54 protein-coding genes and 1 pseudogene (2 of these 55 cut by a window edge) are annotated in these 57,671 nt (G+C 47.5%); 31 read left to right on the forward strand and 24 right to left on the reverse strand.

Annotated features, from left to right (window positions below; genetic code table 11):
* From BM082_RS00915 to BM082_RS00945, 8 genes and pseudogenes are all read left to right on the forward strand, one after another.
* Positions 1-1,070 carry the 3' portion of a solute carrier family 23 protein gene (locus tag BM082_RS00915; RefSeq protein ID WP_074924903.1) on the forward strand. It extends 259 nt beyond the left edge of the window, so the window shows 1,070 of its 1,329 coding nt (coding positions 260-1,329); its start codon lies off the left edge, out of view; it ends in the stop codon at positions 1,068-1,070.
* A 211-nt stretch (positions 1,071-1,281) separates the two neighbouring features.
* Positions 1,282-2,649 carry a guanine deaminase gene (guaD, locus tag BM082_RS00920; protein ID WP_074924905.1) on the forward strand — a complete coding sequence of 456 codons (1,368 nt, stop codon included), beginning with the start codon at positions 1,282-1,284 and terminating at the stop codon, positions 2,647-2,649.
* A gap of 220 nt (positions 2,650-2,869) precedes the next feature.
* The gene (locus BM082_RS00925) at positions 2,870-3,100 is read left to right on the forward strand and encodes a helix-turn-helix domain-containing protein (RefSeq protein WP_244275872.1); all 231 of its coding nucleotides are present in this window, start codon (positions 2,870-2,872) and stop codon (positions 3,098-3,100) included.
* A 149-nt stretch (positions 3,101-3,249) separates the two neighbouring features.
* Positions 3,250-3,414, forward strand: a pseudogene (locus tag BM082_RS25245) (alpha-amylase family glycosyl hydrolase); the annotation flags it as partial.
* Between the two features lie 158 nt (positions 3,415-3,572).
* Positions 3,573-4,535, forward strand: coding sequence for a transposase (locus BM082_RS00935; protein ID WP_074924907.1), 963 nt, complete (start codon positions 3,573-3,575; stop codon positions 4,533-4,535).
* 471 nt (positions 4,536-5,006) lie between these two features.
* Positions 5,007-5,177, forward strand: a complete 171-nt coding sequence (locus BM082_RS24935) for a hypothetical protein (protein ID WP_159435491.1) — start codon at positions 5,007-5,009, stop codon at positions 5,175-5,177.
* A 44-nt stretch (positions 5,178-5,221) separates the two neighbouring features.
* On the forward strand, positions 5,222-5,701 hold the full coding sequence (locus BM082_RS00940; RefSeq protein ID WP_074924909.1) for an imm11 family protein: 480 nt from the start codon (positions 5,222-5,224) through the stop codon (positions 5,699-5,701).
* Between the two features lie 512 nt (positions 5,702-6,213).
* On the forward strand, positions 6,214-7,176 hold the full coding sequence (locus BM082_RS00945; protein ID WP_074924911.1) for a transposase: 963 nt from the start codon (positions 6,214-6,216) through the stop codon (positions 7,174-7,176).
* Positions 7,177-7,390: 214 nt separating this feature from the next.
* Here BM082_RS00945 and BM082_RS00950 read toward each other — a convergent pair whose 3' ends face one another.
* A complete protein-coding gene (locus BM082_RS00950; RefSeq protein ID WP_074924913.1) occupies positions 7,391-8,278 on the reverse strand; it encodes an urea carboxylase-associated family protein in 888 nt (295 codons plus the stop codon).
* A gap of 263 nt (positions 8,279-8,541) precedes the next feature.
* Positions 8,542-10,113, reverse strand: coding sequence for an OpgC domain-containing protein (opgC, locus tag BM082_RS00955; protein ID WP_074924915.1), 1,572 nt, complete (start codon positions 10,111-10,113; stop codon positions 8,542-8,544).
* Positions 10,114-10,379: 266 nt separating this feature from the next.
* On the opposite strand from opgC, the gene BM082_RS00960 reads away from it, so the two are divergent.
* The 3 genes from BM082_RS00960 to BM082_RS00970 all read left to right on the forward strand — a co-directional run bounded on the left by BM082_RS00960 (position 10,380) and on the right by BM082_RS00970 (position 12,173).
* Positions 10,380-10,805, forward strand: coding sequence for a DUF4156 domain-containing protein (locus tag BM082_RS00960; protein ID WP_017015891.1), 426 nt, complete (start codon positions 10,380-10,382; stop codon positions 10,803-10,805).
* A gap of 212 nt (positions 10,806-11,017) precedes the next feature.
* Entirely contained in the window at positions 11,018-11,563 is a 546-nt protein-coding gene (locus BM082_RS00965) for an outer membrane protein (protein ID WP_017015892.1), read from the forward strand.
* Between the two features lie 196 nt (positions 11,564-11,759).
* Entirely contained in the window at positions 11,760-12,173 is a 414-nt protein-coding gene (locus tag BM082_RS00970) for a GFA family protein (protein WP_074924917.1), read from the forward strand.
* Between the two features lie 102 nt (positions 12,174-12,275).
* Here BM082_RS00970 and BM082_RS00975 read toward each other — a convergent pair whose 3' ends face one another.
* On the reverse strand, positions 12,276-13,430 hold the full coding sequence (locus BM082_RS00975) for an aminotransferase-like domain-containing protein (RefSeq protein WP_074924919.1): 1,155 nt from the start codon (positions 13,428-13,430) through the stop codon (positions 12,276-12,278).
* A gap of 109 nt (positions 13,431-13,539) precedes the next feature.
* Between BM082_RS00975 and BM082_RS00980 the strand changes: the two genes are divergently transcribed.
* The gene (locus BM082_RS00980) at positions 13,540-14,409 is read left to right on the forward strand and encodes an AraC family transcriptional regulator (protein WP_074924921.1); all 870 of its coding nucleotides are present in this window, start codon (positions 13,540-13,542) and stop codon (positions 14,407-14,409) included.
* Between the two features lie 86 nt (positions 14,410-14,495).
* Here BM082_RS00980 and BM082_RS00985 read toward each other — a convergent pair whose 3' ends face one another.
* A complete protein-coding gene (locus tag BM082_RS00985) occupies positions 14,496-15,104 on the reverse strand; it encodes a YitT family protein (protein WP_074924923.1) in 609 nt (202 codons plus the stop codon).
* Between the two features lie 208 nt (positions 15,105-15,312).
* On the opposite strand from BM082_RS00985, the gene BM082_RS00990 reads away from it, so the two are divergent.
* Positions 15,313-15,699, forward strand: a complete 387-nt coding sequence (locus BM082_RS00990; protein WP_244275874.1) for a TraR/DksA family transcriptional regulator — start codon at positions 15,313-15,315, stop codon at positions 15,697-15,699.
* 339 nt (positions 15,700-16,038) lie between these two features.
* On the opposite strand, the gene BM082_RS01000 is transcribed toward BM082_RS00990, so the two are convergent.
* From BM082_RS01000 to BM082_RS25255, 3 genes are all read right to left on the reverse strand, one after another.
* Positions 16,039-16,329, reverse strand: coding sequence for a putative quinol monooxygenase (locus BM082_RS01000; protein ID WP_017009768.1), 291 nt, complete (start codon positions 16,327-16,329; stop codon positions 16,039-16,041).
* 140 nt (positions 16,330-16,469) lie between these two features.
* Positions 16,470-16,676, reverse strand: a complete 207-nt coding sequence (locus tag BM082_RS25250) for a zinc-binding dehydrogenase (protein ID WP_244275876.1) — start codon at positions 16,674-16,676, stop codon at positions 16,470-16,472.
* A gap of 68 nt (positions 16,677-16,744) precedes the next feature.
* The gene (locus BM082_RS25255) at positions 16,745-17,254 is read right to left on the reverse strand and encodes a zinc-binding dehydrogenase (protein WP_342028233.1); all 510 of its coding nucleotides are present in this window, start codon (positions 17,252-17,254) and stop codon (positions 16,745-16,747) included.
* On the opposite strand from BM082_RS25255, the gene BM082_RS01010 reads away from it, so the two are divergent.
* A complete protein-coding gene (locus BM082_RS01010) occupies positions 17,253-17,798 on the forward strand; it encodes a LysR substrate-binding domain-containing protein (protein WP_425285234.1) in 546 nt (181 codons plus the stop codon). The two genes, BM082_RS25255 and BM082_RS01010, sit on opposite strands and share 2 nt — an antisense overlap.
* Positions 17,799-17,993: 195 nt before the next feature.
* Positions 17,994-19,823 (forward strand): hypothetical protein, encoded by a 1,830-nt coding sequence (locus BM082_RS01015; RefSeq protein ID WP_074924927.1) that lies wholly within the window; start codon positions 17,994-17,996, stop codon positions 19,821-19,823.
* Between the two features lie 70 nt (positions 19,824-19,893).
* On the opposite strand, the gene BM082_RS01020 is transcribed toward BM082_RS01015, so the two are convergent.
* From BM082_RS01020 to purU, 9 genes are all read right to left on the reverse strand, one after another.
* Positions 19,894-21,303, reverse strand: a complete 1,410-nt coding sequence (locus tag BM082_RS01020; protein WP_074924929.1) for an aspartate aminotransferase family protein — start codon at positions 21,301-21,303, stop codon at positions 19,894-19,896.
* Positions 21,304-21,370: 67 nt separating this feature from the next.
* Complete coding sequence (locus BM082_RS01025) at positions 21,371-22,888, reverse strand: NAD-dependent succinate-semialdehyde dehydrogenase (RefSeq protein ID WP_074924931.1); 1,518 nt, start codon at positions 22,886-22,888, stop codon at positions 21,371-21,373.
* A 219-nt stretch (positions 22,889-23,107) separates the two neighbouring features.
* A complete protein-coding gene (locus BM082_RS01030; protein WP_074924932.1) occupies positions 23,108-24,094 on the reverse strand; it encodes an Ldh family oxidoreductase in 987 nt (328 codons plus the stop codon).
* A gap of 190 nt (positions 24,095-24,284) precedes the next feature.
* Entirely contained in the window at positions 24,285-24,872 is a 588-nt protein-coding gene (locus tag BM082_RS01035; protein ID WP_017009772.1) for an aminomethyltransferase family protein, read from the reverse strand.
* Between the two features lies 1 nt (position 24,873).
* Positions 24,874-27,783: an FAD-dependent oxidoreductase gene (locus tag BM082_RS01040; RefSeq protein ID WP_074924933.1), complete on the reverse strand. Its 2,910-nt coding sequence runs from the start codon at positions 27,781-27,783 to the stop codon at positions 24,874-24,876.
* Positions 27,780-28,139, reverse strand: a complete 360-nt coding sequence (locus BM082_RS01045; protein ID WP_017009774.1) for a sarcosine oxidase subunit delta — start codon at positions 28,137-28,139, stop codon at positions 27,780-27,782. The genes BM082_RS01040 and BM082_RS01045 overlap by 4 nt, the downstream gene beginning before the upstream one ends.
* 10 nt (positions 28,140-28,149) lie before the next feature.
* Entirely contained in the window at positions 28,150-29,397 is a 1,248-nt protein-coding gene (locus BM082_RS01050) for an FAD-dependent oxidoreductase (RefSeq protein WP_017015901.1), read from the reverse strand.
* Between the two features lie 149 nt (positions 29,398-29,546).
* Positions 29,547-30,422, reverse strand: coding sequence for a bifunctional 5,10-methylenetetrahydrofolate dehydrogenase/5,10-methenyltetrahydrofolate cyclohydrolase (locus BM082_RS01055; protein ID WP_074924934.1), 876 nt, complete (start codon positions 30,420-30,422; stop codon positions 29,547-29,549).
* Positions 30,423-30,437: 15 nt separating this feature from the next.
* Entirely contained in the window at positions 30,438-31,298 is an 861-nt protein-coding gene (gene purU, locus BM082_RS01060; protein WP_017009777.1) for a formyltetrahydrofolate deformylase, read from the reverse strand.
* 141 nt (positions 31,299-31,439) lie between these two features.
* On the opposite strand from purU, the gene BM082_RS01065 reads away from it, so the two are divergent.
* Positions 31,440-32,195 (forward strand): IclR family transcriptional regulator, encoded by a 756-nt coding sequence (locus tag BM082_RS01065; protein ID WP_017015902.1) that lies wholly within the window; start codon positions 31,440-31,442, stop codon positions 32,193-32,195.
* Between the two features lie 86 nt (positions 32,196-32,281).
* Here the strand turns inward: BM082_RS01065 and BM082_RS01070 are convergent, their stop codons facing one another.
* The 4 genes from BM082_RS01070 to BM082_RS01085 all read right to left on the reverse strand — a co-directional run bounded on the left by BM082_RS01070 (position 32,282) and on the right by BM082_RS01085 (position 35,979).
* The gene (locus BM082_RS01070; RefSeq protein ID WP_074924935.1) at positions 32,282-32,716 is read right to left on the reverse strand and encodes a T6SS immunity protein Tdi1 domain-containing protein; all 435 of its coding nucleotides are present in this window, start codon (positions 32,714-32,716) and stop codon (positions 32,282-32,284) included.
* Positions 32,717-32,773: 57 nt separating this feature from the next.
* The gene (locus tag BM082_RS01075; RefSeq protein WP_074924936.1) at positions 32,774-33,364 is read right to left on the reverse strand and encodes a TrmH family RNA methyltransferase; all 591 of its coding nucleotides are present in this window, start codon (positions 33,362-33,364) and stop codon (positions 32,774-32,776) included.
* Positions 33,365-33,614: 250 nt separating this feature from the next.
* On the reverse strand, positions 33,615-34,622 hold the full coding sequence (gene doeB, locus BM082_RS01080) for a N(2)-acetyl-L-2,4-diaminobutanoate deacetylase DoeB (RefSeq protein WP_074924937.1): 1,008 nt from the start codon (positions 34,620-34,622) through the stop codon (positions 33,615-33,617).
* A gap of 169 nt (positions 34,623-34,791) precedes the next feature.
* On the reverse strand, positions 34,792-35,979 hold the full coding sequence (locus tag BM082_RS01085) for a M24 family metallopeptidase (RefSeq protein ID WP_017009780.1): 1,188 nt from the start codon (positions 35,977-35,979) through the stop codon (positions 34,792-34,794).
* Between the two features lie 1,030 nt (positions 35,980-37,009).
* Here BM082_RS01085 and BM082_RS01090 point away from each other — a divergent pair.
* Positions 37,010-37,936: a mechanosensitive ion channel family protein gene (locus tag BM082_RS01090; RefSeq protein WP_074924938.1), complete on the forward strand. Its 927-nt coding sequence runs from the start codon at positions 37,010-37,012 to the stop codon at positions 37,934-37,936.
* 115 nt (positions 37,937-38,051) lie between these two features.
* Here BM082_RS01090 and BM082_RS01095 read toward each other — a convergent pair whose 3' ends face one another.
* Positions 38,052-38,648: a dimethylsulfonioproprionate lyase family protein gene (locus BM082_RS01095; RefSeq protein WP_074924939.1), complete on the reverse strand. Its 597-nt coding sequence runs from the start codon at positions 38,646-38,648 to the stop codon at positions 38,052-38,054.
* A 203-nt stretch (positions 38,649-38,851) separates the two neighbouring features.
* On the opposite strand from BM082_RS01095, the gene BM082_RS01100 reads away from it, so the two are divergent.
* The 3 genes from BM082_RS01100 to BM082_RS01110 all read left to right on the forward strand — a co-directional run bounded on the left by BM082_RS01100 (position 38,852) and on the right by BM082_RS01110 (position 41,897).
* Positions 38,852-39,181, forward strand: coding sequence for a TraR/DksA family transcriptional regulator (locus tag BM082_RS01100; RefSeq protein ID WP_017015904.1), 330 nt, complete (start codon positions 38,852-38,854; stop codon positions 39,179-39,181).
* Between the two features lie 39 nt (positions 39,182-39,220).
* Positions 39,221-39,703, forward strand: a complete 483-nt coding sequence (locus BM082_RS01105) for a GNAT family N-acetyltransferase (protein ID WP_017015905.1) — start codon at positions 39,221-39,223, stop codon at positions 39,701-39,703.
* Positions 39,704-39,857: 154 nt separating this feature from the next.
* Positions 39,858-41,897, forward strand: a complete 2,040-nt coding sequence (locus tag BM082_RS01110; protein ID WP_074924940.1) for an EAL domain-containing protein — start codon at positions 39,858-39,860, stop codon at positions 41,895-41,897.
* Positions 41,898-41,999: 102 nt separating this feature from the next.
* On the opposite strand, the gene bamJ is transcribed toward BM082_RS01110, so the two are convergent.
* Positions 42,000-42,470 carry a BamJ family beta-barrel-assembly machinery protein gene (gene bamJ / locus BM082_RS01115; RefSeq protein WP_017015491.1) on the reverse strand — a complete coding sequence of 157 codons (471 nt, stop codon included), beginning with the start codon at positions 42,468-42,470 and terminating at the stop codon, positions 42,000-42,002.
* Positions 42,471-43,313: 843 nt separating this feature from the next.
* Between bamJ and BM082_RS01120 the strand changes: the two genes are divergently transcribed.
* Together BM082_RS01120 and katG are read left to right on the forward strand one after the other, a co-directional pair.
* Positions 43,314-45,656 (forward strand): glycosyl hydrolase family 18 protein, encoded by a 2,343-nt coding sequence (locus tag BM082_RS01120; protein WP_074924941.1) that lies wholly within the window; start codon positions 43,314-43,316, stop codon positions 45,654-45,656.
* A gap of 338 nt (positions 45,657-45,994) precedes the next feature.
* Positions 45,995-48,166, forward strand: a complete 2,172-nt coding sequence (gene katG / locus BM082_RS01125; protein WP_017015494.1) for a catalase/peroxidase HPI — start codon at positions 45,995-45,997, stop codon at positions 48,164-48,166.
* Between the two features lie 113 nt (positions 48,167-48,279).
* On the opposite strand, the gene BM082_RS01130 is transcribed toward katG, so the two are convergent.
* Together BM082_RS01130 and BM082_RS01135 are read right to left on the reverse strand one after the other, a co-directional pair.
* Positions 48,280-48,822: a DinB family protein gene (locus tag BM082_RS01130; protein WP_074924943.1), complete on the reverse strand. Its 543-nt coding sequence runs from the start codon at positions 48,820-48,822 to the stop codon at positions 48,280-48,282.
* 115 nt (positions 48,823-48,937) lie between these two features.
* Positions 48,938-49,387 carry a DUF4174 domain-containing protein gene (locus BM082_RS01135; protein ID WP_074924945.1) on the reverse strand — a complete coding sequence of 150 codons (450 nt, stop codon included), beginning with the start codon at positions 49,385-49,387 and terminating at the stop codon, positions 48,938-48,940.
* Positions 49,388-49,704: 317 nt separating this feature from the next.
* Between BM082_RS01135 and urtA the strand changes: the two genes are divergently transcribed.
* The 9 genes from urtA to ureC all read left to right on the forward strand — a co-directional run.
* Positions 49,705-50,994 carry an urea ABC transporter substrate-binding protein gene (gene urtA, locus BM082_RS01140; protein WP_017015497.1) on the forward strand — a complete coding sequence of 430 codons (1,290 nt, stop codon included), beginning with the start codon at positions 49,705-49,707 and terminating at the stop codon, positions 50,992-50,994.
* A 142-nt stretch (positions 50,995-51,136) separates the two neighbouring features.
* Positions 51,137-52,807: an urea ABC transporter permease subunit UrtB gene (gene urtB / locus BM082_RS01145; RefSeq protein ID WP_017015498.1), complete on the forward strand. Its 1,671-nt coding sequence runs from the start codon at positions 51,137-51,139 to the stop codon at positions 52,805-52,807.
* A gap of 2 nt (positions 52,808-52,809) precedes the next feature.
* Positions 52,810-53,889: an urea ABC transporter permease subunit UrtC gene (urtC, locus tag BM082_RS01150; RefSeq protein ID WP_074924947.1), complete on the forward strand. Its 1,080-nt coding sequence runs from the start codon at positions 52,810-52,812 to the stop codon at positions 53,887-53,889.
* Entirely contained in the window at positions 53,886-54,782 is an 897-nt protein-coding gene (gene urtD, locus BM082_RS01155) for an urea ABC transporter ATP-binding protein UrtD (protein ID WP_074924948.1), read from the forward strand. Before urtC ends, urtD begins: the two co-directional genes overlap by 4 nt.
* Positions 54,783-54,816: 34 nt before the next feature.
* On the forward strand, positions 54,817-55,512 hold the full coding sequence (urtE, locus tag BM082_RS01160; RefSeq protein WP_074924950.1) for an urea ABC transporter ATP-binding subunit UrtE: 696 nt from the start codon (positions 54,817-54,819) through the stop codon (positions 55,510-55,512).
* 41 nt (positions 55,513-55,553) lie between these two features.
* On the forward strand, positions 55,554-56,498 hold the full coding sequence (locus BM082_RS01165; protein ID WP_074924952.1) for an urease accessory protein UreD: 945 nt from the start codon (positions 55,554-55,556) through the stop codon (positions 56,496-56,498).
* Between the two features lie 63 nt (positions 56,499-56,561).
* Complete coding sequence (ureA, locus tag BM082_RS01170; protein WP_017011572.1) at positions 56,562-56,864, forward strand: urease subunit gamma; 303 nt, start codon at positions 56,562-56,564, stop codon at positions 56,862-56,864.
* Between the two features lie 9 nt (positions 56,865-56,873).
* Positions 56,874-57,254: an urease subunit beta gene (locus BM082_RS01175; protein WP_017011571.1), complete on the forward strand. Its 381-nt coding sequence runs from the start codon at positions 56,874-56,876 to the stop codon at positions 57,252-57,254.
* A 1-nt stretch (position 57,255) separates the two neighbouring features.
* A protein-coding gene (gene ureC / locus BM082_RS01180; protein ID WP_074924954.1) for an urease subunit alpha crosses the window boundary here: on the forward strand, positions 57,256-57,671 show its 5' portion. 1,288 nt of this gene lie beyond the right edge of the window; the window shows 416 of its 1,704 coding nt (coding positions 1-416); it begins with the start codon at positions 57,256-57,258; its stop codon lies beyond the right edge, outside the window.

Genomic DNA, 57,671 nt, shown 5'->3' on the forward strand with positions numbered 1-57,671 from the left:
CCATTGCCGCGATTGGTAAAACCATGGGCATGGGCGCGGTGTATGGCGCGATGATCCCGGTGGCAATATTCGTTGCGCTGCTGGGCAAGCCTGCCAACCTGTTCAGTAAATTGGTGAAACGTTTTGTCCCACCGATTGTGGGCGGAACGGTCATCATCGTGGTCGGTATTTCTCTGTTGCCTGTGGCATTCAATGGGATCTATTCAGGCGAGCGCCCAACTGAAAATATCGTGATAGCGCTGACCAGCATGGTGTCACTGTCATCATTCATCCTGATAGGGTGCTTCTTCAAATCACTTCACTGGCTGCGCTTAGCGTCGGTGATTGGCGCGATTGTGATCGGCACCTTGGTTGCTGCGTTTTATGGCATGGCAGATTTCTCTGCCGTGGGCGAATCTTCATGGCTACAACTGCCGTCGTTGCTGCCGTTTGGTGAATTGAAGTTCGAGCCAATGGCTATCATGACCATGCTATTCATCGCCATGATTGTGCTGGTGGAAACCACAGGCACATGGTGCGCAGTCAGTGCGGTGACAGGCGTTGAACTTAACGACGAACGCTTAAACCGTGGGGCAACGGGCGAAGCTGCAGGTAATTTTATGTGTTCATTGCTTGGCGGCAGCCCAGTCACTGGCTATTCAACTAACGCAGGCATTATTGCTGTCACTGGGGTGTCGTCCCGTCGCGCCATTATTGCCGGTGGCGTGATCCTGCTTATCCTCGGTTTGGTGCCGAAACTGACCAGCTTGATTGCGTCTGTCCCTCATGCCGTGATTTCTGGCATTTTCTCTGTCATTTGCGTGGTGATTGCGATGAACGGTTTCCGCGTTATCCAACACATTCAATTGAACGAGCGCAACATGCTGGTCGTAGGGTTGCCGATCATGTTGTCATTGGGCGCAGTATTGATGCCTCGTGAGTTGGTGTATGCATTGCCAGAAATGGCGGGCTACTTGGTGAACTCAGGCATTGCAATCGGTGCGCTCGCTGCGGTGATCTTGAACTTTGTTTTACCTAATACCCAAACCGAATTGGAAAACGCGCAACAAGTAGAAAGTAACGCACTATAACTAATTGGTTAGGGCGTGCTTGTAACGTGGAATGATTTTAAAAGGGCTTGCTTCGGCGGGCCCTAGGCTGTTCATGTCATGGATGTTTCAAGGCGTGACAGACACGAGTTTTATGCTCAAAAAAATGCGTTCGCGAAAGCCGACACTCTCGAAATTTTGGTTTTCGTTAACGATGCAATCAAACAATTAAGCATTAGAAATAAGTAAAATTATGATTGATTTCAACGCTCTTCGTTTTGCCTTGCTGGCTGATACTTTCCATTGCCTTGTTAAAGGCGAATTTGAATTCAACGTCGATTTTCTGATCTTGGTGAATAATCAAGGTGATATCGCTGGCACAGTAAAAACGGATGATGTTCGCCATGCCGAGATGGTGACTGCACTGCGTGATGCGGGCAAATTAGAGGTGCTACCAAAAGGGCAGTATTTGATGCCAGGTTTGGTGGATTTGCATTGCCACGCACCACAATGGCCGCAAGCAGGAAAGGGGCTAGATCTGCCCCTGTTTGATTGGCTTCAGAACTACACCTTCCCCCTTGAAAATCGTTACGCCGACAACGCATTCGCCGCAAACATTTACCAAGACGTAAGCCGCACTTTGTTAGCAAATGGCACAACCAGTGCAGTTTACTTCGCCTCGATTCACCGTGAATCAACGGAAGTGCTCGCACAATCGTGTTTGGAACTGGGTCAACGCGCGTTCGTCGGCAAGGTCAATATGGACAACCAAGAACAGTGTCCTGATTTCTACCGCGAAAACAGTGTTGAACAAGCGCTTTACGAGACAGAACTGTTCGTGAATAACGTGCGCGGCTTGGCGGGCAATGAAGGCGGGTTGGTGAAGCCAGTGATTACGCCACGTTTTGTACCGAGTTGTACCGATCCAATGCTGAAAGGCTTGGGCGAATTGGTTCAGAAATATGACCTGCACATGCAAACTCATTGCTCTGAGAGTGACTGGGCGCGTGATTACAGCATTGAACGTTATGGCATGAGCGACATTGCGATTTATGCAGAAGCAGGGCTGTTGAACAACAAATCGGTGTTAGCACATTCGATCTTTATCGACGAAAAAGACATCGCGATGTTGAACCAGTTCGGCGCAGGTATCGGTCACTGCCCGTTGTCGAACATGTATTTTGCCAATGCCGCCATGCAAACACGTGAGCTATTAGATGCGAATGTGCGTGTGGGTTTAGGCAGCGACATTGCAGGTGCGCCGTCTCCATCAATCTTCCGCGCGTGTTTTGATGCGGTGACGCATTCTCGTGTGCGTGAAGACGGTGTGGATTGCCATTTGCCTGCCGACCAGCGCGGCGTATCAGGTTCGCGCATTAGCTACTTGGAATCATTCTGGATGGCGACCAACGGTGGTGGTCAGGTGCTGAATGAGAAGATAGGTGTGTTTGCGCCTGACTATCACTTTGATGCCATTGTGGTTTCGCCAGACAGTGAACGCGGTAACCTGCGCGTATGGCCTGACATGGATTCGCCGCGCGATATCCTTGAGAAGATCATTTCACTCTCTCAAACAGACAACATCAGCAAAGTTTGGGTGCAAGGCAAACAAGTGCGTTAAGGCTTTTGTCATCGCATTGATATGGAAAGACAGCCCGCTTATTCAGCGGGCTTTTTTATGAGCAGAGTTTTGCGCAGTAAGCTCTACGTTCACAAGAGCAATTCACAAAAGCCATTCACGAGAACCTTTTCGCAGAAAACGTATGTCGAACGCGGATAACCGCATTAAATATAATGACTTGGGGTAGATTTGCTGCATCGCAATGGATGATGGACGCAACATGAACACGATTTTATCGGTGATCGCTCTGATTGAGGATTCGCTGCCAGAGACTTTGCGTGTCGAGCAGATTGCAGCGCGCAGCGGCTATTCACGCTGGCACTTACAACGTCAATTCAAGCGCTCAACCGGGATGAGCATTAGTCAATATCAACGCCACCGTTTGCTCAGTCTCGCCGCCGAAAAAATCGCGACCACAGAACATCGTATTCTCGACATCGCCATTGGATAAAGCGGGGACAGGCACTTTAAGAAAACCATAATCTTATCAGTTTCATGCGTTAGTGCTTTTGGACTCAAAGGTGTGAGACAAAGATGAATGGATGGTTTCATAACGATATGCTTTTCATATTATTCAGTTGCCATCCATTTTGAATTTCAATGACAAAAGCCCGCTCATCACTTATCAGCATTGAAGCCACACCTTATTACCACTGCGTTTCTCGCTGTGTTCGTCGGTCGTTTCTTTGTGGCTATGACGAACAAGCGCAACAAAGTTACGAACATCGTCGATCTTGGATTGAAAAGCGTCTGCTTGCGTTAGCAGGCGTAAAAAGCGAGGACAGGCACTTTAAGAAAACCATAATCTTATCAGTTTCATGCGTTAGTGCTTTTGGACTCAAAGGTGTGAGACAAAGATGAATGGATGGTTTCATAACGATATGCTTTTCATATTGTTCAGTTGCCATCCATTGTAAATCCCAATGACAAAAGCCCGCTCATCACTTATCAGCATTGAAGCCACACCTTATTACCACTGCGTTTCTCGCTGTGTTCGTCGGTCATTTCTCTGTGGCTACGATGAGCAAGCGCAACAAAGTTACGAACATCGTCGATCTTGGATTGAAAAGCGCCTGCTTGCGTTAGCAGGCGCGTTTTGTATCGATGTATGTGCATACGCCATTATGAGTAATCATTATCATGTGGTTTTGCATATCAATGATGAAAAGGCAAAAACGCTGTCAGATGTTGAAGTCGTTGAGCGTTGGCTCGCTTTTCATCATGGACCAGCGCTAGTTCAGCGATTTATGCATGGAGACGAACTGTCAGAGGCTGAAACTGAACGGTGCAATGAGATAATTGAAGAGTGGCGAGAGCGTCTTGTATCAATCAGTTGGTTTATGCGTCTGATCAATCAACACATTGCCTCAGAAGCCAATCGAGAGGACAACTGTACTGGACATTTCTGGGAAGGGCGCTTTAAAAACCAAGCATTACTGGATGAGAAAGCCGTCGCTGCCGCTATGGCGTATGTGGATTTGAACCCTGTACGTGCAGCCATTGCCGAAGCGCCAGAAACGTCGGATTATACGAGCGTGAAAGCGCGCATTGATGCGATAGAAAGTAATCAAGCATCTCCAACAGGTTTGTTTCCTTTTGCTGGAAACCCGCGAGAGAGCATGCCAGATGGCATTCCTTTTCGATTGATGGATTATCTTGCATTGGTTGATTGGACAGGAAGGCAAGTGCGGGATGATAAACATGGTCATATCGATAATGCTTCACCACCATTGCTAGAAAGACTTGGATTTGACGCTAAAAGTTGGCTGGAAACATGCACACGGATTGAACAAGGCGGCATTGTCGGCACTGACACCGCAATAAAAGCGGCACTACCTCACTTGCATCGGAAACGACTCTCCGGCTTCCGGATACCAAACCACTAAAAAAATATCTCACTTATCGCAAACGATGACTCAGGCGCTAGCTTGAGATTTTTGCTGCCTTTCATTCACTCAAATTCCGTCATTTTCCATTCCGACACAGAAATGCGATGGCTTCACACTGATTAAAGACGTGTTTGGCCGTGTGAATGCTTTCTTATTGTTGTTCACTTGGGATGTATTCTATAAATGCCTGTCCTTATAGAGGGACTAAATGGATGGTCAGCATCGCTGCTTTGTTGTGGGAGTTCTATATATGCCTGTCCCAAGATAGTTCCATACTGTGATTTTTTACCGTGGGATTGGCTCAAAAGCATTTAGACGTATTTCTATAACCATCTGCCACCAAGCACTTTTTTGTCTTTTGACTCGTTTTTAGGTCAGTCTTTCTGATGATGTTAATGGCAAAATTACTAAAGCCATATGCGCATGAAACGAAAGGTCAACAAACATAAAAGATAAGGAATTACACTAATGGCTGTCACCCTTCATAAATCTAAGCGTTGGCTTGACGAAACAACCCCTTCATTTTTAATCAAAATTTTTGAAGAGGACGAGCAAAGATTGAATAAATTTAATGATGAAATATCATCCAAAGCTCGTGCTATATACAGGGCTGCACATCGATCTGGGGGGAAAGCGTAAATTCCAATATCACACGTATTGATGCACATATCTCCGCCTATGCAATGAAAATCCCTGAGAATGATTTGCCACAAAAGATCATATCTAGAGAAGGTGCCCCTCCTTATGACTTTACCCCAGTACATTTCTCCAACTTCCCTTCGGCTATTATCAGTGAGCGGTTTGCGTCGTGTTTGATGGAGCTAGAGCCGGAAAAACACCAATTTTCGCCCATAGTTGTGGAAGACTTTGAGAAAAAAGTGGTGGCCCATGCTTACTTTTGGCGACCCATGGTCATATTGGATGCGATTGACTTAAATTCGACGCGGATTGTTTTCACGAAAAAAGACGATATCGCGAATTCTACCTGTCAGTTGAGACATGGTGATGGGAATTTCGTGAATAAAAATGTGATTGATGGCCATCTGGCATGGGCAGATGCAAGGTGCCAATCAAAATTATTTATATCGGATGCGTTTCTGGAAATACTTTCAAGCCGACAGATTGATGACTTTTCTTGGACTCATAAACTAAAAGAAATTTAGCGGTGCTACATAAATGTGGGGTTGAGGGTTGAAAAGCGGGAATCGAAAAGCGGGCAAAAGCGGGGACAGGCATTTTTAGAAAACCAATATATTACCGGTATAACGCGTCAGTCTTTTGGGGGCGAGCGCTGGTTCTGAGCCGATTCCATTCAATATCGAGCTACGCCGTGTTTTGTGCTTTAACACGCATTCGTAGCTCGATGCCTTTCTCACATTAATACCAATTGTTGAAATGGATGGTCAGCATCGCTGCTTTGTTGTGGGTGAAAGTCACTTGCTCTTTGGATGGGGGTCCTTGTAGTGATGGGTTATTGGAATAGCCAAATCCTTCAATCGGAATTTGATTGTCTGCCAAGGTGGTAAAGCGGGGACAGGCACTTTAAGAAAACCATAACCTTATCAGTTTCATGCGTTAGTGCTTTTGGACTCAAAGGTGAATGACAAAGATGAATAGATGAATTCATAACGATATGCTTTTCATATTTTTCAGTTGTTATCCATTTTAAATTTCAATGACAAAAGCCCGTTCATCACTTATCAGTATTGAAGCCACACCTTATTATCACTGCGTTTCTCGCTGTGTTCGTCGATCGTTTCTTTGTGGCTATGACGAACAAGCGCAACAAAGTTACGAACATCGTCGATCTTGGATTGAAAAGCGCCTGCTTGCGTTAGCAGGCGCGTTTTGTATCGATGTTTGTGCGTACGCAATTATGAGTAATCATTATCACGTGGTTTTGCATATCAATGTAGAAAAGGCAAAGACGCTATCAAATGTTGAGGTGGTTGAGCGCTGGCTCGCTTTTCATCATGGACCAGCGCTAGTTCAGCGATTTATGCAGGGTGATGAACTGTCAGAGGCTGAAACTGAACGGTGCAATGAGATGATTGAAGAGTGGCGAAAACGTCTTGTCTCAATCAGTTGGTTTATGCGCTTGATCAATCAGCACATTGCCTCAGAAGCTAATCGAGAGGACAACTGTACTGGACATTTCTGGGAAGGGCGCTTTAAAAGCCAAGCATTACTGGATGAGAAAGCCGTCGCTGCAGCAATGGCGTATGTTGACTTGAACCCTGTACGTGCAGCCATTGCCGAAGCGCCAGAAACGTCGGATTATACGAGCGTGAAAGCGCGCATTGATACGATAGAAAGTAATCAAACATCTCCAGCAGGGCTGTTTCCTTTTGCTGGAAACCCGCGAGAGAGCATGCCAGATGGCATTCCTTTTCGATTAATGGATTATCTAGCATTGGTTGATTGGACAGGAAGACAAGTGCGAGATGATAAGCATGGTCATATTGATAATGCCTTACCATCACTGCTAGAAAGACTTGGATTTGACGCTAAAAGTTGGCTGGAAACATGCACACGGATTGAACAAGGCGGCATTGTCGGCACTGACACCGCAATAAAAGCGGCACTACCTCACTTGCATCGGAAACGACTCTCTGGCTTTCGGATACCGAGCCAATAAAACAAGCCCCACTTATAAAAAATGATGACACAGGCGCGAGCTTGAGATTTTTGCTGCCTTTCATTCACTCAAATTCCGTCATTTTCCATTCCGACACAGAAATGCGATGGCTTCACACTGACTAAAGACGTGTTTGGCCGTGTGAATGCTTTCTAGTTGTTGTTCGCGTGGGATGTATTCTATAAATGCCTGTCCTTATAGAGGGACACTCTTACTACCCCGGAACATATCCGCTGGGTTTAAACGGAATCCAATCGTTTAATGCTTTTGCAGGTGGGGTGAACACTTCGACCGTTAGCGGGAAGCACTGCGCCTCATCACTGGAGTGGGTTGAGCTGCAGTCCCCGCCGGGGCATGCTGATAAAGCGCCCAGCAAATCGGTTTCAGCGAAGAACTCTATATAATCTCCCTGTCTGACAGGGCTTGCCTTCATAAAGTACTGATGGGTATTACGTGTAAATCCCGTACACATGAACACATTCATCACATCATGAACATGAGGCTCTGCGTCTTTCCGGCTAACGCCGAGCTTCTCAGCAAGCGCTTTGGTGAGGTTGGAATGACAACAGTGATGGTAGTTTTCACCATGAAGGCGATGGTGGGTGTAGGGATCGCACCGGGTACCAATTACATCGTGTACGCTTGCACCGTCATCGTCCCACCCATACCACGCTAATGAATTATCTGTGATGGTGGCGATAGGGCGAAGATAAGGCATGTTGCTCCAAAGTCTGTCGCCGAGAGAGACATGGGTGGCATGGAGTTGACGGGTTTTGCCGCTAAAAAAGCGCTCACTCAAGTTATCCCGCTGCCAGAGGTTTAAATCTCCAACCTGTGAACCGTGTAAACAAGAAATACGGAAGAAGCTGCCAGCAGGAACAGTGAAACAACGCGCCTCCCTAGGTGGCACCTCCAGCTTCACAGCTCTGACTGCCTCACTCCTTACAGTCTGGTAAAACGACGCATTGAATGGCGGAAGGCTTTCAACGCCGTAACACACAACGGGCTTGGCCGCACGGCGCGCTTCAGCATCAGAAGGCTCTGGATGTGTGGTTTTCCAATCAGCTTCGCCATCACGCACCTGCTTTGCACTGTTGCTCATACCATCACCTCCATGTAATCGTTATCACTGGAGTATAGGCATACTTGGCTAACGGGCCATTCGCACTCTTTAGAATATGACAGCGTTGAGTGGGAGCAGGAATACGGGACAGGCACTTCTAGAAAGCACTTCTAGAAAACCATCAGTTTCATATATCAGTGCTTTTGGGTTCAGCGCGCAGTATCTGCGCCATTTCTATCCGAAATCGAGCTACGTCGAGTATGAGATTCAATACTCATTCGTAGCTCGATTCCTCTCTCACATTAATACCAATTGTTGAAATGGATGGTCAGCATCGCTGCTTTGTTGTGGGTGAAAGTCACTTGCTCTTTGGATGGGGGCCCTTGTAGTGATGGGTTATTGGAATAACCAAACCCTTCAATCGGAATTTGGTTGTCTGCCAAGGTGATCAGTCCATCTTTATTCCTGTCTTGGAAGGCAAACACCACATACTTGCCCGCTGCTAACTCATCGAGCGTGATTCCTTCCTTCGCTTCTTCTGGGGTGTACTTCTGCCAATGAACAGACGGTACAGCGGTAATGTCATCGAATTCGCTGTACACCATCAAAACCACCGGATCTTGAGGTTCACGAACGTCTTTCAATTTGATGGTGAGCGGAAATTTTTCGTTCCCGACCATCAACGTATCATTATCCGCGGTGTTAGCCATAGAGACATTCAGCGCGAGAAGCCCGCCAATACCGGTTGTGATGGCTGCTCCCCAATATTGGGTAGAAGAGCGGCCTTTGGTGAATTCACGGATCCAAGCAGGCACCCAAAGGCTGGCCACAAAGCCGAACATTACCGCCAGATAGAAAGGCTCGAAACGGATCTCTGCGAGCAGTGGTGCGGCAAAGTAAATCATCGCAGTTTGCCAAGCAAAAACATGCAAAGAATGGCGGCCGATGTAGCTCAGAGGACGGAACGTGAGCGCATTAGGGAATTTACTGATTACCAGTGCAATCAGATAAACCCACATGGACAGCGTCAGTAAACGCAGCCAGCCTAATTCAGATTTATCAGCAAGGCCGTAGATAATGCCGCGGTGGATGCCCATGCTTAAAAACGCACCATGGTGAGCGGCAAACAGGATGCCGATACCCGCAATGCATAAAAAGGTAAGCATAGGATGATGCCAACGAATCAGGTTGCCGCGCTGAAGCTGGAATCCGATGGCGGAGCCAACAACAAACAACAGTTGCCACGCGAACGGGTCAAAATACCCTGCGTGCAAGGTGAAGGCGTCGAATACGCCGCTACCCATAACAGCGTTAAGCTGGCGTTCAGAGATCTCGCCACTCGTAGACCAAAGCAGCAGACTGACACCGAGTACGAGCCAGAATAAACCTTTTCGATACATGGCAATGAGCAGCGGCAGTAACAGCATGAAAATGATATAGAGCGGCAATATGTCAAAGTAGCTGGGTTTGTTGATTAAGACTGCACTGAACAGCAGCGTTTCGAGCGGCGCAGTGAGCAAATTCGGGAAGTTTTGTGCCAAAAGATTTTGGTGATCAGGGAAGGCGTATTTGCTGGCGAGAAACCAGATAAACACAGCAACTAAGCACACAATATGATAGCGATAGAGCGTGAACGCGCGATGGAATGCTTTAGCGCGCACGTCTGCATTCGACAAGGCATCTCGACTATAAATCGCGCCTGCTAATAGGGCGGAAATAAACACAAACCCTTCCGCTGGACCAAAAGGCCCGAGTGGCTCTGATGTGAAGTATTGAACGGGCGAACGACCGCCACTGATCCAAAACAAATGGTTGATTGTCATCAACAAGAGCAATAGCCCTCGTATGCTGTCTAACGCGGGTATCCGTTTCATCACTTTCTCCCTTAAAAGTCTTTGAATCATTGTGCGAGATGTTCACAACGCAGATCTGACTGTTTGTGCTTTTTTAGACGCAGTGCATTGAATATTCGTGATTTACCTAAAGGAAAAATGACGTCTGATGCATCGCGTGAATAAGACAAAAAATGAAAGGCGTATCAATGGTAAATAAATAGGCAGGGAAGTGCGTAAAAAGTGTTTGTCTTTGCATCGAGTGAGGATAAACTTCGCGGCCTTATTTACTTCGAGAATCATCATTGATGAAAGCGTTAATGATTGGTGTAGCGGTCTCTATCGCAACACTACTAACAGGCTGTGTGACGTTCCCAACGACCGAGTCTGAGCAAGTTAAAGTGATTTGGGATGACGTGGATGCGCTGAAAGGCTGTGAGCACAAAGGCACGGTGATCGGCTCTGAAGGCCACTTCTATGATTACTGGCTACACGCAGATAAAGACATGGTATGGGGCACACTCAACCAAATGCGAAAAAAAGCAGCAGCACTGGGCGGCGATACCTTGTATTTGTACCAACCTTTTGATTTCAGCTCGTCAGTGACCATGTTTGCAAACGCCTACGCGTGCCAGCCCGCTCAACCTGACGTTGACGTGGTGGAAGAAACCGTAGACGTGTCGATGGAAGCGGCTGTTGTGTCTGAAGAGAAAGCAGAAGCAACCGCACAATAAATCGTCATGTTTAAATGAAAAAGCACAATCTCAGCACTGTTTGAGGTTGTGCTTTTTTGTACCTAAACGCCTGTCTTCAATGTATTTGTTGCCTAAATAAAACAATGTTTTATTGTTTTGTTACATTTGAATCGTTTCATCTTACTTCCTACGTGCTTAGCATTCTCTCGCCCGAAAGTGGTACTACATTCTTAAATTAGAGTAATCGCACTATGTATAAGTACGTTCTAGCAACAGCCTTGGTTGTTTTACCTCTTGCCGCGAATGCGCAACACTATGCAGCGGCGGGATTCACACAAGTCGCACATGATGCGGGGTTTGGTGACCTTCACCATCATTACGACGGGGGAAAGATCATTTATGGCCATGAGACCGACATTGAGTGGTTGGCGATTGAAGGAGAGGTGTCTCATGTGTCTGGCCGTTACCCAATGGGGGGTAGGTTAGTAAGTTCAAATTCAACGTACGTTCATCTTACGCCAACGGCATACCGCAATTTTGACCACAACTTCCGTTTATTTGCGCGGTCAGGCTTGGGGAAAAAGTGGGAAACAGATCGTTATACCTACGCGGGTGAGCAAATGCGAGGCACGGGTAGCAGCTTTTCTTACACTTATGGTGCGGGTGTTCAGCATTTTTATAACCTTGAGTCGGGTGAAAAGTTGGTAAGCCGATTGGGTATCAACCGCATTGGTAATGTTCAACGTGATAGAAACGAATCTGCCTCGATCGACTTGATGTTCGGCGCAAGGTTTTAAGTCGTCTCATGCGTCATTGTCGTTTTCGTATTGTTGCCTTTTTGCACGACACCCTTTTAGAAAACGCGCATATTCGCTGATGAATTTTTTCCCTCATTGCTGTGATTAAATGGCATGACATCGTGAAGTTACGGTATCAAGGTGCATAGAATTATGTTGATATGGTCGAAATGTAATCAAAATGTTATGGGGGAATATGGAATTTCCGATTGAAGGCGCATGCCAATGCGGTCAGGTAACATACAAGCTTCATGCAGCACCGAACATGGTGATTGCTTGTCATTGCACTGAATGCCAAAAGCTTTCTACGGCGCCATATAGCGTGACGGCGATGGTAGATGCGGACGCAATTGCGTTTAGCGGTGAGATGAAAGAGTGGAGCCGTCCTGCTGACAGTGGGAATCGCAGTGCCGCGAAATTTTGCACAGGCTGCGGTAATCGTATTTACCACTTTAACCCAGAAGACTTGTCCGTTGTGAAATTGAAGCTCAAGCCCGTGAATGTGGAAGATGAAACCATTCTGACCCCAACGGCGCATATTTGGGTATCACAGAAGCAGAAATGGTTTGTCGTTCCCGATGACGTAAAGGTGTTTGATAAACAGCCTTAATGTGACAAGCCTAATATCAATAACCCACGCATAAAAAATGCCGCTTTGCTCATTAGAGCCAGCGGCATTTTCTTTGTCTGTTTGGTGACAAGTAGGCGGGAGTTAACCGACCTGTTCTTGAAGTACCTTGGCGAGACGTTTAACGGCTTCTTCAAGCTCGTCTGGCGTGGCGTTGGTGAAGTTAAGTCTCAACGCGGCTTTCGCTTTGTCATGCGCAGGGTAGAACACAGGGCTTGGTACCACTGCTACACCGTTAGCAAGCAAGGTTTTCGCCAGCGCAAAGGTGTCGCACTCTGGCAAAGACAACCAAACAAACATGCCACCATCAACCGCTTTCAATTCACAGGTCTCTGGCAATTGGCGTTGTAACTCGGCAAACAGCTTTTGGTAACGCGTTTTATACAGGGCGCGAATTTTATCGATGTGCAGTTCAAAGTTATCGTGTTGCAACAAACCCAACAGCAGAGCTTGCATAGGCACACTGGAATGCAAATCTGCGCCTTGCTTCACTTTGATCAATGGCTCTAGGTAAGCACGTTTCCCTGTGACTGCTCCCATGCGAAGGCCTGGCGAGGCAATTTTCGAGAATGAACGCAGTACAATGGAATGATCTGGGCAGAAATCCGACGTAAGAGGAATGGCATAGCCTGAGAAGCGAAGTTCGCGGTAAGGTGCGTCCTCAATCAATGCCACGTTGTATTTGATACACAGTTCTGCCACGCGTTGACGTGTTTCCAGTGACCAACATACACCTGTCGGGTTGTGAAAATCGGGCACGGCATAAAACATCTTTGGAGACTGTTCGAAGAAGACAACTTCAAGGGCGTCGAGATCTGGGCCACATTCTGTTTGAGGCACGGTCACAATGTTTGCTTGAACTAAGCCAAACACTTGCATTGCGCCTAAGTAACTTGGCGCCTCCATGACCACGGTATCGTTCGGGTCTATGTAGGCGCGCGCAATCAGGTCGAGACCTTGCTGCGAGCCGGTACAAATCATCGCGATATGGCTTTCTGGCAGTTGGTAATAATCACCGAGGAATTCGAGCAATGGGCCGTAACCTGCCGTCGCGCCGTATTGAAACACTTCTGTCATGTCAGACAAGCTTTCAAGCATGGGTTTCATCAGGTCGATCGGGAAGGTTTTTTCGTCTGGAAGCCCGCCAGCCAATGAAATGACATTTTTGTCTGAAGCCGCCGCGAGGATTTCACGGATGTATGATGATGGGATCTGTTGAAGCGACTTTGCGATTTCCATGGGACTACCTAAACAACCGAAAAATATCTAACAAAAATAATACATGGGATTGCTGAATTTGGAATGTCCATTTATGCTGTTGAATATGTCCATTTATGCTTTTTAAACGATGAGCCAACAACACATTTCCCGTATCAATGATGTTTTGTTTTACATTCACAAAGACATCAGTAAAGAGTTGTCTGCCAAGGAGTTAGCCAAGGTTGCGGCTTACTCAGAGCAGCATTTTCACCGCATTTTTAAGAGTGTGGTTGGTGAGTCTATTCATCAATATATCCGACGGACAAGAATGGAATATGCGGCCAATCAACTGATGTTTGATACGCGTGCCTCGGTAATGGACATCGCAAACTCCTGTGGATTCAACTCTGTGTCGTCTTTTAGTCGTGCGTTTAAAGCGACGTTTCACAGCAGTCCTGGGGAATGGCGTAAGCATGATTTGCTGGTAGCGGAAAAGCCGTATCTTAAAGATCCTGAAGTGGCTGAAGGCTACAGGCGCGTTGCTTCTCGCGGCATTCCAGCCCCCAAAGTGGTTGAAGTGCCAGAAAGGTTAGCGGCCTATGTACGCCACGTAGGCTATAGCCGTTCTATCTCAAATGCATGGCTGATTTTAAAAGCATGGGCGAACGCTGAAGGGCGTCCGTTTGAAACACAATTCGGATTGCATCACTCGAACCCGGCCTGGGTGGAATTGGACAAATGCCGGTACGTTGCCTGCATTGGTATCGACAAACCCATTAAACTCCGTGGGGTGGTGAATCAATTGGTCATTCCCGGCGGCTTGCATGCCGTATTCCGACTCACGGGCATTTATGGGGAGTTACTTCCTCAAATCAGCATGGTGTTAGAGAAATGGTTGCCAGCGTCAGGGTTCAAGCTACGCTCAACGCCTGCCTATGTGCATTATCATGAGAACCATTTTTTAAAAGCCGATGAGCGGTTTGAACTGGATTTCTATCTTCCGATCAGTTTCTTCTAAACGTAATGCCATAAGACCAAAACGAAGCATGCGGCGCTCCTTGGGGGCGCCGCATTCTTTGAGGTAATTGGAGATATTTCGCCAACTTATGTCGCAGGGACATTTGGCTGATAACGACCGGGTTTGTGGTTCAACGCCAGAATCAAATTCACCGTGATAGCGCCGAGGATAGACAAACCGAGGATCTTCAAATCCACGACAAAAAGCGACATTAATACGATGCAGCAATCTAAGCCCATTTGCACATAGCCCGCGCGTAAACCTAAACGCTCTTGAAGGAACAGTGCGAGGATATTGAACCCGCCTAGGCTCATTTTATGACGGAAGATAACCAGCATGCCTGTGCCAATCAAACCACCGCCGAACAAGGCCGCATAGACAGGATCAATCCGCGCGATTTCCAACACATGATGAAGGTGGTCAACCGCGAGAGATACAATGGTCACGGCGATAAAGGTGTTGATGGTAAAACGCCATCCCATGCGCATGACGGATAACACATAGAAAGGGAGGTTGAGGATGAAGAATACTTGGCCGAAACTAAAATCGCTTATCTTAGTCAGGAAGATTGCTAATCCAGCTGTTCCACCCGCCAACAATCCAACGCTATTGAAAAAAATAACCCCTAGAGAAACGAGCGCACTGCCCAAGATGAGTGCGAGTAGGTTTTCTTTCACGTTGTGGTTCTGATCCATTTGAATACTCCCTTTTCAGTGCATGTGTCTCTATTGCATGGTCCATGTACGTGGTGCCGTATGCGGAAATTACGATGTAACGATGCGGATATTACATGCCAATGTCGAGGGTTGGCGGGGTATTCATTGACAAGGTGGTGTTTAACAAAATTTACACATACGATGGCTTCAATGGAGCGAAACCTAATTCGTTAATAGGATGAACGAAATGACGCAAAGCAATGCTACGATATCAACCTTGTTGGCCCACCCTGATGCAACGCTTTCACAGAAAGATCTCGTGGATCTACACCAACGACTTCTTGATAAGCGGGAGGAGTTGGTGGCGCAAGCAGATCTTCTGGAAAAAGAAATCACTCGGAAGGAAGATTGTTCATTGGCCGACGAGGTAGAAGCGTCGTTTTATCGCGCTGAGGCCAATAGAGCTGAGGTTCAGCTTACCCAGAATCATGGGTTAATGAATGAGATTTCACGCGCTTTCTTGCGGCTTGAAAGTGGGCAGTATGGTGTGAGTGTTGAAACGGGCGATCCCATTCCCTTGGCACGTTTACGCTTATTGCCTTGGACGGAATATTGCACCGAAGATTTGGAATAACATATTGCCAAGCAAAGGTCTAATTCAGAACGCATTAATGTTCTTGAGTGGCAATTTTTATTGCCGCGCCAGTGAGAAAAACACCTGCCACCGCTTCTAGCTGATCAACAAACCCTTTTCGCCAAGGTGTTCACTCATCGTGAAGCTGTTTCCATCTGGGTCTTTCAATGTAAATTCGGGCGCTTTCTAGCCAAAATCACAAATAGGGGTATCAAGTCACATGCTTGGTTCCTTTATGGCCTAACTGGTACGAAATGAAAGGGTGAAAAGAGAGGATCTTCGTTCGATCCTCGCTTTCTTGTTTCTTTCTCTCTATGTTAGGCAACAACGACAATGCGTTTAACCAATCACAGACATTTCACTGACAACGAAACTGGCTACTTTGCCGTCTGTCGCTTCCAAATAATCAGCGAGGTGCTGTCCGCCCATGTGGTCTTGCCAAAGTTCGCGACTCACCCAGTTTTCGAAAAACAAGAAGTGTGCTGGGTTATCGTTGTCTTGATGCAAATCGTACTGCAAACAACCTTCTTCACCACGGGTGATTTCAATCAGTTTCAACAATTCTTCTTTCACAAATTCAACGCTGTCTTCGTTGGCGACAATGTCAGCAACAATGGTGAGTTTAGTCATGGTTCATTCCTTTTAGGTTTAATGCGCTCTACTCGCACGCTATGCAAAACAAAGAAACACAAGCAGAGAAGCGAAACATTTATATTGAATCAGAAATCGCGAATTCGCTTATTTCTTCAACACGTTATTGTTATTTGGGTTCAAAACCCTTCGAGGACGATTTTGCCGATCGACTTGCCAGATTCGAGTTCGGCATGCGCTTCGCGCAAATTTGCCGCATTAATGGTGCCCAAGTTTTTCCCTGCCGTGGTTTGAATGAAACCGCGGTCGACTAAATCAGAAACGCGTGTCAGCAATTTACCATGCTCGTTCATGTCTACGGCGTTGAACATTGAGCGTGCAAACATAAATTCCCAATGAAGCGATAGGCTTTTGAGTTTGATTTTAGAAGCGTCGATGTTTTTCGGATCATCAATCAACCAATTTTGCCGAACGGAGCCAAAATCTGCGTATATGTTTCAAAATACGCTTCTGTGCTGTTCAAACTAGCAACATGCGTGACTTGGCCTATGCCGAGCGCTTCAATCTGTGGCGCAAGATCTTTGGTATGGTCAACAACATGGTCGGCACCTAGCTTGTTCACCCAAGCTTGTGAGCTTTCGCGTGAAGCGGCAGCAATGATGGTTGCGCCGGTGAGCGTTTTAGCAAGCTGAACCAAAATCGAACCCGCACCGCCTGCTGCATCCACAACCAACAATATTTCATTCGACTTGTCGTTAGATTCTGGCGCTTGTTGCTGCAAACCAAGGTGCTCAAACAGAAGCTCCCACGCGGCGATAGCGGTAAGTGGCAGCGCCGCCGCTTCCGCATCAGATAAGCTTTTTGGCTTACGTCCAACAATGCGTTCATCAACCAATTGGAATTCAGCATTGCTGCCTTGGCGCGTCAAATCACCCGCATAGAAAAACATCAGTGATACCAACATCGACTTTTACCGTGATTCCGTTGATATGGCGCTGCGTTATGGTTCATCAACCGATGCCAATATCTACGGCCTCAAGATCTGCAATGTCCCGCGTTTCGTCTGTGCAACGCAGGAATACATCGACAAGCACGGTGAGCCGTTACACCCTCACGATTTACCGTGTCACAATGGTTTGGTCTATCAGCTCTCCGACATTATTCATGACGTGTGGGAGTTTTCGAAAGACGGCATGGATTTCAAGATCAAAGTCAGCGAAAACCGTGCGTCTAACGACGGTGACTTGGTAAGACGTTGGTGCGTCGCGGGGCAGGGTATTGCGTCAAAATCCGGCTTAGACATGCCTAACGAACTGCTGAATGACCGTGTGGTTCGTCTTCTCCCTGATTTCGAACTCAAACCCACAGAGTTATGGTTCATCTTCCCAAGCCGTCAATCCATCACCCCCGTAGCCCAATTACTGCGCGATATGCTGAGAAAGAAAACCGCTGAGGTATTGCATAGCCTGATCGAGAAAGGTCTCGTGGATAAAAGTGTGTTGTTATGATTAATACGTACAGATTGAAATAATAGGATAAGTCACATTTTCCTACCTATTTGGGCAGGTTTACAGTCATTCACAGTTTCGAGACAGCTATTTATTTGTGCATCTAGTAGCATTTTAATCCAACAAAGGGAATCTATTCAGAGTTCACAAACACGAACTCATATATATCAATAAAAATCATGGATGTTGGCTGTCATGAAAAATATATTAATTGGATTGCTATGTGCAGTATTTTTATCTAGTTGTGGCGGAGGAGGTGGTGGTTCTGACTCTGACTCAGGCGGTGGGGCTTCAAGTGGTATAACGGCTAAACAGTCTGTGTTTAGTGTTGATGTTAATAGGGAGTCGCGCTCTGAATATTTTTCTGTTCCTGTAGATGTATCAATTCCAAGTAGTACTAATTCAGTTTACTTCTACTTATTAAGTGATAAGGGAAAAGATTCAGGTGTTACAGGAGTTTCACTCGATATTTATTTAGATGCTGACTCTTCGGTTGCTGTTTATTACTCCCTTCCAGATTATCTATCTAGTGATGGGTACGATGAAAGTTTAACTTTATATTTTTGCTATGACGAAAATTGCAATGATATAATCCCAGGGTCACCTTTTAACATTCAGTTGGAGGTGGATTATGTAATACCGAAATTTTCTAAGACTCTGGATGATACATATGAAATAGAAAGGAGGGCGGATGGGCCATTAGAAAGTATTAAAATAGATGTTCCCGTTGAAAACGTATTAACTGAAGATTTGTCTTTTGTTCATTTTGAAAGTAACTCAGGATATAGCCTTGAATGTTCTTATGGTGATGATGTTAATTTAGCTGAGTGCTTAATTCCTATTAGTGAATTTTCTTCTTTGTCAGAACAGGAAGTTGAAAATGGTAGAAACATAAAAATTTCAATATGTGAGAGAAGAGGATGCGATCTAGGTGTAACGTTTGATAGTAAAAGTATTAACATTAAATACAGGTTGATTGAGATACCAACCCTTGATGTTGAAGAAATAATGTATTGGAATAACACGAGTGAGGCAAAAACAACATCAGTGTACAGTGCATTCTATGATGCGTTATTGAGTTATTATTATAGTAACGAAACTAATACAACCACATTAGTTATCACACCAATGGATGGTGAGCCTCGAATTTTTATCGATCTAAAAAGAAATATAACGACTGGGTTTAACAAACTACACGTCAACGAATTGAATGGAAAGATCTATACACACTTCAGAACGTTAAATAGCACCCATATCTTGTCTATTACGCCTGACTTGGTTGACCCCCAAGCCTCTAGAGTTGCTGCAAGATCACTTTCTTTAACGAATCCAGATTATACAGCAATTACATCAGATTCTTTTTTCGCAACGGAATATCAATCAGACAGTGATGCTGTATATGGTTCTAGAATTGATCTAGATAGTGAAGTGGAAATTGATACTTATGGTCCAATAGCTGCTGCTGAGTTAAGTATTATTTCAAAAAACAATCAACTTTTTGGTAGTCTAAAGAAAAACTCATCTAGTAGTGATTTAACTATTCACAAGTTTTTTGATAATAACATTCTAGAAATAGATAGTGATAATTTTAAAATCACCCCAATTAGTGAAAAATGCAATGATTTACTAGAGGCGGGTAAATATATATTCAATAATTGTGGTGATCGATTAAAGTTGTCTTTAAATGAAAGCGATGAGCCTGATGTTGTTGACAGTATACCTAAGCCCCCATGGTACGTTAAAGGTGATTCGGGTTATTTAAATCGTGAATTATTGGATGTATTTTTTCTATCTAATGAAAGTGGCTTTTTTTATTTTGAATCAGGTCGGAGTACCTTTTCGTCAAGACTGAAATATTATATAACTAGGGTAGATGGAAGTAATGTGATTACTAATGAGTATTTCACTCCGAAGGCACTTTTGGAAGTATATGGGATGTTCCAAGCAAAAGACGGTAGTATTTGGCTTTATGGGATTGATAAATATCGAACTGGCAAGCTGGCCAAGTTAAAAATCGACATTTAAATTTTTGTCTTAGCCTCAAAGAAAAGAGCACCGCACCGACGCTGCTCTTTATTAACTCGAATTAGCGATACTACGCCGCCTTCCAATTCCCGTTGTGCACCAATTTGTTGGTGACTTTGTCCACGGCACGTTTGGCGCGATCGACGATGTCATCAACGTCTGCGGTTGATACCACGAGCGGTGGGGCGAAGCCGAGGATATCGCCGTGTGGCATGGCGCGGGCGATGAGGCCTTCTTCTAAACAGGCTGCGGCAATTTGAGGCCCAATTTTCAAGTTCGGGTCAAAGTGCGTGCGGCGTTGTTTGTCTGGTGAGAACTCCAAGGCGTGCAACAAGCCAATGCCTCGGCTGTCACCAACCAACGGATGATTGGCGAACGCGGTTTGCATTTGTTGTTGGAAATATGCGCCTGTGTCTCTGGCGTTTGCGGTGAGGTTTTCTCGCTCGATAATATCAAGATTACACAACGCAGCTGCTGCGCCTAGAGGGTGGCCGGAATAGGTATAACCGTGACCAATCGCTCCCCACTGATCGGTGCCGTCTTCCAACACTTTCCATACACGTTCGCTGACAATCACACCGGATAGAGGTTGGTAAGCCGAAGTGAGGCCTTTTGCGACCGTCATCAAATCCGGTTTCATGTCGTACATGATGGAGCCAAAGTCAGAACCTAAACGCCCGAATCCACACACCACTTCATCGGCAATCAATAGGATATCGTACTTGTCGAGCACCTTACGGATTTCCTGCCAGTAGCCTTCTGGTGGCGGCACGATGCCTCCTGTACCTAAGACTGGCTCGCCAATCATGGCGGCCACCGTATCTGGCCCTTCAGCGAGGATCATTTTCTCCAGCTCATTCGCGCAGTGCACTGAGAACTCGCGTTCTGTCATGCCGTCGTCTTCACGGCGATAGTAGTAGGGTGCCATGGTGTGTTTGATGCGCTCTAACGGGAGATCGAAATGCGCATGGAACAGCGGCAAACCCGTCATTGAACCTGATGCAATGCTTGAACCGTGATAACCACGATCACGAGAGATGATTTTCTTCTTCTGAGGCAAGCCACGTGCATTGTTGTAATACCAGACAAGCTTGAGCTGTGTTTCATTGGCATCGCTGCCTGACATACCGTAATACACTTTGCTCATGCCTTGCGGTGCCATTTTTATGATGCGCTCAGACAGGGTGATCAGTGCTTCATTGGTGTGCCCGACATAGGTGTGGTAGTAGGCGAGTTGCTTCGCTTGTTCGTAGATCGCCTCTGCCATTTCTTGACGGCCATAGCCGATATTGACGCAATACAATCCCGCAAATGCATCAACCAATTCGATACCTTCAGAATCTTTGATTCGAATACCACTGGCGCTGGTGATGATGCGCCCGGGTAGATCGCCATTCGCGTATTGCTTCAAATGCGTTGAGGCGTGAAACACGTTTTGGCGGTCGATCTCGAGCAGTACTTTGGTGTCGATATTCTTCATGGTTCGCTCCTTGAATGGCCCTTAACTGGCCTTCAACGTTTAATCGTTAAATAGGTTCAGATTGGATTTAGCAGCCACTGGCGGTGTCGAGTCCGCCGAGGCAGTAGTATTTGATTTCGCTGTACTCGTCGAAGCCGTGTCGACTGCCTTCTCGGCCAAGGCCGGATTGCTTCATGCCGCCGAAAGGGATGGGGTGACCGGTCATTTTCACGCTGTTGACACTGACCATGCCAAACTCTAAACCGCGCATCAGTTTCCAAATGTCACGAATGTCATGGCCATAGACATAGGCGGCGAGGCCGTACTCTGTGTCGTTGGCCGCGATGAGTAGATCGTCTAGGTTGTCGTAAGGCAACACGCCCGCAACGGGGCAAAAATTCTCTTCGCGATACACCGCCATGTCTGGCGTGACATTGGTGAGCATGACGGGGTGAAAGAAGTTCTTCCCTGCGGTTTTTTTCTGGTTACCGGCAATCATGGTTGCGCCTTTTTCGAGCGCATCATCGACGAGCATTTGTGCCTTTTCGACGGCTTTTCGATTGATTAATGGGCCAATGTCAGTCGTGGCATTCATGCCATTTCCCACGGTGAGAGATTGCATCTCATTGGCGAAGGCATCGGTAAATTCGGCGTATTTGTCACGGGGGATAAAGATACGGTTTGCGGCCAAACAGTCTTGTCCTGACGTTTGAAACTTGGCATCTACGGCGGCTTTGGCGGCTTCTTTGATGTCCATGTCTGGAAGCACGATAAAGGGTGCATTTCCGCCAAGCTCCATCGAGCATTTTTTTACTGTGCTGGCACATTGTTCGAGTAGGATTTTTCCAACGCGCGTAGAACCCGTAAAAGACAGCGCTTTTACTGCGTCGGCGTTACACAAAACCGCCGATATCATTTCAGGATCACCGGTAACCATGTTAAACACGCCCGCAGGAATGCCAGCGCGTTCAGCGAGTTCTGCCAGCGCGAGCGCTGAAAAAGGCGTTTCGTTGGCGGGTTTCACTATTACGGTGCAGCCAATGGCTAATGCCGCAGCCGCTTTACGCGTGATCATGGCATTGGGGAAATTCCATGGCGTAATCAGTGCGGCGACACCAATCGGTTCTCGAAGTGTGGCGAGTTGCGCGTTAGGAATATGGCTTGGCATGGTTTCGCCATATGCACGACGAGCCTCTTCTGCAAACCAGCGAATGAAAGATGCGCCGTAGTCGATTTCTCCGCGCGCTTCGTTGAGCGTTTTTCCTTGTTCAAGCACCATCAGTTTTGATAGGTCTTCTTTGTTTTCAAGGATCAGGTCGTTCCATGCCATTAAACGCTCAGCGCGCTGTTCTGCAGACAATGCTCGCCACGCAGGAAAGGCGCGATTCGCTGCGTTAACGGCGTTATCGATCTGCGACTTTTTCAGGTCAGTCACATAGCCGAGCACTTTGTCATCGGCAGGGTTAACCACGGCGGTGTCTTTGTTCCCCGCGACCCACTTGCCATTGATGTATGCGAGCTGTCGAAACAGACGCGTGTCATCCAATACCGACAGGACGGCGTTATTGGCTTTTGAATCGTGATGATGAAGATTGACTGCACCCATGAGCGCCTCCCAATGAAAACATACGATCTTGCTTTCATTAACTGTACGTCTGGTTAGGCGCGTTTGTTTTCTGTTCAACAGGGGGAGGGTTGGTGTTTTTTCTGAATAGGCTGAGGGAAGTTGTGTTTTTTTCTGGAAGCGGAATATCTCGGGGTAAAGACAAGAACCCCATTGGAGATGCTGGGGTCTTGTTCAGGGGAGTTTTTCTACAAAACGGCGCTATTTAGGGCCTTCGGACAGACTCAGTGCCAAGTGCCATAAAGAATCAGGCACATCAACCTCAGTCAGCTCATTGATATATTGGCCCGGCAATCGGGTGCCTTCGTCTTGTGAAACCAGATCTGACACTTGCTGGCAGCGTTCATAGAAGGTGTCAGAATTTGCGGGATCAATCACCAGAAAATACTGGCCGAGATCGTGGGGGTCGCCGTTGGTTGCTTTTAACGGCTTAACGAACTGAGATGCAATACCGCCCGTGAGACCTGCAGTAAGCAATTCTGCCATCAATCCAAATCCCCAGCCTTTATATCCGCCAGCGGATACCAAAGAACCGGCTAAGGCTTTATGTGGGTCAGTGGTAGGGTTGCCATCTTCATCCAGTGCCCAGCCTTCAGGAATACTTTCCCCCGCTTCTTTCGCCATGGTGATTTTACCCAGAGCGACTACCGTGGTGGATTGGTCAAACTGCATTGCAATGCCACCATCGCCGTCTGGTACAGAGAAAGCAACTGGGTTGGTGCCGATGGTGCGAATTTTCCCTCCGGGAGGGGCAACGATGGGGGAGGAATTGGTAAACCCTATGGCGATAAAACCCCGGCGAGCAATTTGCTCGGTGAAGTAGCCTAATGATGTGCACGTGTGGCTGTGGCCAATGGCGAGCGCGGCAATACCGTTATCTTTAGCGGCGTCCATGACAGTCGGAAATGCACGAACAAACGCTGATTGCGCAAAACCAAATTTCGCATCGACTTGAACCACGCCAGGTTTTGGCGTTGAAATTACAGGTTCCGCGTCTTTAGAAACACGACCTGATACCAGTTGCTCGCAATAACTTTGCAGATAATAAAGCCCACAAATTCGATTCTGTCGGGATTCGTTTTTTGCGACGGCAAGTGCGACAGATTCTGCTATCCAAGGTAAAGCACCGTGCTTTTCCAATGCGGTTTTACAAACCTCTTGGATCTCCGAAATGGTGATGGTTGGCATACATACTCCTTTAGAATTTGTCACTCAAATCAGGAGCTTTGCACTCAGTGGTTTGCATTGAGAGCAAAAATCCCGATCTCGTGTCCATTGGTTAGCCCATTCAATCCCTAAATGGGCCTTCAATGTGTTTTAGTCTTGCAGGTAAAGCGATTGCAGGTAAAACGACTGCGGGAGAGCGCTTTTTTATGCTCTATTGAAACTCGTGAGCTGCATCAGCCAACGCGTCCCATAAATACGCAGCACTAGAAATATCACTCAGGATCAGAAAGCGAGTTTGCTTGAGATCGGTATTAGATGCGTTGACCACGACAGATGAGACACGCGCTACCGATGTTTGTGCGATATGCCCTGATGGAAATGCGTCTGGTTGGAGGTCCACGGCACAGACTTTGGCAAACAGTTGTGGGCATTTATCGCCAGTCAGAACAAACATCGCTGAACTGTGTTGGCAATATAAACGCGTCACTTGTTGATTGCTCGTTGCTGACTTTTCCATGCTGAGCATGAGATCGGTATGTTGGTCCTTAACATCAATGATCCAATACTCGGTGAAGCCAAGCCTTAACACCCACAAGCCGTTGTCCATTTCCGTTGCTTGGTTTGGTTTAGAAGGCAGCGCAATGTGGTGGTCGGTCAAAAATGACGCAGTTTGCTCTCCTCTGAATCCAATGCGATTTGTGATGGTCGCATCGTAGAAGGAGATGGAAGACAACGGCTGATTTTGATCAATGCAGCTGTCTCTTTGCTCTGGTTGAGCACTGATTAAAAATGAAAACATACTAAATGACCTCCTGGCGTGCGCCATCTGGATCATAGAAGGGCAGAGACACAACTTCTGGCCACACTTCCTTACCATCGATACGTATTGGGAACAGTGTGCCGGGTTCTTGTTGATTGATACCGACAAAGGCGAGACCAATGTAAGCATCCAGCGTCGAGGAAAAATCACAGGAGGTGACATTGCCCGTGATAGTAGAATCGTGACCGGCTTTGTCTAACACCAAATGGCCTTCTTCGGGTTTTGCAGATGATTTATCCAGCTTAAAACCCACCAATTTTCGCGTTTGTTCTCGACGCATGACAATATCGACAGAACGTGAACCCACATAAAAAGGTTTGGCTTTTGCTATTGCCCATCCCAATGACAATTCACCAGGGTGCGACATGCCGTCGGTATCTTGTCCGACAATGATATGGCCTTTTTCTAAGCGAAGTAGACGCTGTGCTTCGACACCGAACGGGCGCATGTCAAATTCTTCACCTGCAGACATTAGCAAGTCCCAAATTTTCAGTGCGAACAGGGTTGGCATGTGGATCTCGTAGCCAAGTTCGCCAACAAACCCCACGCGCGCTAGGCGAACGGGCATACCATCAATGTGTCCTTCTCGATAGAAGAGATACGGGAATGCATCGGGTGCGAAATCCACATCTGAACAGACTTTTTCAAGTACTTTTCGTGCGAGAGGGCCAGCAACATTGACCGCAGAAAATGCAGACGTCACGTTAGCAATATCAACGTCTAATTGCCATTGTGCGTTCCACTTTTTCATTTCACGGTAAACCGCATCAACACCGCTGGTGGTCGCTGTGACGTAGTAATGATCTTCTGCAATACGGCACGCCACGCCATCGTCAACGACCACGCCTTGCTCATTGGTCAGCACCGCGTAACGTGTTTTTCCCACGGGCTGTTTAACAAATGCAAAGGTGTACATACGATTGAGAAATTCGGGTGTATCAGGGCCATACACTTCAATGCCACCAAGCGTGCTGACATCAATGATGCCGACATTTTGTCGAACCGCTAACGCTTCATCTTGGATTAGTGCATGACGATTACTGGGCTCACCATAATAAGCTGGTCGACGCCATGCGCCTGCGGGCATGAATTGTGCGCCGAGTTCTTCATGCCTTGCATGCATCGGTGTGAGACGTTCAGGATTGAAAATTCTTCCTGCTAGATAAGCGAGCTTTTCAGGAATGAAAGGCGGACGAGCTGTGGTTACGCCTGTTTCACTGACGGTTCTCTCTGTGGACTCTGCCACCAAACGTGCAGTGGCGAGCGCGGAATGGCGGCCTTGAGAGGGCCCCATGCCCACGGTAGAAAAGCGTTTGACGAGTTGAATGTCACGATAGCCTAAACGCGTTGCATTGATGATGTCTTTGGATTGAAGGTCTTCATCGAAATCAACAAAATCTTTCCCTTTAGGATGAGGGAAGATAGGCCAAGGAAAATTCGTGTTTTGGTCACAGGTGATCACGCCACCAAGAACATCTGACAGCCCAAGATTGACCAAACAGGTTTGCGCAGCGCTTTCGCCATCAGCCAACACTTTGCCAAGTGCATGAATACCATTTACCGATCCTGCGATATGGAGATTGTTCGGTAGGTTCTTGAGTGTAAAGCGTGCGGAGGTGTCGTTGTAGGTCAATTGCGCGCCTGCCTGACAAAGCAACTGATAAGTTGGCATGTACCCCGATGACACACAGAGAAGATCGCATTCAACGGTTGAAACACGTTGTGCGACGTTGCCATCCTCATCAAGAGAATGAACCTCGACAGCAGAAAGGTGGTTGTTGCGCGCTTGCGCCTCGAACACTGTCGCGCCTAATACGACAGGGATCCCGAGTGTCTGCGCTGCATTGACCAGATCAGGACATCGCTGGGTTTTACGCATATCGATGATCGAAACGACTTCTACACCTTGTTGAGCCAGTTCGATGGCGGCAAGGTAACCGTCATCATTGCCCGTTAATACCACGGATTTATTGCCCGGCTTGATGGCGTAGTGCTTCATGAGCCTCATTGCCGCGCTGCAGAGCACAATGCCGGGGATGTCGTTGTTTCGGAAAACGACGTGTTGTTCAAATTCGCCTGATGCCACAATGCACTGCTTTGCGCGGACTTTGTACATGCGATTGCCCGTGAGAACGGGCAGGTAGTTGTCGGTGAACCATGCATTACAAACGGCGTCCGTCAATACGCGGATCTTAGGATGGTCAATGACAGCTGAACGAAGGGCGTTAAGCTTTTCATCGGCTATTTCACCGTCGATATCGAAGCGGTGATAGGTGAGTGCGCCACCTAACTGTTTGTTCTCATCGATGAGGAGCACATCTGCACCACCTTGTGCAGCAGTAATTGCAGCGTTCAAACCGGCAGGGCCTGCGCCGACAATCATTACGTCGCAGAACAGATACGCTTTGTCATGGTAGGTGGGTTCGACGTCGAGGTTTGCTTTCCCCAATCCTGCTTTTTTACGGATCAGTGGTTCCCATTTGTCCCAAATACCTTTTGGCTTATAAAAAGCACGGTAGTAAAAGCCAACCGGCATAAACCGTCCGACTTTTTCGAGCAAGGCATCCTTATCGTTTTCTAATGAGCCATTATAATTTTGGCCCATGACCATGGGGGCTGTTGAAATATCAACGCGATCCGCTAGGACATTGGCTTCATCGGGAAGTTGAACCAGTGTATTGGCATCTTGACCTGCCATGGTTAATGGCCCGCGAGGACGGTGATATTTGAACGATCGTGACATCAGCCATTGGTCGTTTGCAATCAAGGCACTGGCAACGGTGTCGCCGTCATATCCAAGGTAGTGCTTGCCTTCAAACTCAAAGCTGACGGTGTTGTCGCGAGAAATCAAAGAGCCCATCGGCGGAGACAATCGATTATTATCAATCATGATTGTGCTCCTTTCCCTTCGCCGCTTTTAGCATCGACAGCATTAGCATTAGCATTAGCATTAGCTTCGTGCGTATCGGCATCGAAATTGATTCTTTCTTTATAAATTTCACTGGGATCATAGGTTCGAATAATCTCATCTGAGGCGGTGTGTCTTTCAGCAATAAACCAATAGCCAGAGGCGCTATGAAACCACCACTCTTTGACGATTTTGATGGTGTTGTCTGAATAGAAAACATATTCCGCCCACGCTTTATCAGAGCAGTTTTTATGGTCGGGCATGGCTTTCACTTCGCCGCCGTAGACAAATTCACTGATGTTTCTTGGGCCGTTTAAAGGACAAGGCATTATCTTCATATCACTACTCCTAATGGCTCGCGGCCGTGGCCCCCATTTCATTGACTTGTCGGAATGCATCGAACCTGTCCATCGAAAACGGTGCTATCAGATCAGGCACTTTCCCGCCAGACGCGACAAGTTGTGCCATGGATTTGCCGCAGATTGGCGTGGCTTTAAAGCCCCATGTTCCCCAGCCAGCATCCAAGTAGTAATTCTCGACGGGACTCAACCCCATAATAGGGCTGTAATCGCTGGTCATGTCCGTGGTGCCTGCCCATTGGCGTAGCAATTTGAAATTGGCCATGAAGGGGAACATTTCTATCGCGCTGGCGATCAGGCTTTCTTTCAAATCAAGCGTCGAGCGCGTGTTGTAAAGCGGGTAAGGATCTGAACCACCGCCGAACACAATTTCACCTCGGCCCGTTTGCTGCACATAGCAATGAAGGGCAGAAGAACTGACAAGAGGATCAAGGAAAGGTTTGACGGGGGTCGTCACCATGGCTTGCAGTGGGTAACTGGTGAGCGGCATTCTAAAGCCTGCCATGGCAGCAACAATTGAGCTGTGTCCTGCGACGGCCTGAACCACAGCGCCACAACCGACCGTTCCGCGGTTGGTCTCCACCGAGACCACTTTTCCGTTTTCGGTGTTGATGTTGGTTACTTCGGTAAGTTGGTGCAGTTCAACACCACGCTGTGTCGCGCCTTTTGCATAACCCCACGCCACAGCATCATGCCTGGCGGTCGCGCCATCCATGTGCCAAAGGCCGGCCAGAATCGGAAGATCCGCCGGGTTCATATTGAGGGTAGGGACAAGCTCTCGAATTTGTTGGGGATCGATGAGTTCAGTGCGTCCACCAAAATGCTTGTTTACTTCGGTGCGTTGTCGAAAAGATCGCACCGTGGCGTCGGTATGCGCCAGTGTTAGCTGCCCACGAGAGGAATACATGATGTTGAAATCAAATTCGTTCGAGAGGTTTTGAAATAGCTTCACGGACTCGCTGTAAAACTTCACACCTTCTGATGTCAGGTAGTTTGAGCGAATAACGGCTGTGTTTCGCGCGGTATTGCCGCCGCCGAGGTACCCCTTCTCCAAAATAGCCACGTTGGTAATGCCGTGATACTTCGCGAGGTAATACGCTGTTGCGACGCCGTGTCCGCCACCGCCAATGATGACCACATCATAGTGGCGTTTGAGATCGGTAGGGACGGGCAAGTCCATGTCGTTCTCAAAGGGATAGTCATTGGTAAGACCATATTTTAATAATGAAAAAGGCACTGTACGTTCCCTCGTTACAATCCGTTTAATGGCTATTTGGACAAAACTTGTTTGGTTCTTTGATTGTTTCGTATGTTGACCGTTTTGCACGTAGACCGCTTAGCTCGCCGATTGCTTGATGTAGACTGTTCTGCGGTTCGACTTAAGGTTTACATGTCGAGCTGCTTTGCTGCCGTTAGCGTGTTTTTGATCAAGCAGGCAATCGTCATCGGGCCAACCCCGCCCGGTACTGGGGTGATTGCGCGACATTTATCTGCGACGTCCGCAAAATTAACATCACCGACCAGCTTTCGTTTGCCATCAATTTCAGTGGCATTGATGCCAACATCAATCACCACTGCGCCTGGTTTCACCCAGCTCTGATCGACGAGTTCTGCCACGCCAACCGCAGCCACCAAAATATCGGCTTGTCGGCAAAGTGCAGCAGCATCAATCGTTTTAGAGTGAACAATGCTGACGGTACAGTTGGCTTGCAGCAATAGGTTCGCCATTGGCTTTCCAACGATGTTCGAGCGCCCAATCACAACGGCATGTTTTCCTGACACGTCGCCCATTTCTCGTTCAAGGATCTCCATACAGCCTAGAGGTGTGCAGGGAACAAGCTTGGCTTGTCCGGACGAGAGAAGGCCCACGTTGACAGGATGAAACCCGTCAACGTCTTTGGTTGGGTCGATGAGATTAATGATGCGTGCTTCAGAAAGATGTTTGGGTAAAGGGAGCTGCACCAGAATGCCGTGAATGTCATCACGTTCGTTAAGCTCCACAACCACATCATCAAGTGCTTGTTGTGTGCACGATGCATCGAGGCGTATAACCAGTGAAAACAGCCCCGCTTTTTCAGCGCATCGGATTTTGTTACGAACATAAATGGTACTTGCTGGGTCTTCGCCCACCAAGACAACAGCTAGCCCCGGTTGAGGTAACCCTTTTTGTGTTCGTTCATTCACTTCTTGCGTCATTTCTTCAATTAACAGATCGGACAGTTGCCGACCATCGATAACCTTTACTGGCGTCTTTTCTTGCATGGTTACCTCTGTTGATTATTGGAATACAACGGTTTTGTTACCGTACATAAAGACGCGGTGCTCTAGATGAAGTCGAACCGCTTGTGCGAGGGCGATGGTTTCGGTATCGCGCCCAACGGCAACCAATCTTTCTGACGAATAAGTGTGACCAACAGGCTGAACACTTTGCTGAATAATCGGCCCTTCATCGAGATCTGATGTGACGTAGTGTGCCGTGGCGCCAATCAGTTTCACACCGCGAGCATGCGCTTGGTGATAAGGCTTTGCCCCTTTAAAGCTTGGCAGAAAAGAATGGTGAATGTTGATGGCTTTGCCATGAAGTTTCTTACACAGATCATCAGACAGGATCTGCATATAGCGGGCGAGAACCACCAAATCGGTTTGTGTCTCTGCAATGACGTCTAAAAGGGCAGCTTCTTGACGTGGCTTGTTTTGCGCATTCATCGGTAACCAGATGAAACGAATGCCTGCGCGCTCAACCATAGGTCTGAGATCTTTATGGTTAGAAACGACGGCGGTGATCTCCATTGGCAGTTCGCCATTCTCGTGGCGATATAACAGATCTTTGAGGCAATGGTCGAATTTGCTCACCATGATCAACACACGTGTAGGGGCGTCGGCATCAAAGAATTGCCAATCCATGTTGAATCGGCTGACTTGCGCTTCAAAGCCTTCCTTGATGGTCTCTAAATCCACATCTGGAGACTCAATGCGGCAGACCGCGCGCATAAAAAAGTTGTGGTTCTCTTCATCATCGAATTGATGCAGTTCAGAGATGTAGCAACTCAAACCCGCCAGGTAGGAAGTGACGGCGGCGAGAATGCCGCTTGATGCATCACACGTTGCTTTGAGAATGAATTCCTTTGAATCTGGCATGTTTCGTCCTGTTTGATTGCTGTCGATATGTTCACCTTAATATGTGAAATTACATAAAATTAACAATCAAGATGGACATTAACGCGAAATAACCACATATTTTATTCAAATATGAAAATTCGATTTACAGGCGGGAAAAACATGAGCAAGGCAGACTACCAAGTTCAATCGCTCGCGAGAGGGCTAGAAATCATCGAAATGTACGATGCGGAACACCGGATCCTCAGCACTCACGATTTTGCTGAGAGACTCGGCGTCAGCCAATCATCGATATACCGCATTGTTCAAACCCTGCTTGATAAAAACTATCTACGAAAGGTCGCACGGAATGCCTATACCATCGGCCCTCAAGTTGTGTCTCGTGGCTTCTCTTATCTTGCGGGGCAGAACTTGGTGGATGTCGCTGCGCCTCACTTACAGCGGCTTAGGGATGAAACCAGCATTTCTTGTCATTTGTCGGTAAGAGACGGGTTAGAGACGTTGTATATTTATCGCGCCCAAGCGTCACAACGGTTGTCGGTGAATATTCCACTGGGAACAAGGCTTCCCTGTCATACCAATGCGATGGGACGCATCTTGCTGCAGCAACTCAGCGACATTGAATTGAGTGCGGTTTATCAAAACATTCAATTGGACGTATACGCAAAACCCAACCCCCAAACGCTTCCGGAACTCAAACACCTCATAGGGACAGAGAAGAAACAGGGTTTCGCATTTTCACGCTCTGACAACGCAACGGCCATCGCCGTGCCGATCAGGGATTATCTCGGTAAGATCATCGCCGCTATTAACATATCGGGCGCAGAACAAATCATGGATAAGCAGCATCAGTTCGAGGCTGCCAAAACGAGTCTGTTAAACACCGCCAAAGCGATTTCGAACGAGGCGCCGACGTAAGGGGGAGTTAGGTGGGATGTTGTGAATATCCTCGCGTTGCGTATTGTTTGAAATCAACGCGATGTTCATTCAGGTGCGAATAAGGGTCACTCTACATTCAGCTTTATCTTTGAACCTGGAGGCAAGTCTTTGATTTGATGTGCAAGATCGCCTGAGAAGCGTATGAGCTCAACGAGCGCGATCGTTTTAAAATTCGATGCATTGTATTCGCCACCTAATGAAGCCGGAATGACAAAGCAGTACTTTTTGTTTTCCGTTAATTCACCGAGTGCTTCTTTAGCCACGCTGACCAAAACACGCATGTTCCAATCTTGGAGAAACTCTTGATCATTCGATAGAAGATCGAGTTCCTGCCGATTTGCCGCGACTATTTCACATGCGAGTTCTTCAGGAAATATACGCCAATAGCGACTTTCATCATCTTTTACAATGAGGTTTCCAAAATCATTTTCTGCCACGACTTCAATCGCATTAAGGCCAACCCAGCCCCAACTTGCGTTAATTTCTGCAACAAGATCCATCTATATATCCATTTCAATAGAAGCGTAAGATGCTTAGTTATTTTTCGGGAAAACTATCTATTTACGACCAAATTTTCGGTCTTGAAATGCTCTGCGTTGTTTTGTGATTTCATAAAGCACAATCCCGCTTGATGTGCCTAGGTTTAGGCTCTCGATTAAGCCAAACATGGGTATGCTTACACACAAATCGCTCGATTCGATAGCCTGTTCACTGAGTCCTCTAGACTCATTGCCGAACCAAGCCGCGAGTCGTTTCTGTGTGAAATCACCCTCACTCAGATCGATGTTTACCTTCCCTTTCACGTGAGGGGATGTGGCAATAGAAACAAACTGATTGTGTTCTAAATGTTGAATACATGCGCCAGTTGAGTCAAAACGTTTGACGAAGCTCCATTTAATGGCGGAGGCCGAGGGCTTGGACAATGGGTTCCAATGCCGCATATCTTGCCAATCATGAGGCAACACGTTTGTTTCATCGACGATATAAACTTTTTCAGCGCCCAAGGCATTAACGTTTCTGACCACTGACCCAATGTTTTTGAGTGTCTTAGGGTTTTCCAGAACCACAATGAGATTCTTACATTGCGCATTTTTGATTTCGTTAGCGCGCGCTCTCAATGGATTTTTTTCGTTTGACTCACTAGCCACTAGATTTTCTCTTTTGCAATGTTATTGAACGGACACTGACTGAACTCAGGTTTGTTGACAAAATCGGTAAATTTCACAGTACGCCAAAAACCTATGCAGTAACGTACTAATTTTAATAATTATTTAATTAAATTTCTTGGAATCGACGTAGGGAAGCAGGTTTGTTTTATTGATTACATATGGCGTTATTTGGTCTTTTCTTGTATCTATTCTTTCTAGCATCTCGCCACTCAAATCTCGTTTCTCACGACTAAATCTTCACTGCAAGCACTGCGAACGTATCACCAATGTTTACGTTCGCGAGGTGGCGTCTTGCGGCGAGGATACCGCTGCGTTTTGCACGGTATTCAATAGGTGCTTCACCGGTGCGTTCCATGGAATAGATGCGAGCTATAAGGTCGCCTTTGTTGATTTCATCACCGAGTGAGACGGATAGCTCTAAGATACCGCGATGCTCAGCATGTAGGTAGCAATCAGCATCTGGGATTTCGAGGGATATCGGGTTTGACGGGGGTTGGATATAGGCTTGGTTGAGGACGCCGCTGAACACGAGGAAATTGTGAATACCGCGATCAACCATAGCTATGGTGTCTGGTGTGGTTGTGCCGCCGCCCCTGAGTTCCGTTGTGACAAACACTTTCCCTTGGTCTTCCACGGCGGTGTCGTAAAGTTGTGTGGCGTCTATTTCTTCCATAAAGAACATGTAAGGTGCACCAAACAATCGAGCACCGTCTGAACAGCGAGATTCAAGCGCTTTGTCTGGTAAGCGGTGCGCTGCAGCAAAAGGAAGAATATCGAGGGTTTTACCGCCAGAATGAATGTCCAATGCGGTGTCACACAATGGAATCAAATATCGAGTGAAATAGTCGGCCATACGTTCAGTCATCGTGCCGTAGGGGTGGCCGGGAAAAGCGCGGTTCATGTTGCCATTGTCGATAGGAGAAACGCGGCTCGCGCCTTCAACCGCGGGCTGATTCATCATCGGGATGATGATAACGCGGCCTTGAATGTCTTTGTGGTTGAGCTGGTGGCTAAGTTTTAGTAGCCCCGTAATGCCTTCGTATTCATCACCGTGGTTTCCACCTGTGAGCAACGCGGTTGGACCTTCACCATTTTTGACGACGCATAGGGGCGTCATGATTGCGCCCCATGCAGATCCGTCGTGAGAGTAGGGCAGCTTCAGAAATCCGTGCTGAATACCATCTTGATCAAAATCGACGGTCGCGGTTACAGAACTGGCAGGAAGAACTGGGTTCATGGTGACGTTTTTTCCTCACAAATGGGTTTCGATTGAGAGCGGTCCCCACCAGATACTGAGTTTCTAGTTTCTAGTTTCTAGTTTCTAGTTTCTAGTTTCTAGTTTCTAGTTTCTAATCTCGCATCTCGCATCTCGCATCTCGCATCTCGTACGACAATGTTTACGCGCTTCAATGCTTAACGAATAGTTGGCGTGGGAAATTACACAAGGTTTCAGCGCCATATTTGGTAATAACAATGCTTTCTGTGGTTTCCATGCCCCAATCATCCATCCAAAGTCCTGGCATGAAATGGAACGTCATGCCCTCTCTCAAGACGGTTTGATCGGAATCGCGAAGGCTCATGGTGCGTTCGCCCCAATCTGGTGGGTAACTCAAACCAATAGGGTATCCGCAGCGGGTGCCTTCTCGGTCAAAACCGTATTTTTGCATGGTGGCATTGAGTGCTGCGGCGATATCGCCACAAGTATTCCCGGGGCGGGCAACCGCCAGCCCCGCTTCTAAGCCTTCATTGAGCGCTTCATTTGCGCGCTTGAAAACATCACCGGGCTCGCCCAAGTAAATGGTGCGAGAAAGGGGGCAATGATAACGTCGATGTGCGCCCGCAATTTCGATGAACGTGCCTTCACCTTTGACGAACGGTTTATCGTCCCATGTCAGATGAGGCGCAGCAGCGTCAATGCCGGATGGCAGGAGTGGCACGATGGCAGCATAGTCGCCAAAGTGGTGTTCGTGGCCAAGCACCGCTTGCTTGTTTATTTCTGCCACCAAGATGTGTTTCGGTAAGCCAGGCTCGATGAGTTCGTAAGCCACGCGGTGCATGTTTTCGACAATGCGCGCGGCGATGCGCATGTAGGTGAGCTCTTGGTCTGATTTTTCTGCGCGACACCAATTAACCAACGATGTCGCATCGACAAACGATGCATAGGGAAGGTTATCTTTTAGCGATTCGAATGCGGTTGCACTGAAGTAGTAATTGTCTTTCTCAATGCCGATTTTGCCGCGATCCCAAAGGTGTTCATTCAGAATATGGTTGGACAGGTATTCCATGGGGTGGCAATGGGGATTCATGACATATACGTCAGGATAAAACGTGACATTGTCACGATGCATGTAGACCGTACGCTGCGCACCGCGGGCATCCATGGCGCGACCAAACCAAATCGGCTCGCCTTGTGAGCCAACAATCACGCATTGCGGAACGTAAAAAGACCAGCCGTCGTAACCAGTCAACCACGCCATGTTGGAAGGGTCGTGGACGATAAGGGTATCGATTTCGTGAGTTTCCATGGCCGCACGAACTTTCGCCAGCCGGACGCCGAACTCTTCAAGCGTAAAATTAAGCACAACGTCACTCATGCCCCTTTCTCCTCAAAATACCGCCCTGTCGGACGAACGTTGACGTGTACAGAGTCATCGCCAGTCATCAGCTTGTGGTGAAATTCGGGGTCGATATTTCACCCAAATGAGCAAGATGGCTGTTTTGCCTCTCAGCTTTGCTTCACTTCGACGCCAATTTAGGGGAAAAGGAAGCGAATTTTTGTCGTAAGAAAATCTCCTAATTTTCATCTTTTTGAATCAATGCGATGCTGAATTGAGCTCGCTACTGATAAGAACGTTTTTTACGTGCTTGTTTTAGACTTACACCAGTGGTTGATATTTGTACAATAAATAATTAAGCACGATGTGGGCATTATGGGGGGAGGTATTGTGTAAGAACGCCGAAGATAAGCGCTAAGATGGTCAATCCGCCCGAAAATATCAGTCGGGTTTTTTACATGCAAAGTTTCTATTGTGAGACATTCAAGATGCTGACTCATTGTCGGAATCTCAAATCCGCCACGACGAGAGTATTTTTAGTCACATCAATAACGACGCCTTTTTTGTGTCTGTCCGCGCGATTGAGAATGAAGAGTGGTATAGGGTTTTAATGTCATTTTCACTGTATGTCCCGAGGTAACGCTGAATCGATAAATATTATCGGGAGTGTGTTTGCATTCATTATCTGTGGCATCGAGAAAAATCGTCGAAAGACGCATGATTCGTGGGGTGGGGATTCCGTTTTGATCAGCCAAAGATGATAGAAAGTTAATCGAACAATCAGAGGTATAGGCTGAAATAGCAGTCTCAATGTCGTGATCTCGATATCAAGTGATCGTTGTCCGACACTGTGCTGGTTTTTGTCTTTGGTCGCGCATACCATGCAGTGAATAAACAAGCGCGGCTCATAGCTCGGAATGTGTGGCTCTAAAGATAGGACTTTCGGTAGTTGAGATCGCTCTCTCAAATGCGATTAAAGACATCGATTCAAGCCACTGAAAGTGGCTCTATGAGAATCCGGTAAGGGTTTGGCCATTCAAAGTGAACAATGTTTAGGGATTGAAATGATATGGCGATAGATAACTTAACTATCTACCTCGGAACGGTCAGTGTGCTTGGCATTGCTATTGTCTGGTGGGCGGCATCATCGCTATTAAAGTCAAAATCGAACAGAGAAAAACGGCTTAGACGTCTAAAGAATTTCAACAGTGTTCAAACGTCCGCCCCTAAATCAGAAAATCAGGTTGGCGAGATCGATGCCGCGGTAGAGAAAATTGAAGATCGCTTTTCTATTATCCGAAAGATCACGTTTTTCTTCATTTTTGTCGTGCTTGGTCTGGCACTGTCAATTCCATTTCTCAATTCAATGCCAGCTGCGATGGTGTCACTAGTGGTGGCAGTGTCCACCACTGTGCTTGGCTTTGCGGCAAAACCTGTGATCGAAAATATCATTGCGGGTGTGGTGCTTTCGCTTTCTAAGGCCATTAGAGTTGGCGATACCGTTGTGGTTGAAAACCAATATGGGACGGTGGAAGACATTAGCCTGAACCATACGATTATCAAGCTCTGGAATTGGAAGCGTTTGATCATTCCGAGTAGCAAAATGCTGTCTCTAGAGCTAGAAAGTTTTACCTACAACGACCCCTACATTTGGGTGCATGTTGAGTTCTATACCTCTTATGACAATGATTTAGAGCGTGTTCGGCAACTGGCGATCGAATCTGTGCAGAGTAGCAAGCACTTTATCTCGCAAGAACCTCCGGGTTTTTGGGTCATGGATCTTGAAAAAGATGCTTACCAATGTTGGGTGGCGGGTTGGACGAATTCACCGTCGAGAGCTTGGAATCTTGCCAGTGATATCCGAACTGAAATTGCCATTCGTTTTCAGGCGGCTGGGATTAAAACCCACCACTATCGGGTTCATATGGAGCCTCAGCAAGCAAGCTCAGACCTGACAAGTTATGTGCAAACACTCAACAGCTCTGCATCAGGCTAGGGGAGTGATGTGCTCATAGGAGATGCTGAGTATCAGAGCCAGCGTCTGTTCGTCTGGGCAGCGCGATAATGAGTGAAACGATCAATGCTCAGTCGCCGAACTGGTCTTTGAGTGGTCAATGAATGTTTGGCATTTCAAATCCGCCACCTCGCCAAAGGCTCAGTATCAAAACGGGGTCTGCGCCTGCTTGCAATTGATGCGGTTGTTGCGAGGGGTGATAAATGCAATCTCCTGCACGTTTCCAAGCAGGTGAACCTTCCATGCCATTCGCTTCCCAATACACGTCACCGCCAAGTACAAGGTACATTTCTTCGGGTTCATGATGATGACGCGGGTATGTGACACCTCGATCAAGCAGCATGATTTCTACCAAACCCTGATCGAACACTAAAGGTCCTTGTCGGTCAGCAATGGGAAACCATGCTGAGCCTTCTAAAAATTCGTCGGGTAATTGCCCCGTTTTGTATGGCTGACGCCATGCGAATGTGTTTGCATGCATCTGGATAAAAGAAACGATTGCACTGGTCTGTGGGGCAGTAGCGCCGACATGTTGAATCTGTTCTGAAACCGGTAACCAATGAGATTCGAGCGGCAGGCTTTTAATGTGGTTTTCGTCTGGTAATGCCGCGCGAAAACGAACGATGTGCTCATCATCGAAATGGGAGAGGTACGTTTTTATTAAACGCAATAAATGCTCTGCGTTGTTATCCATTCTTATTGCCTTTTTTTTGCCAAATGTCATCAAATGGCTCATTCACTGAATTCGCTTCTCACCTTTGGGTTATAACGGCTGCGCCAGCAAACATCTCGATTAATGATGCCAAAGCGAAAGTTGATCACGCTTTTGTGTTGGCGATTTGCATGTGCCACTGTTTGGCTTAGTTTGGATAGATGGCCTATTGCAAAGGAATGACAATGCCAAATCACAAAGAAGCGCTTTCGATACTAAAACAAACCTTGATGGATGAGTTGGTATTGCTTCAGTCACAAACTGACCCAGTGGAACTTGATCAGCAGTCAATCGGACGAGTATCTCGCATCGATGCGATTCAACAGCAAGAGCTCGCAAAATCGAACTACCGAGCCGCAGCACTGCAACTCAAGGAAGTGATTGCAGCCCTAAGTCGTATTGATGAAGACGAATATGGCTACTGCGAGGAATGTGGTGAAGATATTGCGGCAGCGCGACTGGCGGTAAAACCAGAAGTGCGATGTTGTGTGTCTTGCCAAGCGAACCATGAGTAACAGTAACGCTGTATTAATGACAAATGCTAGGAGACTAAAATGATCAGAGAAATGAGCAAAGATGACTTTGACGCATTTTGGCCAACTTTTGAAAGCGTCATTCAATCCCAAGAAACCTATGCGTTTTCCCCTGAGATGACGAAAGAAGAGGCCCATGCACTGTGGGTGACTTCGACGTCGAAATCGTTTGTTTATGAAAATGAGGGGGAAATATTAGGGACGTATTACATCAAACCCAATGCCATGGGGCCGAGTGATCATATTTGTAATTGTGGTTACATGGTCAGCGAAAATGCGAGAGGGCGAGGCGTAGCGCGTGAATTGTGCGAGCATTCGTTGAGGGTAGCGGTGGCGCTGGGCTTCGAAGCCATGCAATTTAATTCGGTTGTTTCTACCAATGCCATTGCGGTGTTACTGTGGGAAAAACTGGGCTTTTCTATCATAGGTACCATCCCTAAAGCATACCGTCATCCAACCCTTGGTTATGTCGATTGTTTCGTGATGCACAGACTCCTCGTTTAAGCATGAATGTTTACCTGCAAAAAGAGCGAGTTATCGCTCGGAAAGCTGTTGAAAAAGTAATCTCATTTTCACTGTCTATTTTGATTGCTAGTGATATAGGTCGCATATATAATCCGCCAACTTTTTTGACCTTTCGTGTGAACATTCTCAGTCTATGTGGAAACCGCCTTCGTTGCGTTATTGCTACGACACCTATATCCGTGACTTATCGATCGTCTTTCTTCTACTTCTGCCCCTCACCATTTGTAATGCGATTTCGATATTTGTTGGTCACGCTCTAAATATTTCTGATTTCCCTGAGCTGGCGAAGAAGTTTTTCTATTTCTCAGATTTGCTGATTGGTATCTACCCAAGCGTGCTTTGTATTGTTACGACGTATTACCTGTCGAGCAAGCACAGTATCAACCCTATGGTGGTCGTTCCGTATGCATTTCTGATGTACTTATCAGTGTCGCTCACCAATGGGCTTGTCGCTGACAGCACTGGGTTGCCAAATAACCCCTTAGTTGCGCTAGTGACAGCCATCATTTCTGCGTCTTGCTGTGTGTCGTTCAGGCTTTATCCTCTGGATCCGTCACGCATCGATTTTGTGAAAGATCTATACAAGCAGGTTGCGCACTTCTTTGGCTTCTTGTTGCTGACGGTAGCGCTGTCTGGGTTAACAACGTCATTTCTCGAAGTGATGGACGTTGTTCGCGCAGATATCGACTTTAACCCACTCACCATAGGGGGTGGTTTGGCGTACCAGTTTATTCTGGGACTGTTAGGTGCAATTGGCATCAACGGCCATAACTTCCTGTTTGGTGTAAAACAGAGCTTGTATGAAAGCACGCAGGCGAACATTGCTGCTTTCCATGCGGGTGAAGCGCCGCTAAATATTCTTGGTCAGGGGTTTTACGATGCGTTTATGCAAATTGGGGGGTCAGGTAACTCTCTGAGCTTGTTGCTATGCATCTTATTGTTCTCTAAAGAACGTCGCCATATTACGTTGGCGCTCTCGGCATTGCCTTTGGTGATGTTTAACATCAATGAACTCTTGCTGTTTGGTTTGCCTGTTATCTTCAACCCAACATTGATTGTGCCGTTTGTTCTGGTGCCATTGGTTAGCTTTGTCATTGTGTATGGTGCTATGTGGTCAGGGCTTGTTAATCCGGTCGAAGCCATTGTGCATTGGATGACACCGCCGTTTTTCAGTGGCTATGTGGCGACGCAAAACAGCATGAGTGGTGTGTTTTTACAAATCGTTGTCGTTACTGTAGGCATCTTAGTATATCGACCATTTTACCTGCATTATGCGGGTCGAAGCGTCATTGATAGTAAGGCCATGCTGCACCAGCAAGAACTTGAAAAAACGACCCTGAAGAGCTTTTTAGGGGATGTGCATCGTTCGATGGGAAGTTACATCAGCAAGCATGAAGTGAGCCGTCGTGTGAGCCAAATGCTCAGCAAAGGCGAATTCGTGATGTATTACCAACCGCAAGTGCACCTGAACAATGAGAATCACTTGGCGTTTGAATCCTTGGTTCGTTACAAAGACGAAAAAGGGAATATGCTGCCACCTGTGTTCATTCAAGACTTCAATGAACTAGGCGCAATGAATCAGCTTGATCATATGGTGATTGATTTGGTGATGGCTGACATGAACAAAATGCCGATTGCCTCAGGGTGTAAAATCGGCATTAACGTGTGTGTAGAAACCATCTCTCGTCAAGGGTTTGTTGAGTACGTTGCAGAACGTCTGGATCACTATGTACTGCCTGCTAGCGCGCTTGAAATTGAGGTGACGGAAGAAGCCATTCTTGAAGACCATAACCAAGTGAGGCGCAATATTGATGCGCTACAAGCGCTGGGTGTGAAAGTGGCGATCGATGATTTTGGTTCGGGTTATGCGTCGTTCGCACACTTGCTGAAATTCAACTTTGATAAGGTGAAACTGGATCGCTCGTTGCTGATTGACGCAAAAGAAGAGCGCGGTCAAAACCTGTATCAACTGTTGGCGAAAATCAGCGACGTAACTGGCTGTGCCTTGGTGGCAGAAGGCGTTGAAACAGAACAAGAAACCGCCTTTGTTAAAAGCTGTGGCATTGATATCTGCCAAGGGTACTTCTTCTCTAAACCGCTTCCTTTAGAAGACGCTGTCGATTGGGCGAAGGAAAGAGCCGAACGTTTAGAAAGCACTGAAACCGCAGCATAATGCGCAGTGCATTTTTTCAGTGAAAGCTGACAGTGCATTCAAAATAGAAGAAGGCCGCAGAAATGCGGCCTTCTTGTGTTTGTTACTGAACGAGGCGCGAGATTAGAAATCTAACAGCTCAACCTCAAAAATCAGGGTTGAACCTGGCTTAATGATGCCAGCCGAAGAATTGCCATACGCCAACTCTGCTGGGATGAAAAAGCGGGTCTTCTCACCTTTCACCATCAATTGAACGCCTTCAGTCCAACCTTTAATGACTTGGTTCAAACCAAACTCAATTGGCTCTCCACGCTCAACGGAGCTATCAAAGACAGTACCGTCGATCAATGTGCCGTGGTAATGCACTTTAACGCGCGTGGTTGCGGTAGGGTGCTCTTCACCAGAACCTGCCTCCAATACAAGGTACTGAATGCCAGAAGCTGTGGTTTTTACGCCATCCAATTTCGCGTTTTCTTGCATGAACAAGGTGCCAGCAGCAATGTTCTCTTCTGCCAATTTAGCGGCTTTTTGTTTATTGAAATAGATGAAGCCGAGAATAAAAATAATGACCAAAGCGAGAATGTAATTAGACATTTTCAAACCTGTTGTTGTCCTTAAAAAGTGCCGACCTGGCAGGAAAGCATCATTATCCAGAAGCGAGAGAAAGAATGGAAATGATAATCAGCAACAAGATGTGATCAATGAGAGGTTGGTTAACCTTCTCTGGTATTGGCGCAAGAGAGTGGGGAGAGACCATCTCAAAACAATCAATACTCTGTCGTAATATTGAATGCCCCAACTTGGCGCATTATGCGCGCCAGTAGTTAGCAAACCATTTTCAGTAAAGCGGTAAATATCAGCCTGAATATCTTCAAATTATTGAAATATAATTGGTAAATGTGATTTTGTTAAGTTGGTATACCGTTTGCTATATCTACATTGTGCTAAAGCAGCACTACTTACACTCACTATTATTTAGTTTACGCGATTCCGTTGTGACTTATCTCCGTCTTGTTAGCGCACTGGCGGAGATTTTTTTTACCTGCCACCTACGAATTCTTGCCCACTTCACGCCATTTTTACCTGTATTCAGCGCATTGCTTTAAAACTGTGAACCACTAGAGAGGGCTATTTACACATCACCAGTAACAAGCTGTTTACGTGGTGTTTTTCACCACTCAATTACTGTGATTTTGAGTAAAAATTACTGATATATATAGCAATTAGCCTTTCTTTTTTCTTGGTGTTTCCCCGTCAAATTTCCCCTGGTTGATATCGAACTCCTGCAAAGTTTTTAGGAAACAAATGTAACTGACTGTTTTCATTTCGAACATTGATACCAAAGTTTGAATTTATTATTCGCGTAAAAAATTAAGTGATGAAAGATTATTAAAAGTGAGACAAAACATGAATCCATGACGTGGAGAAAAAAACAATATGAATAAGAAACTTAAGGTCTGCGCTGTAGCAACATGTGTTGCGAGTGCGCTAGCGATGAGCGCCTCCCTGCATGCTGCGCCTACACACGACAAAGCCGTTATCGGTTATTTGACGCAGTGGGAAGCGTGGAAAGGCACGGATGCTGGCTTTAGCGTAAAAGGCGAAGCCACACACCTTAACGTAGATATGGATATCTACTCCATTTTGAACTTTAGCTTCTTTGGTGTTGCGAAAGATGGCTCCATGCACAGTGGCGACCTTCGTAACAAAAACATCTACCAAGATGGATCCGTTCAAGAACCCGGTCCACTTTTGCACCCGGATGTTTACTCTAGCTGGGATTTCCACATTTTATGGGGTGAGCTGGAATATGTTCACGAATACCCAGGAAACGAACCGTGGCAGGCTGATCAACTCGCCAAAGTGCAAGCTCAAGGATTTGTAAAAGACGGTCGCGGTTGGAAACACACACCATCAGGCGTGACAGGCCAAATGCCTATTCCACTGAAAAAAGAAGGTGGCGCGCCGGGCTTGATTGATTTGGCGAACCAAAAAGGCGTGAAGGTCATGGCGTCCATTGGTGGCTGGAGTATGTCAAAGCACTTCCCAGAAATGGCGGCTAACCCTGTGATGAAAGAACGCTTCCTGAAAGACGTTGATCGTCTAATGGCGTTGGGCTTCCATGGTATCGATATTGACTGGGAATTCCCGGGTTCTGGCGGCATGAATTTCACGGGTACTGACGTTGATTACGCCAACTTTGAACAGTTGATGGAAGACATTCGTGCACGTATTGGGGATGACAAACTGCTGACGGCAGCGTTTAAAGCTGTGCCAGCAGCGCTTGAAGGCTACGATTGGAATCGTCTGTCGAACTCGATGGATTACTTCAACATGATGACCTACGACCTTAACGGTGGTTGGTCGAACGTCACGGGTCATAACTCGCCACTTTACCCATACCCAGAAGAAGAGTTTGATGGATTGACCTTGGATGACTTGCGCGTTTGGATGCAAGCACGTGGTATTCCATTGAACAAGATTAACTTCGGCGCTGCGTTCTACGGCCGTGGTGTTCAAACAAAAGAAACAACGGCTTACTTGGGCGCGCCAACGGACAAGCGCACAGTGAACTTCTCTGTTGATGGCCCAACTGAATCTTCTGTGGATTTAGATAACTGGAAAGCGTTCGAAGGCCAACCCAACTACAACTACATCATCAAGCAAAACGGCTGGGAACATTTCTGGGATGCCAACGCAGAAGTGCCTTATGCGGTGAAAGGAAAGTACTTCTTGAGCTATGACGATGAAGAGGCCATTCGTAAGAAAGCGGAGTATGTCGTGAATAACGACCTTGGCGGTATTATCGTTTGGCAGGTGCATGGTGATATTCAGTGTGAAGGCACCTTTATCAATCACGGTTCCAAGCTGAAAGAATGTACCAACCTGAAGTCACCATTAGCACAACAAATTGATGATGTGTTCAGTGTAAATGTGTTGCCAAATGAAGCACCGGTTATCTCAGTACCAGGTGCGCAGGCGGCAGATTCAGGTCAAGTGATTAGCTTTGCAGTATCAGCGAAAGATGCAGACGGCGATGCGTTGTCGTTCTCTGCAACTGGCGCGGATGTGCTCGATAATGGTGATGGCACTGCGACCGTCACTTACAAAGCACCGAACACCGCTACAGACCTTACTGACACCATCACTGTGACAGTCACTGACGGTAAAAAATCTGACGTTGCAAGCGTGACCGTGAATGTGAAAGGCTCGGGTGTTGTAGAAAACACACCACCAGTATTGACTGTTCCTGCCTCTGTTTCTGTTAACGCGGGTGAGTCTGTCGATATTTCGGTTTCAGCGTCTGATGCGGAAGGCGATGCATTGACCTTTACTGCAAGCGAAGGTGTGGTTGCTCAAAACGGTAACTCTGCGGTTGTGACCGTAACAGCACCAGCATCTGATAAAGACAGCGTAATATCGGTTGTCGTGATGGTGACTGATGGATCAGACGCAGACTCTTCGACAGTGACTGTTAACGTGAAAGGTGACACAGGCCCGACGGACAGCACCTGGGATGCTAATAAGGTCTACAACACGGGTGACAAAGTCATTCATAACGGCGTTGAGTTCACTGCAAAATGGTGGACCAAAGGTGAAGAACCCGGCAAAGCGTCTGTTTGGGCAGAGTTTGACGATGGCTCACTGAAAGATTGGCGCTCTGACAAAGTTTACAACGGTGGCGATCAGGTAAACTTCCAAGGTGAAACCTACAAAGCGAAATGGTGGACAAAAGGGGACACGCCAGGATCTGCAAATGGCCCTTGGCAGCTAATGTAAGCGTTCATTGTAACGCTACAAATTTTCACTCAATTGGCACCTTGAGTCGAAGCCCTGTATTGCAGGGCTTTTTTCATGCAACTTGCTTACAGAACCTTGTTTAATAAGTTGGATAGGAATGACAAATTACCTACAATTTAATGATATCAGTGTCACCAAATTGAGACAGTTTAAATTTAATTAACTCGTTGATATTAAATGATTTAATGGGTTTTTTGTGATGCATCGATAATACCTATCAAAGATGTAGGAATAACCTATTGGCTTGCTTCTTTCTAACGGGCTATACCTAAAGCAGTCGACAAGATGCGACATAATAAAAACCTTGGAGGTAAACCATGTCTGATGTGAGCAAATGCCCTTTTCATCCGTTAGCGGGTGGCGGTACTACAAACCGTGATTGGTGGCCAAATCAGCTTCGTATCGATATTTTGCATCAACACACTCCCGAGTCGAATCCATTGGGAGCGAATTTTAATTATCGCGAAGCATTTGCAAGCTTAGATTTAGATGCCGTGAAAAAAGATCTTCACGATCTTATGACAGATTCTCAAGAGTGGTGGCCTGCAGATTTCGGTCACTACGGTCCGTTGTTTGTGCGCATGTCTTGGCACAGTGCAGGTACGTATCGTACTTCTGATGGTCGTGGTGGTGCGGGTACAGGTAACCAACGTTTCGCGCCTGTAAACAGTTGGCCAGACAATGGCAACTTGGACAAAGCACGTCGTTTGCTTTGGCCGATCAAGCAAAAATACGGTCAGAAAATCTCGTGGGCAGACTTGTTGATCCTGACGGGGAATGTCGCACTTGAATCGATGGGATTCAAAACCTTTGGTTTTGCAGGTGGTCGTGAAGACATCTGGGCACCAGAAGAAGATGTTTACTGGGGCACTGAAAAAACGTGGCTAGACGACGAGCGCTATAAAGGCGATCGTGAACTAGAAGATCCACTGGCTGCGGTGCAAATGGGCTTGATCTACGTTAATCCGGAAGGGCCAAACGGTAACCCAGATCCAGTGGCGGCAGCCATTGATATTCGTGAAACCTTTGCGCGTATGGCAATGGATGATGAAGAAACCGTCGCCCTGATTGCGGGTGGGCACACTTTCGGTAAAACCCACGGCGCAGGTGATGCGGCACTGGTAGGCGCAGCACCAGAAGAAGCGTCAATTGAACTTCAAGGGCTAGGCTGGGCGAGCACACATGGTTCGGGTAAAGCGGGTGATGCCATTACCAGTGGCCTTGAAGTGACGTGGACACAAGCGCCTACGCAGTGGACGAACTACTTCTTCGATAACCTGTTCGGCTATGAATGGGAACTCACGAAGAGTCCGGCAGGTGCACATCAATGGGTGGCAAAAGATGCAAAAGCTGACATTCCAGATGCATTTGAAGCAGGAAAGTACCAGCTTCCAACCATGCTGACGACTGACCTCTCACTGCGCTTCGATCCAGCGTATGAGAAGATTTCTCGTCGCTTCCACCAAAACCCAGAAGCGTTCGCGGATGCCTTTGCTCGCGCTTGGTTTAAACTGACGCACCGTGATTTAGGGCCGCATTCACGCTATCTAGGGTCTGATATCCCAAGTGAAGTATTAATTTGGCAAGATCCTGTCCCTGCAAATGAATACGCCCCACTTGATGATGCAGACGTTGCGACGCTGAAAGCCAGCATCGATGCAACGGGCCTGACTGTGTCAGAGTTGGTGTCAACCGCTTGGGCATCTGCTTCTACCTTCCGTGGATCAGACAAACGTGGTGGTGCAAATGGTGCGCGCATCGCATTGGCGCCTCAGAAAGATTGGGATGTGAACCAACCTGCGCAACTTGCCAATGTATTGAGCAAGCTTGAAGGTGTTCAACGTGATTTCAATAACGCGCAATCTGGCAACAAGGGTGTATCACTGGCTGATGTGATTGTTCTTTCGGGTGGTGTTGGTGTTGAAAAAGCCGCAAAACAAGCTGGTCAAAATATCTCTGTGCCATTTACGCCAGGTCGTACTGATGCGAGCCAAGATCAGACGGATGTGAATTCATTCTCTGTGTTGGAGCCAGAAGCGGACGGTTTCCGTAACTATCAGAAAGCGAAATACACCGTATCAGCAGAAGCACTGCTTATCGACCGTGCGCAGTTGCTGACGCTAACTGCACCAGAATTGACCGTGTTAGTGGGTGGTCTGCGTGTGCTTAACACCAATGCGGGCGGCCATTGTCATGGTGTGTTCACCGAAACCCCTGAAGCACTGACCAACGATTTCTTCGTTAACCTGCTGGATATGGGTGTGGAATGGAAGCCTGTTGACGGTGACCATGTGTTTGAAGGGCGAGATCGTGCAACCGGTGCACTACGTTGGACAGGCACACGCGCTGATCTTGTATTTGGTTCTAACTCACAACTTCGCGCGCTTGCAGAGGTATATGCCACAGAAGATGCCAAAGGAAAATTCTTGAGTGATTTTGTTGCGGCCTGGGTGAAAGTGATGGAGCTTGATCGGTTCGATCTTAAGTAACAAATCTTTTTGTCAGTGTCTTTCCGCCATGATGTTCGGAAAACACAAAACAAAAAACCGCTGAATGACTCAGCGGTTTTTTTTTTCAACACAATGTCTTCACTAACAGGACATTACACCGCACCGCCTTCAGGGACGATCATTGGAAGGTCCATACAGCCATAATCCAAGCCACGCTGGCTGAGTAAGCAGGTTAATTGTCCACGATGGTGCGTTTGATGGTTAAACACATGTTGGCAGCATTCCCCGACCAACTTAGTCATCTTCACGCCTTCGGTATTGATGTAATGAAAGGTCTGGGAAGTGACGTCATCCGTTAGGTTCTCTACCATCTCGAGAATAATGTTATCAACGCGTTGGCGAAGTGGGATGAGCGCATCGAGTTGGGTCGCGAACGTGTCGTGAATGCGTCTTGAAACGGGTAAGCCTTCGAGCGTTGATGCATTAAGTCCAGCAACACCGCTACCAGCAAGTCGCTGAAGCATGATCAAATCCCCAAATAAAATATGGTTCCAGTGATCAAGCAAGCTAGGGAAGAAAGAGTGCGTCTGTTCAGTAAGTTGTTCGTGTGTCAACGCGCTACACACTGTTAATAGTCGTTGGTTAATGCGTTGATTATACCGCGCCATTATCCTGAAGTTTTGTTGCAATTCCATGTGTTACCGTCGTTGGTTTGGAGAAGTGCTATCGACGGTAATGATTTAATGTCAGCATTTCAAAGGGCAGTGCTGGTTTGTTAGCGAAGGTCGCAAAGTCGGATGCAATTGTCAGCTAGGCACTACAACGACTGACTCGTCGGGTCATCTCACGGCGGCGCATCGGCATGTTGTCAATCACTTTCACCAACTCTTCAATATCGACATTGTGATGCCAGCGAAATTTCTCAGTACCATCTTTGCCGATCAGCACGGCGATGTGTTCTTCATTGGCGACGCTGTACTTGTCGTACATTTCCAGAATTTCTTCGGGCGTGAAAATTCCACGCGAATCAGCGAGATCTTGAATATTCAGAATCACTGGATGCAAATCACGATCATCCATTTGGCAGCCGTGGATCAACATTTGGCGTTCAAAAGCTTCCACTTTCTCGTCTTTACTCGGCGCGAAAAACAACAAAGTGCGGTGTGATTTGATGAGCCCATATTCGGGATACGCTGATGCGTTTGGAACGGCTCCAAACCCTGCAAACAGCACAAGACATATCGTGAGTAGTAAGTGCATAGCATTGCCTCCTGTAACACTCACCATTACGAAAGCCTAGCCTGAGTGGATTCATTCCGCACGCCCTCCTTTGAGAAATGCCCTAGAGCTTGCTGTGTTTCTAGGATGTATTTTTGGTAACGCTAAATTGGTGCGATCTGTCCATGCAATGCACCATAGACATGCATCTGGCGATCTTGCTTCCATTTGGGCATGTAAGGTGTTTGTAGATTTAATGTAATTAAAACAGAAGGATGAAAATATATTCGAGGCATCGCACATTTTTGGCCGACCTTTTGCTGATAGCACTGTCAGTTAAATAAAAAGGAGCGTTAGCAATGAAAGGACAATCTCTTGCACGAAAATGGTTAGGTACGGCGGCGATGATGGGGCTGGCATTCCAAGCAGTCGCAGATGAGGACACCATCAAAGTCGGTGTGCTGCATTCTCTGTCTGGCACCATGGCGATAAGCGAAACCACGTTGAAAGACACCGTGCTTATGATGGTTGAAGAGCAAAACAAACAAGGCGGTCTATTGGGCAAAAAGCTCGAAGCTGTTGTTGTTGATCCTGCATCAAACTGGCCGCTATTTGCTGAAAAAGCGCGGGAACTGGTCGAAAAAGAAAAAGTCGATGTGGTGTTTGGTTGCTGGACGTCTGTGTCTCGCAAATCCGTTCTCCCTGTGTTTGAAGAATTGAATAGCTTACTGTTTTACCCTGTTCAATATGAGGGCGAAGAATCGTCTAAAAACGTCTTCTACACTGGCGCTGCACCAAATCAGCAAGCGATTCCTGCCGTCGATTATTTGAAAGATGAGCTTGGTATTGAGCGTTGGGTATTGGCAGGTACAGATTACGTTTACCCACGTACCACAAACAAAATCCTCGAAGCGTATCTGATCGATCAAGGTGTCGCGAAAGAAGACATCATGATCAATTACACCCCGTTTGGGCATTCTGATTGGCAGTCCATTGTGGCGGATATCAAGCAGTTTGGTGCGAAAGGGAAGAAAACAGCGGTTGTCTCTACCATTAATGGTGATGCCAATGTGCCGTTCTACAAAGAGCTTGCCGCGCAAGGCATAGAAGCAGAAGACATTCCGGTTGTTGCCTTCTCCGTGGGTGAAGAAGAACTTTCAGGCATGGATACGTCATCCCTTGTGGGTCACTTGGCGGCATGGAACTACTTCATGAGCGTGGAAACTGACGAGAACGATGCGTTTGTCGAGAAGTGGCATGCGTATATCAAAGATGATGAGCGCGTCACCAATGACCCAATGGAAGCCACGTACTTGGGCTTCAACATGTGGGCAAAAGCGGTAGAGAAAGCCGGTACGACGAAATCGGATGTCGTACAAGAAGCGATCATTGGCGTTACCGTACCCAACCTCACTGGCGGCTACGCGACCATGATGCCTAACCACCACATTACGAAGCCTGTATTGATTGGCGAGATCCAAGATGATGGTCAATTCGTCACGGTATTTGAAACACCTGATGTGGTAGCAGGGGATGCTTGGTCTGATTTCTTACCTGGTTCGAAAGACCTCTTTGCAAGCTGGTTGAAGCCAATGTCTTGCGGCAGCTTCAATGTAACAACCGGCCAATGTTCTGGTGTGAGCGAATAATTTTTCATTCCAACTGATGGCAACAAGTGCGCGTGACCCGCGCGCACTTGTTGCTAAACCCTGTTGTGTTTTCCCTGCTGTGCGGATCGTCTCTGCATCTATTTGTAGCCGTAACAGCAGGACTTTTTCAAAGGAATGAAAGATGAAGTTTTCCGCTTCAACAAAACCGCTACCTCGTATCACGGCATTCTGCTTTTTGTGTCTGATAACGGCACTGTTGTCTGTAAAAAGCGTATCTGCAAATACAGATCTTCCCAATTCTTCAACCGTGACACTTGAGGCCATCTCGCCACTGCTTACCAGCAAGAAATTTTCGGACAAGCAAGTTGCCGTCGAACAGATTGCCAGCAGTGAACTTACGCAAAAACAACAGTTGTTAGAAGGGCTGTTAAACAAGCAAATCGTTTATAAAAAAAGCGACAAATCGCTGTGGTTTCTCGCACAAACTCCCTTGAAAAAAGGCAGCAAACTCGCCGCATTGTCAGATGGTCGCGAACAAGACGTTACGAAGAAAAGAGACTATCGCGCCGTGTCGCTCAATAACAAAATACGCTCTGAAATACGCACGCAATTAGCGACCTTGTCATTGTTGGGCGATGACCTCGATGCCAAGCGCGACGGTGCTAAGCGCCTGCTCGGGGGGATTGATTCCGTATTGGCAGAACGCCTTCCTACCATCATTGAAAACGAAAGTGACGCTGTCACTAAAAACACCTTGATAGTGGCGTTAGCCATTTCAACACTGACAAACAACTCATCAAAAACGAGCGACAAAATACAGGCAGTAAAAACGTTAGAAGACTCCGGCCTACCAGACGCCTATGAAGCCTTGCAAAGCGTCAATAACCTTAGCGCACAAGACAGTGAATTGAGTAAAGCGATCACGCGTGCTCTCGCCAGTTTTGAAGAAAAACAGCGCGTCGTGAACGTCGCGCAAACCCTGTATTTTGGATTGAGCTTAGGGTCAGTATTGGTGCTCGCGGGCATTGGTCTTGCGATTACCTTCGGTGTGATGGGCGTGATCAACATGGCACACGGTGAGCTGATCATGATTGGTGCCTACACCACGTATGTGTTGCAACAACTCATGCCTGCCTACACAGGTATGTCGCTACTTTTATCTATCCCTTGTGCGTTTGTGGTGTCAGGGTTGGTCGGGATTTTGATTGAACGTACCGTGATACGTCATTTGTATGGCAGACCACTTGAAACCTTGCTTGCGACATTCGGCATCAGTTTGATTCTACAGCAAGCCGTTCGCTCGATTTTCTCTCCGCTTAACCGTTCTGTCAGCACGCCTGAATTCATGTCTGGCATGATTGACGTGACACCGATGCTGCAACTTACCGCAAGTCGCGCGTACATCATCATCTTCTGCTTAATGGTTTTCTTCGCGCTCTTGTTTGTTCTGCGCAAGACCCCGCTGGGTTTGCAGGTGCGCGCCGTTTCTCAAAACCGTCCTATGGCACGCGCAATGGGTGTGCGCTCTGAGTGGGTTGATATGGCGACCTTTGGCCTAGGTGCTGGGGTTGCAGGCATTGCTGGCGTCGCGCTTTCACAGCTCACCAATGTGGGCCCTAACATGGGTCAAGCCTACATCATTGATTCTTTCATGGTGGTGGTGTTTGGCGGTGTGGGCAATTTGTGGGGAACGTTGGCGGCAGGACTTAGCCTTGGCGTGTTCAACAAAATTCTTGAGCCTTGGGCGGGGGCGGTTTTGTCCAAAATTCTTGTGCTCGTCTTCATCATTCTGTTTATTCAAAAACGCCCGAGAGGACTCTTTCCTCAACGTGGCCGCATGGCGGAGGGCTAATCATGGACCGTCGATTATTTGATAAGCCAAGTACCACACTGATTGCCTTATTGGGATTAAGCATTGTGTTAGTGCCGGTGTTGAATCTATGGGTACCTGCAGGGAACGTATTCCACCTAGAAACCTACACCGTCTCCTTGCTGGGTAAATACCTTTGCTACGCCATTCTCGCGCTTTCCGTCGATTTGGTATGGGGCTATCTCGGTATTCTGAGTCTTGGGCATGGCGCTTTCTTTGCGCTTGGGGGTTACGCCATGGGCATGTATTTAATGCGCCAAGTGGGTGATCGCGGTGTGTATGGCGACCCGCTTCTGCCGGATTTCATGGTGTTCCTTAACTGGACCGAATTACCGTGGTTTTGGCATGGCTTTGACCAGTTTTGGTTTGCCTGCGTGATGGCGGTTGCTGTGCCGGGTGCACTTGCGTTTGTGTTCGGTTGGCTCGCGTTTCGTTCGCGGGTATCGGGTGTGTACTTGTCCATCATGACTCAAGCGATGACGTTCGCCTTAATGCTGGCGTTTTTCCGCAATGAAATGGGGTTTGGTGGCAACAACGGCCTGACCGATTTTAAAGATCTCCTTGGCTTTAGTTTGCAAAGCGATACCACCCGAGTCGGTTTATTTATGGCAACAGCCCTCGGCTTGATCCTTACGTACCTGCTGTGCCGTGGGATTGTCAGCAGCCGATTGGGGGCGTTAGCCATTGCCGTTAGAGATGCTGAATCTCGCGCACGTTTCGTTGGATTTGCTGTAGAGAACAGCAAGCTTTGGTTATTTGTTGTTTCAGCCGCGATTGCAGGGATTGCAGGTGCGCTTTATGTACCTCAAGTCGGGATCATTAACCCCGGCGAATTTGCACCGATCTTGTCGATTGAAATCGTGGTTTGGGTCGCCCTTGGCGGACGCGCAACGCTTTACGGTGCCGTGATTGGTGCTGTGATTGTGAACTACGCAAAAAGCTGGTTCACCGTTGAATTCCCAGAGATTTGGTTATTTGCATTGGGGGCGCTCTTCGTTGCGGCCACCTTGTATTTGCCAAAAGGGGTAACAGGGCTTTGGACGAAGCAGGAGACGAGCCAATGATGGCAAGAACACTATTGCAACAAGGCTTTGACCATCAACGCGAAAATGTATTGGATTCGGACGAAGGTGGTTCGGGTTTTCTGAAAGATTTTACGCGCAGAGATCAGGTCTTTAGCTTCCTCAAACCGCCTTACAACCCCAAGGTCGACATCAAAAATGACATGTTGCTCTACGTCGAAGGTGTCTCGAAATCGTTTGACGGCTTCAAAGCCATTAACGATTTAAACCTCTATATCAAGAAGGGCGAGCTTCGCTGCATCATCGGTCCAAATGGCGCGGGTAAAACCACCATGATGGACATTATCACGGGGAAAACGCGTCCAGACGCAGGGGAAGTGTGGCTGGGGCAGAGACTCGATTTGCTCAAGATGGATGAAGCTGACATTGCCAATGCGGGCGTTGGGCGGAAATTCCAAAAACCCACCGTGTTTGAAGCGCTGACTGTGTGGGAAAACCTTGAACTTGCCATGGCGGGTAATAAGGGCACGTGGCAGATGTTTCGAGCGGTGTTAACCGGTGAGCAAAAATGCGACATCGAACAAGTGTTAGAGCTAATAGGCTTAAAAACGCTGTCGAAAATGATCGCTGGAAAGCTCTCACATGGACAAAAGCAATGGCTGGAAATTGGCATGTTACTGATGCAAAAACCCACCTTGTTGCTGGTGGATGAGCCTGTTGCGGGCATGACGCACCAAGAGATGGACCGTACCGCGGAATTGCTGCTTTCTCTTGCCGGTTCGCATTCGGTGATGGTGGTGGAACACGACATGGACTTCGTGAGAAGCATTGCGTCAACGGTGACGGTTTTGCACCAAGGGCATGTGCTTGCGGAAGGAACAATGCAAGCCATTCAAGACGATGCGCGTGTACGAGAAGTGTACCTCGGCCAATAGTCCATTGATGGACGAACGATCAGAAGGAAACGACATGCTGGAAGTGATTGGCGTGAATCAACGTTACTGCGACAGCCAAACATTGTGGGATTTATCGCTCACGGCGCCGAAGGGAAAATGCACGGTGGTGATGGGGCGAAACGGCGTCGGCAAAACCACCTTGATGGAAAGCATCATGGGGCTGCTTGCGATTGACGATGGGCAAATTGTGGTTGATGGCAAAGACATTGCGAAGAGCCGTGCAGAGATGCGGCCGAGAGACGGTGTTGGGTATGTGCCACAGGGGCGTCAGATCTTTCCCATGTTAACCGTGGAAGAAAACCTGCGCATTGGACTGCCTATTCGCCCGAAGCATGACAGGAAGATCCCTGCGTATATCTATGAACTCTTTCCGGTGCTTGCAGACATGAAGCGTCGATTTGGGGGCGATTTGTCAGGCGGCCAGCAGCAGCAACTTGCGATTGCGCGCGCCTTGGTCATTGATCCGAGTTTGTTGCTTTTGGATGAACCGACAGAAGGGATCCAGCCCAACATCGTGCAGGAGATTGGCGACATCATTACACGCCTGAATCGCGAGATGGGACTGACGGTATTGCTGGTGGAGCAGAAACTGCCTTTCGCCCGCAAGGTGGGCGATCATTTTTGTTTGGTTGACCGCGGTAAGAATGTCGCAAGTGGCGAAATGGATGCGCTATCAGACGAACTTATTCGCCGCTATTTGACGGTATAGCGTGTGGCGATAACGAATAAAAAACAGGTGATGGACGTTTCATGACACAAGTTACCCAGTGCGAAGACATCAAAAACGATGAAGCCACTGAGCAAGCATTTGCTGCAACGTCCTTGCCGGTAAGAGGATGGGAAGCAGAGTTAGTGCTTGGCTACGAGGTGAGCCGAGACAAAACCGTACTCCGACATAGCTCGCACCGAGGGCCATTGGCGATTCAACGTGCTTTGTACCCAGAGGGCGGCGTTTGCCATAGCCACGTATTGCACCCGCCAGGGGGCGTTGTTGGTGGTGATTCTCTTGATGTAAAAGTCACTGCATCAGACGAAGCGCAAGTGCTGCTTACGACACCGGGCGCGACACGTTTCTACCGCTCTGATGGTCGCATCGCGACATTAGAGCAACATTTTAACGTTGGCGAGAGTGCGCGGTTGGAGTGGGTTCCGCTGGAAAATATCGCTTTTCCTGGCGCGATATTGGCCACGCAAACTGATTTTCGGCTCTCATCGAGCTGCCAGTTTATTGGTTGGGATATTTGGACCTTAGGGCAACCAGCAACACAGACGCCTTTTGGTCATGGCGATCTCAATGGTCTAACACGCGTGTTTGTTGATGATGCGTTACTGCTTTGCGAGCGCCTTCGTGTGAACGCGGAGAGCCAACGTTTTCCGGCGTCTTCACTGAGGCACCTTCCCGTTTGCGGCACCTTGATCATGTATGACGGAAAAGCAGAACAGGGTTATTCAGATAGCCAAGGCCACACACTGTGCGAGCGATTAGTTGCGTGGTGGGAGGAGCAGCGCGCGGATTTCCAATTGCGCGATCCTGCACTCACGGTTGGCTTCACGGTGTGCGATGGTTTGCTGATTGTACGAGCGCTAGGTGAACAAACGGAAGCGCTGTTTGCGGTGTTCACACACCTATGGCAATGCGTGCGACATGAGTGGACAGGTGTGATACCCGACATTCCCCGTATTTGGCGGACGTAACGTTAGACCAGTGACGCGCAGCGCAAAGGCTGAAAATATGATGAATACAATGAGGAGAGCACGATGGAGCTAACCCCACGAGAAAAAGACAAACTCATGCTCTTTACAGCGGCATTGCTGGCGGAGCGGCGAAAAGATCGAGGGTTGAAGCTCAATTACCCTGAAGCCGTCGCCCTGATCAGCGCCGCCATTATGGAGGGCGCGAGAGACGGTCGCACCGTTGCAGAATTGATGGATTTTGGACGCACAATTCTCACGGTTGATGATGTGATGGACGGCGTGCCGAGCATGATCCACGACGTGCAAGTTGAAGTGACTTTTCCTGATGGCACCAAATTGGTGACCGTTCACGATCCCATAGTGTGAGGCGCTGATATGTCCCAAAGTTCTCAAACCGCAGTTCATGGCTTTGTGCCAGGAGAATTGCGTGTCAAAGACGGTGAAATAGAGCTCAACGAAGGACGAGCGACCATCATGGTGCATGCGGCAAACACGGGCGATCGTCCGATTCAAGTGGGTTCGCATTATCACTTCTATGAAGTGAACGATGCACTGACGTTTGACCGGGAGGCCACCAAAGGTTTTCGTTTAAACATTGCATCAGGTACCGCGGTGCGTTTCGAGCCTGGCCAAAGCCGAACTGTTGAGCTTGTCGCTTACGCTGGTACACGCACAGTGTTTGGCTTTCAAGGGCGATGCATGGGCGCGATTGATACCGCGATGAATGCTAACACCCCCGACGATAAGGACGATTGATATGGCAAAGATCTCACGTCAGGCCTATGCCGAAATGTTTGGGCCAACAACCGGTGATTGTTTGCGCCTTGCTGACACCGAGCTTTGGTTGGAGGTGGAAAAAGACTTCACCATCTATGGTGATGAAGTGAAGTTTGGCGGCGGTAAAACCATCCGTGATGGGATGGGACAAAGCCAGCGCCCAAGTGCGGAAACGCCGGATTTGGTGATCACCAATGTGGTGGTGCTGGATTATTGGGGCATTGTAAAAGCCGATGTCGCTGTGAAAGCAGGGCGTATCGAAGCCATTGGCAAAGCCGGTAACCCTGATATTCAAGATGGCATCGACATTGTGATTGGCCCGGGTACAGAGGTGATCGCGGGTGAAGGTCAAATTCTCACTGCTGGCGGTATTGATTCTCACATCCACTATATATG

Origin of the sequence: Enterovibrio norvegicus DSM 15893, from assembly GCF_900115495.1 — a bacterium.
GTDB lineage: Bacteria > Pseudomonadota > Gammaproteobacteria > Enterobacterales > Vibrionaceae > Enterovibrio > Enterovibrio norvegicus.

What these genes read in the sequence shown, in the direction of transcription:
- BM082_RS01165 (WP_074924952.1), top strand. Translation starts at nt 55,554, where the DNA reads ATGACACAAGTTACCCAGTGCGAAGACATCAAAAACGATGAAGCCACT.
- BM082_RS01095 (WP_074924939.1), bottom strand. Translation starts at nt 38,648, where the DNA reads ATGGATAACAACGCAGAGCATTTATTGCGTTTAATAAAAACGTACCTC.
- katG (WP_017015494.1), top strand. Translation starts at nt 45,995, where the DNA reads ATGTCTGATGTGAGCAAATGCCCTTTTCATCCGTTAGCGGGTGGCGGT.
- BM082_RS25250 (WP_244275876.1), bottom strand. Translation starts at nt 16,676, where the DNA reads ATGTTTGCACGCTCAATGTTCAACGCCGTAGACATGAACGAGCATGGT.
- opgC (WP_074924915.1), bottom strand. Translation starts at nt 10,113, where the DNA reads ATGAAACGGATACCCGCGTTAGACAGCATACGAGGGCTATTGCTCTTG.
- guaD (WP_074924905.1), top strand. Translation starts at nt 1,282, where the DNA reads ATGATTGATTTCAACGCTCTTCGTTTTGCCTTGCTGGCTGATACTTTC.
- BM082_RS25255 (WP_342028233.1), bottom strand. Translation starts at nt 17,254, where the DNA reads ATGTTGGTATCACTGATGTTTTTCTATGCGGGTGATTTGACGCGCCAA.
- BM082_RS01100 (WP_017015904.1), top strand. Translation starts at nt 38,852, where the DNA reads ATGCCAAATCACAAAGAAGCGCTTTCGATACTAAAACAAACCTTGATG.
- BM082_RS01055 (WP_074924934.1), bottom strand. Translation starts at nt 30,422, where the DNA reads ATGCAAGAAAAGACGCCAGTAAAGGTTATCGATGGTCGGCAACTGTCC.
- BM082_RS00935 (WP_074924907.1), top strand. Translation starts at nt 3,573, where the DNA reads ATGACAAAAGCCCGCTCATCACTTATCAGCATTGAAGCCACACCTTAT.
- BM082_RS24935 (WP_159435491.1), top strand. Translation starts at nt 5,007, where the DNA reads ATGGCTGTCACCCTTCATAAATCTAAGCGTTGGCTTGACGAAACAACC.
- purU (WP_017009777.1), bottom strand. Translation starts at nt 31,298, where the DNA reads ATGCCAGATTCAAAGGAATTCATTCTCAAAGCAACGTGTGATGCATCA.
- BM082_RS01130 (WP_074924943.1), bottom strand. Translation starts at nt 48,822, where the DNA reads ATGGAATTGCAACAAAACTTCAGGATAATGGCGCGGTATAATCAACGC.
- BM082_RS01135 (WP_074924945.1), bottom strand. Translation starts at nt 49,387, where the DNA reads ATGCACTTACTACTCACGATATGTCTTGTGCTGTTTGCAGGGTTTGGA.
- urtC (WP_074924947.1), top strand. Translation starts at nt 52,810, where the DNA reads ATGGACCGTCGATTATTTGATAAGCCAAGTACCACACTGATTGCCTTA.
- urtD (WP_074924948.1), top strand. Translation starts at nt 53,886, where the DNA reads ATGATGGCAAGAACACTATTGCAACAAGGCTTTGACCATCAACGCGAA.
- BM082_RS00950 (WP_074924913.1), bottom strand. Translation starts at nt 8,278, where the DNA reads ATGAGCAACAGTGCAAAGCAGGTGCGTGATGGCGAAGCTGATTGGAAA.
- BM082_RS00925 (WP_244275872.1), top strand. Translation starts at nt 2,870, where the DNA reads ATGAACACGATTTTATCGGTGATCGCTCTGATTGAGGATTCGCTGCCA.
- doeB (WP_074924937.1), bottom strand. Translation starts at nt 34,622, where the DNA reads ATGAACCCAGTTCTTCCTGCCAGTTCTGTAACCGCGACCGTCGATTTT.
- BM082_RS01045 (WP_017009774.1), bottom strand. Translation starts at nt 28,139, where the DNA reads ATGAAGATAATGCCTTGTCCTTTAAACGGCCCAAGAAACATCAGTGAA.
- BM082_RS01120 (WP_074924941.1), top strand. Translation starts at nt 43,314, where the DNA reads ATGAATAAGAAACTTAAGGTCTGCGCTGTAGCAACATGTGTTGCGAGT.
- BM082_RS01020 (WP_074924929.1), bottom strand. Translation starts at nt 21,303, where the DNA reads ATGAAGAATATCGACACCAAAGTACTGCTCGAGATCGACCGCCAAAAC.
- BM082_RS01040 (WP_074924933.1), bottom strand. Translation starts at nt 27,783, where the DNA reads ATGATTGATAATAATCGATTGTCTCCGCCGATGGGCTCTTTGATTTCT.
- BM082_RS01085 (WP_017009780.1), bottom strand. Translation starts at nt 35,979, where the DNA reads ATGAGTGACGTTGTGCTTAATTTTACGCTTGAAGAGTTCGGCGTCCGG.
- BM082_RS01030 (WP_074924932.1), bottom strand. Translation starts at nt 24,094, where the DNA reads ATGCCAACCATCACCATTTCGGAGATCCAAGAGGTTTGTAAAACCGCA.
- BM082_RS00975 (WP_074924919.1), bottom strand. Translation starts at nt 13,430, where the DNA reads ATGGAAATCGCAAAGTCGCTTCAACAGATCCCATCATCATACATCCGT.
- BM082_RS00945 (WP_074924911.1), top strand. Translation starts at nt 6,214, where the DNA reads ATGACAAAAGCCCGTTCATCACTTATCAGTATTGAAGCCACACCTTAT.
- BM082_RS01070 (WP_074924935.1), bottom strand. Translation starts at nt 32,716, where the DNA reads ATGGATCTTGTTGCAGAAATTAACGCAAGTTGGGGCTGGGTTGGCCTT.
- BM082_RS01110 (WP_074924940.1), top strand. Translation starts at nt 39,858, where the DNA reads ATGTGGAAACCGCCTTCGTTGCGTTATTGCTACGACACCTATATCCGT.
- BM082_RS01015 (WP_074924927.1), top strand. Translation starts at nt 17,994, where the DNA reads ATGAAAAATATATTAATTGGATTGCTATGTGCAGTATTTTTATCTAGT.
- bamJ (WP_017015491.1), bottom strand. Translation starts at nt 42,470, where the DNA reads ATGTCTAATTACATTCTCGCTTTGGTCATTATTTTTATTCTCGGCTTC.
- BM082_RS00985 (WP_074924923.1), bottom strand. Translation starts at nt 15,104, where the DNA reads ATGGATCAGAACCACAACGTGAAAGAAAACCTACTCGCACTCATCTTG.
- BM082_RS01090 (WP_074924938.1), top strand. Translation starts at nt 37,010, where the DNA reads ATGGCGATAGATAACTTAACTATCTACCTCGGAACGGTCAGTGTGCTT.
- BM082_RS00970 (WP_074924917.1), top strand. Translation starts at nt 11,760, where the DNA reads ATGGAATTTCCGATTGAAGGCGCATGCCAATGCGGTCAGGTAACATAC.
- urtB (WP_017015498.1), top strand. Translation starts at nt 51,137, where the DNA reads ATGAAGTTTTCCGCTTCAACAAAACCGCTACCTCGTATCACGGCATTC.
- BM082_RS01065 (WP_017015902.1), top strand. Translation starts at nt 31,440, where the DNA reads ATGAGCAAGGCAGACTACCAAGTTCAATCGCTCGCGAGAGGGCTAGAA.
- BM082_RS01035 (WP_017009772.1), bottom strand. Translation starts at nt 24,872, where the DNA reads ATGTTTTCATTTTTAATCAGTGCTCAACCAGAGCAAAGAGACAGCTGC.
- BM082_RS00940 (WP_074924909.1), top strand. Translation starts at nt 5,222, where the DNA reads ATGAAAATCCCTGAGAATGATTTGCCACAAAAGATCATATCTAGAGAA.
- BM082_RS01000 (WP_017009768.1), bottom strand. Translation starts at nt 16,329, where the DNA reads ATGACTAAACTCACCATTGTTGCTGACATTGTCGCCAACGAAGACAGC.
- urtA (WP_017015497.1), top strand. Translation starts at nt 49,705, where the DNA reads ATGAAAGGACAATCTCTTGCACGAAAATGGTTAGGTACGGCGGCGATG.
- BM082_RS00965 (WP_017015892.1), top strand. Translation starts at nt 11,018, where the DNA reads ATGTATAAGTACGTTCTAGCAACAGCCTTGGTTGTTTTACCTCTTGCC.
- urtE (WP_074924950.1), top strand. Translation starts at nt 54,817, where the DNA reads ATGCTGGAAGTGATTGGCGTGAATCAACGTTACTGCGACAGCCAAACA.
- BM082_RS00990 (WP_244275874.1), top strand. Translation starts at nt 15,313, where the DNA reads ATGACGCAAAGCAATGCTACGATATCAACCTTGTTGGCCCACCCTGAT.
- BM082_RS00980 (WP_074924921.1), top strand. Translation starts at nt 13,540, where the DNA reads ATGAGCCAACAACACATTTCCCGTATCAATGATGTTTTGTTTTACATT.
- BM082_RS00960 (WP_017015891.1), top strand. Translation starts at nt 10,380, where the DNA reads ATGAAAGCGTTAATGATTGGTGTAGCGGTCTCTATCGCAACACTACTA.
- BM082_RS01025 (WP_074924931.1), bottom strand. Translation starts at nt 22,888, where the DNA reads ATGGGTGCAGTCAATCTTCATCATCACGATTCAAAAGCCAATAACGCC.
- ureA (WP_017011572.1), top strand. Translation starts at nt 56,562, where the DNA reads ATGGAGCTAACCCCACGAGAAAAAGACAAACTCATGCTCTTTACAGCG.
- BM082_RS01175 (WP_017011571.1), top strand. Translation starts at nt 56,874, where the DNA reads ATGTCCCAAAGTTCTCAAACCGCAGTTCATGGCTTTGTGCCAGGAGAA.
- BM082_RS01105 (WP_017015905.1), top strand. Translation starts at nt 39,221, where the DNA reads ATGATCAGAGAAATGAGCAAAGATGACTTTGACGCATTTTGGCCAACT.